Raw genomic sequence first — 57,047 nt, 5'->3', positions numbered from 1 at the left:
CGCGTACCGCGATCGAGTCGGGCGCTGCGGCCGGTCTGCTCGACCGCTGGCGACTGGCCACGACCGCTCGGGCCGCCTCCGGTCGCCGCTGACGCCGCATGGTGGCCGGGCACGGCCCGGCCGCCATGCGTGACGCGTCGGTTCGTCGTTCCTCGGCCGGGAGCGGGCGCCGATCACGCGCACATGCGGACCGGACGCGCACACGGATCCTTGGCCTCGCCGGAACCTGTACGCCGGACGTCGACGAACTGCGCCGAGCGGGCTCCTCGGCGGTGAGGGCGTGCGGAGAACTCAGTCGAGGCCGATGCTGAACGCCGCGTCGAGGTCGCTCCTGCTGTATGTGCGGAACGCGATGTGGGTGTCGGTGGAGATGACGCCCTGGGCCTTGTTGATGCGGTCGGCGATGACGTCGGCCAGGTCTTCGTGCCGAGCCACCTTGACGAGCGCGATGAGGTCGGCGCCGCCGGTGACGGAGTACACCTCGGTGACGCCGTCGATCTCTGCGATGGCCTGCCCGGCCTCGGGGATGCGGTGGACGTCGGCGTTGATGAGGACGATGGCGGTGATCACGGGGCAACTCTAGTCGTGAGAGCGGTGGGGGCGCCGGGGGTCCGATCGTCCCGGTGCGGGTCCGTTCCGCCGTTCCTCTCGCCGTCCTCCCCGCCGGGGGCTTCGGCCGAGCGGAGGCTCGGAGCCCCGTCGGCGCCGCCCACGGGGCAGCTCCACGTGCCGACGAGATCGACCAGGCGCACCCCCTCGGTGGTGAGCCATCGATGGAGGATCTCCGTCTCCTCGGGCGTCGTCGCCGGGCTCGGGGCGACGGGGGGCGCGACCACCTCGGCGGCGGCGCGCATCGCCGAGATGGAGGGCATGGGGTCGGTCCCGGGCGGGGTGAGCGTCGTGCCGGCGAGGCGGCCGTGCCGGACGGAGACGACCTCCCATCCGCCGCCGTCGCGTCGGCGCGCCGCGACGATCTCCGGCGCCTCCGCGAGGGGGGCGAGTCGTTGGACGCGGCCGAGCCCGTCGGTGAGGGCGGCGGTGCGTCGTCGGACCGCGTCGGCCTCCTCGAAGCGTTCCTCGGCGGCGAGCTCGCGCATCCGGGAGCGGAGGGCGTCGAGCAGCGACCGGTCGGCGCCGGCGAAGAGCCGATGGGCACGGCTCGCGACGGGGGCGTACTCCTCGACGCTCTGACGACCGAGGCAGGGCGCCCCGCACCGGCCGATCTCGGCGAGGAGGCAGGGGGAGGCGGCGGAGGAGAGACGCGCCAGCCGGGTGGTGCACTGCCGCAGCGGGAGCACCTCGTGGACGGCGGCCACGGCGTCCACGGCGGACTGCTTCCGGGCGAACGGCCCGGCGTACCAGGCGCCGTCGTCCTTGACCCTCGTGACGACCGACAGCCGCGGGAACGGTTCGACCGTGACTTTGATCCACGATCGGGACCACGGCCTCCTCGACTGTCGGTTGTACGGGGGATCGTGCTCGGCGATGAGCCGGATCTCACGGACCTGGGCCTCAAGACGCGTCGTGCACACGACGGGGACGACGTGCTCGGCGGCCGTGAGCATCTCGGTCATGCGGGCGCGCTGCTCCGCCGCCGTGAAGTACGAGGCCACCCGGCGGCGGATGTCGGTGGAGGTGCCGACGTAGAGCACCTGGCCGCGCACGCCGGTGAACATGTAGACCCCCGGCGCGGAGGGCAGGCCCTCGGCGAGGTGACGCTTGCGCCGCTGGACGGGGTGGACACGGGAGGCGAGGACCTGGAGATCCTCGAGCGTGCGGGCCGCGAGCGGACCGGAGCTGCCGCAGCGGGCGAGGAGTCCGTGGAGGACGTCGACCGTGGCGCGCGCGTCGTGGAGGGCACGGTGGTCGGGGGCGACGGCCGTGCCGAACAGTTCGGCGAGGGTGCCGAGCTTGTGGTTGGGCACCTCGTCTCGGGTGACGAGACGACGCGCGAGGGTGACCGTGTCGACGACGGCAGGGGCGGGCCAGGACAGGCCGCAGGCCCGGGTGGCGGCGCGGAGGAAGCCGATATCGAACGGAGCGTTGTGCGCGACGAGGACGGCGCCCCGGGAGAACTCGAGGAACGAGGGCAGCACCTCGTCGATGTGGGGGGCGCCCTCGAGCATCTCGTCGGTGATGCCGGTGAGGAGACGGATGAACGGAGGCACCGGCACCTGCGGGTCGACGAGGGTGTGGAACTCCTCGACGACCTCCCCGCCGTTGACCTTGACCGCGCCGATCTCGGTGATGCTGGAGTCGGCGGGGCTGCCGCCGGTGGTCTCGAGGTCGACGACGACGAATGTGACCTCCGACAGCGGCGTGCCCAGCACCTCCGGCGGGCCCTGGACGATCTGCTCCTCGAGGGCTGCTCCGCCGTGGCCCTCCCGACCCCCGTCCTGCGGGACGAACGCGCCGAGAACAGCACCGCCGTGGAGACCCGCGACGCGGGATCCGGCGCTGGCGCCGGCGCCGACGCCGGATCCCGCGCCGGTTTCCGTTCCGGACCCGGTGGCGGGCCCGGACGCCGGGGTAGGCGTGTGAACCGGGACCGGGGCCGGGTCCGAGGGAGGCGGAACAGCAGGGTCGTCGTGCATGGGAGCACCCTCGCAGGGCCCTCCGACAACCTTTCGTCCACGCGGACCAGGTGCCCGTCGGCCCGGCCGTCTAACCGCCGCGCCTGTGCGACGTCCCCTCCCGATGCGCCACGGCGAAGGGTTGTCGGGGGGTGGTCGTAGCGTGCGAACGCACCGGGGCCGAGGGGTCCACGGGACGAGGTCGAGGAGGCCGAGATGTTCGACACCATCGAGACCGGCGGGTCGTTGGTCATGGATTGCGGCACCTGCCCGGTCGCCGGCCGGGCCTGCGAGGACTGCGCGGTGCGGGTGCTGCTCGATGCGCCCGTCACCGGCCTGGCCCTCGACCCCGTGGAGCGCCGGGCGGTCGACGTGTTCGTCGGCGCGGGGCTCATCGGCGCGTCCGAGGCGGCACTGCTCACGGCCGAGGTGCAACCCTGGGAGGGTGTGCGCGCAGCCGGGTGACGAGGGAGGGCGCCGAACCCGGCGTCGAGGCCGGGCAACGGCGACGTTCGCCCTCATCGTCCTCCTCACCGGGTGCGCGACGTCGCCCGGGCCCGGTACGTCCGCCGGCACGCAGGCCGTGCCTGCGACGGGGGAGGCGTCGTCCGATGTCACGTCGTCCGTAACGGAGGCGCCGTCAGCGGGCCCGACGCGCATGGCAGGGGCCCCCGATGTGCCCCGGCGCCGATCCGTCGGTCCTGCCGGGGAGGCCGATCGCGCGCTCCTCGCACGGGCGCGCGAGATGGTCGAGAGGCGCTGGCCGGGGCGGATGGTCCACGCGGGGCCGCATTCCCTCGTCGTGGGCCCCATGCTCGTCCCCGGCGCACCCGGTGGGTCCCACACGGCGAACGTCCCGCGCGGACCGAGCGCCTCGCACGCCCCCGGCGGCGGGCGCGTGTCGCACACTCGGCCGCCCACGGTCGCGACCGCTCCGGGCCTCACCTCCCCGCGGCCCGCCGCATCCCCGACGACACCGCGGCGCCCCGTCGCGCCCGCACCTCGCGAGGACGTTCGAGCCACCGCATCCGTCGCATCTGCTGCGCCCCTCGATCCGGCGGTGGTGTCGGGGGCGGCCGAGGAGGCCTGGCGCCGCTGTCGTGCCGTCTGGCCGCGGGCCGAGAACGTGCCTCCCCTCGTCGTCCTGCCACCGACGCCGGGGCGCTCGGACGGCTCCGGGAGTGGGGGTGCCCGGCCCGCCGCGACGACGGTGACCGTCGGGGAGGCGCCGACGTCCGAGACGTGGATCGTCATGGCGCCGGAGTCCTGGGGCGAGCTCTCCGAGGAGGGGCGGATCGTCGTCCTCACGCACGAGTGCGTCCACGTGGCCCTCGCCGCGGGCCCTCGACCTCGGGCGCCTCGGTGGCTCGTCGAGGGGGTGGCCGACGACCTCGCCTACCGCCGGTCGACGGTGCCGGTCGAGGCCGTGCTCGCCCCGCTGCGCCGCGACGTCGCCGTGCACGGCGCGCCTCGCCACCTCCCCCGCGACGAGGAGTTCGAGGTCGCGGGCGCAGGGAGGGACGCCGTCCTCCTCGCCTACGCGCAGGCGTTGTCCGCCGTCCGCACGTACGCGGACCTCCACGGTGAGGACGCCGCCGTGGATCTCGTGCGGGGTCGTGCCGGGGGCGGCGGCGTCGACCGCGTCCCCCTCGAGCAAGGACTCCTGCCGGTGTGGCGGCAACAACTCGAACGCGGCCGGCCCGACCCCACGAGGGGGTCCGACCGGCCGCGTCCGGGGCGTCGGGGATAGCCGACGTCAGGAGTAGAGCGACTCGACCTCGTCGGCGAAGTCACGCATGATCTCGTTGCGCCGCAGCTTGAGCGAGGGCGTGAGGTACCCGTTCTCCTCGGTGAAGTCGCCCGGGATGATGTGGAACGAGCGGATGCTCTCGGCGCGGCTCACCGTGGCGTTCGCGCGGTCGACGGCCTTCTGGATGTGCTCGCGGACCATCGGGTCGGTGAGGCACATCTCGGGCGTGAGTTCGGGGCGGTCGTGCGAGGTGCCCCACACCGGCACCATCTCGGCGTCGATCGTGACGAGGGCACCGACGAACGGACGCTGGTCGCCGACGACGACGGCCTGCGAGACGAGCGGGTGCGCCCGCACGATGTCCTCGAGAGCGGCCGGGGCGACGTTCTTGCCGCCGGCGGTGACGAGGATCTCCTTCTTGCGGCCGGTGATCGTGAGGAACCCGTCGTCGTCGACGTCGCCGAGGTCTCCGGTGCGGAACCAGCCGTCCTCGGTGAACGCGGCGGCGGTCGCCTCGGGGTTGCCGCGGTAGGCGCGGAAGACACCCTCGCCCTGGACGAGGACCTCTCCGTCCTCGTCGATGCGGACGCCGACGCCGGGAATCGGCAGGCCGACCGCGCCGATGCGGAGACCGGCAGGGCGGCCGACGGCGACAGGCGCCGTGGTCTCGGTGAGGCCGTAGCCCTCGAGGACGGTGATGCCGATGCCGCGGAAGAAGTGGCCGAGCCGCTCGCCGAGGGGGGCTCCGCCGGAGACGGCGTACCGGATCTCACCGCCGAGCTTGGCGCGGATCTTGCGGTAGACGAGCCGCTCCATGACGGCGTGGGCGACACGGACCCGGGGCGAGGGGCCCTTGGGGTCGTCGAGGCCGCGACTGTAGACGATGGCCGTGCGGGTGGCGCGGGTGAAGATGCCGCCCTTGCCGTCGGCACGGGCCGACTGGTCGGCCGCGTTGAACACCTTCTCGAACACGCGGGGGACGGCGAGCAGGAAGGTGGGGTGGAACCCGGAGAGGTCACCCATGAGGTTCTTGATGTCGGGGGCGTGCCCGACGCGCATCATCGCGTCGACGGCGACGACCTGGATGAGCCGCGCGAAGACGTGCGCGAGCGGCAGGAACATGAGCATGGACGCGTCGTCCGGTCCGACGATCGGGTCGAGGGCGACGACGATGTTGTCGGAGAGGTCCATGAAGTTGCCGTGGGTGAGCTCGCATCCCTTCGGCCGGCCCGTCGTGCCCGACGTGTAGATGATCGTCGCGAGGTCGGAACGGTCGTGGCCCGCGAGACGGGCGTCGAGAGTGGCGTCGTCGATGTCCTCCCCGGCGTGGAGGAGGTCCTCGAGACCGCCACCGTCGACGGACCACACCTGCGCGAGTGCGGGGCAGTCGTCGCGGACCTCGGCGGCGACGGCCGCGTGGCCGTCGTTCTCGACGACGAGGGCGCAGGAGGCGGTGTCCTCGAGGATCCATCGCAGCTGGGAGGCGGAGGACGTCTCGTAGACGGGGACGGGCACGGCGCCCGCGGTCCACAGGGCGAAGTCGAGGAGGGTCCACTCGTACCGCGTCCGGCTCATGATCGCCACGCGCTCACCGACGCCGATGCCGGCGGCGACGAATCCCTTGGCGAGGCGGCGGACGTCGGCGTGGAACTCCCGCGCGGTGACGTCGCGCCACGTGCCGGCCGGACCTTTGACGGAGAACACGACGCGCTCGGGTCGCCGCGCCGCGTTGCGGGCGGGGATGTCGGCGAGGGTGCCCTCGGTGGTGGGCGGGACGGCGGGGGGGATGATCGATTCGCGCATCGGCTCCTCTTCACGCGATCCGGGGTGCGGGCGGGCGCCCGACGTCGGGTCACCCTACTCGTGGCCACGGACGCCGTTAGCCTACGGACATGTCGCCCAGAACACAGGAGTCGATCCTCGTCGCTGCGGAGCCGGGGGCGGTGTGCGACGTCGTCGCCGACGTCGAGGCCTATCCGGAGTGGTCCCCGGACGTGCGATCCGTCACGGTCCTCACCGAGGACGAGGGGGCCTGGCCGGTCGAGGTGGAGTTCACCGTCGGGTCCGGTCCGATGGAGGACACGTACGTGCTCGCGTACACGTGGGCCCTCGACGCCGACGGCGTCGGGGAGGTGTCGTGGCGGCTCGTGCGCTCGCAGAAGCTGGAGGCGCTCGACGGTCGTTACGTCATCGCCCGGGAGGGTGGCGGGACGCGCGTCACGTACGACCTCTCGGTCGAGCTCGCGGTGCCGCTACCGGGGATCCTCCGGCGTAAGGCGGAGCGCACGATCGTCTCCACGGCGTTGCAGGGGCTCAAGGCGCGGGTCGAGGGATGAACGGGGAGCACGTCGGTTCCGTCGAGGACGAGGCACGGCGGCTCGGGGAGGCGTTGCGCGAGGCCCGCAGAGAGGCGACGTCCGCCCGCGCGGAGGCCCCGCCGACGGACCCCCCTCCGGTGACGCCGTCGACGGGTCCTGCGCACGCCGCGGGCGGGGACGCCTGCCGGTGCCCGTGGTGCCGGGGCCACCGCTGGACGCATGCACACGGACCGGGGGTCCTCCGCGATCTCGCGTCGGCGACGGATCTCCTCACCCACGGCCTGCGCGCCGCGGCGGGCGCCTGGGAGCGACGCGCGGACGCGTCGCCCGGCGGCCCGGGCGACGCGGCTCAGGACGACCGCCCCACCCACCACACGCGCGGCGACCACGACGACCATTGCGACGACGACCGTTCCGACGACCAGCGGGAGAACCCATGACGACACGTGAGCCCAGCTCCTCCGCCCCCGAGGGTCGGGCGGCGGGCGCCACCGTCGGCCTCGACATCGGCGGGACGAAGATCCTCGGCGCCCTCGTCACGACGGGCGGGGAGATCCTCGCCCGTGCCCGGCGGGAGACCCCGGCGCAGCACCCCGAGGGGATCGTCGCTGCGGCGGCGGACCTCACGCGGGAACTCGTCGACGGCCACGACGTGCCCGCCGTCGGCGTCGCGGTCGCCGGGTTCCTCGACCGTGCCCGCGAACGGGTGCTGTTCGCCCCGAACATCGCCTGGCGTGACGAACCGTTCCGTGCACGACTCACCGATCTCGTCGGGTTGCCGGTCGTCCTCGAGAACGACGCGAACGCGGCGACGTGGGGCGAGTTCGTCCACGGCCCCGCCCGTGACGTCGAGGACCTCGTCCTCCTCACGATCGGCACGGGCGTCGGCGGTGGCGTCGTCACCGAGGGCGACCTCGTGCGGGGCGCCCACGGTGTCGGCGCCGAGGTGGGGCACATCCGGGTCGTGCCCGACGGTCTGCTCTGCGGATGCGGGGTGCGGGGCTGCCTCGAGCAGTACGGCTCCGGCACCGCGCTCGTGCGGAAGGCCCGTCACCTCGTCGACGAGGGCGGCCCCCGTGCCGCGGCCCTCCGGGACCGGTGCGAGGGGGGATCCGGGGCGTCTCTCCGGCCCCGACGTCACGGAGGTGGCGCTCGCGGGCGACCCCGCGGCGAGGGGACTCATCGCCGATCTCGGCCGATGGATCGGCAGCGGCGCCGCCTCGCTCGCGGCCGTGCTCGACCCGGAGCTCGTGCTCGTCGGCGGTGGGGTCTCCCAGGCGGGCGACCTGCTGCTCGAACCGGCGCGGGAGGCCTTCGAGGAGGGGATGACGGGGCGCCGGTTCCGGCCCTACGGTCGCCTCGAGTTCGCCGGACTCCTCGACGACGCCGGCGTCGTCGGCGCCGCCACGCTCGCCCAGGACGAGGCGCTCCGATGAGCGCCGCAGACACCGTGGAGGAGGCGGCGCCCGAGAACGATTGCGCGATCGGCGTCGATATCGGCGGCACGAAGGTCGCCGCCGGGCTCGTCGACGCCGAGGGGACGGTCGTCGCCCGCACCCGGCGCGACACCCCGGACCGCTCCTGCAGCCCCCGGGTCGTCGAGAACACGATCGTCGGCGCGGTCGAGGAACTCCTCGACCGCGCCGGGGACGAGGGACGTGCGGTGTCGGCCGTCGGGATAGGCGCCGCCGGATTCGTCGGCGCGGACCGGGCCACCGTCGTCTTCGCGCCCCATCTCTCGTGGCGGGACGAGCCGCTGCGGGAGTCCCTCGGCAGTCGCATCGGTCGCCCCATCACCGTCGACAACGACGCGAACGCGGCGGCGTGGGCCGAATCGCGCTTCGGCGCGGCCCGTGGCGAGTCGCACGTGGTGATGATCACGCTCGGCACCGGCATCGGTGGCGCCCTCGTCATCGACCACGAACTCCAACGCGGCCGGTTCGGCACCGCGGGGGAGTTCGGCCACATGCAGGTCGTGCCCGACGGGATCCGCTGCGAGTGCGGCAACCGCGGCTGCTGGGAGCAGTACGCGAGCGGCAACGCGCTCGTGCGGGAGGCCCGCGGTCTCATGTCGGCGCGGTCGCCCGTCGCGGAGGATCTGCTCGCCCGCGTCGGGGGCGACCCGTCGCGGCTCGCAGGGCCGCTCGTCACGGAGGCGGCGCGAGAGGGCGACCCCACGGCGCGGGAACTCATCGCCGAGATCGGGCACTGGCTCGGCGTCGGCATGGCGGGTCTGGCCGCCGCGTTCGACCCGGGGTCGTTCGTCATCGGTGGTGGGGTGAGCGCCGCGGGCGAGCTCCTCCTCGACCCGGCGCGCGAGGCGTTCCGTCGTCGTCTCCCCGGGCGGGGCTACCGGCCCGAGGCGCGCATCGTCCAGGCCGCGCTCGGCCCCGACGCGGGTCTCATCGGCGCCGCCGACCTCGCCCGCCACGAGAGCGGCCCGGCCCACTGACGCAGGCCGGGCCGATCCCGGCCCGGTGCAGGTCAGACGCGGGCGCCGTCGTCGGTGTCGTCGGGATCCCGGTCGTGCGGTTGGCGCAGGACGAGCGTGACGAAACCCGCGATCGTGAGGGCGGCCGCGCCCCACATGAGGTGACGCTCGGTGGGCGCGAACACGACGAGGAGGACGAGGCCGACCGGCCCGAGGACGAGACCGCACAGGGCGAGGTAGAACGGCCAGTCGGTGAAGAACGCGGGCAACGGCTCGGGTGGCGGCGGCGTGAACGTCTCGTCGTCCGGGTCCTCCGGAGGGCTGTACGTGCGCCACGGCACCGGGTCGTCGAACCCGCCCGCGCGGACGGGCGGCGCGTCGCCGCTCGGGAGGCCGTCGGTGTCGGCGTCGGTGGGGCCTCCTACGGTCGGGTCGTCGGCGACGTCGCCCGGCGGTGTGATCCCGGTCTCCCGAGGTGCACCCGGCACTCCGTCGTCGGGTCCCCCGGCACGGCCCGCCGGTGGCGGGGGTGCGTCGGCCCACGACGGGGGCTCCTCCCACCGCTCGACGATCTCGGCGAACCGGGCGTCGACGTCGTCGCGTTCCCCGCCGTCCCTCGTCGTCATCGCTGCACCTCTCCTGCGTCTCGGCCCCCGATTCTCGCAGAGAGGCCCACCCTTCTGCCCGGAGCGACGTGGCCGAACGGTCCCGCGAGCGCGAACCGGCCGGTACGGTGAGGGGGCTTCGTCGACCGGGAGGTTCAGGTGCTCTACTGGTTCTTCAAACTCGTCCTCATCGGACCCGTGCTGCGGGTGCTGTTCCGTCCCTGGGTGGAGGGTGCGGAGCACGTCCCCGCCCACGGCCCGGCGATCCTCGCGAGCAACCACCTGAGCTTCTCCGACTCGATCTTCCTGCCGCTCATGTGCCCGCGGCGCATCACGTTCCCGGCGAAGAGCGACTACTTCACCCAGCCCGGCCTCGTCGGTCGGCTCAAGAAGGCCTTCTTCCAGGGCACGGGCCAGATCCCGATCGACCGCTCGGGCGGGGCCGCGAGCAAGGTGGCGATGGACGCGGGTCTCGCCGTGCTGCAGCGCGGTGAGCTGTTCGGCATCTACCCCGAGGGCACGCGTTCGCCCGACGGCCGCCTCTACAGGGGCAAGACGGGCATCGCCCGCCTCGCGCTCGCCGCGGGGGTGCCCATCATCCCCGTCGCGATGATCGACACCGACAAGGCGCAGCCCACCGGTCAGCGGATCCCCACGATCATGCAGGTGGGGATGCGGTTCGGGCCGCCGATGGACTTCTCCGAGTACGCCGACCGTGCCGACGACCACGAGGTCCTCCGCGAGATCACCGACGAGGTCATGGCCGCGCTCCAGGAGCTCTCGGGCCAGGAGTACGTCGACGAGTACGCCGCCACCGTCAAGGAGCAGCTCGCGGCGAGGGCCAACGACCTCCTCGCCGCCGCGCGGGCCGAGGGCGCGAACGTCCAGGCGCGGGCGAGCGACCTCGTCGCCTCCGCCAAGGCCGAGAGCGCCACGGTGCAGGCGAACGTGCAGGCCAGGGCGAGCGACCTCGTCGCCTCCGCGAAGGCGGAGGGTGCGCAGGCGCAGGCACGGGCCGAGGAACTCATCCAGGCGGCCCGCACCGAGGTCGAGCAGCGGCGTCGTCGCCGCGCGGCCTCGGAGGGCGCGACCGTCGCCGACGCCGCGCCCGTCGAGGCCGACGGGCAGGACGACGTCGGGGACGACGGCAGCTCCCGCACCCGCCCGTGAGGACGAAGGCCCGGAACACCGCGGAGTCCGGCGACGCCCCGGTGTTCCGGGCCTTCTGGTCCGCGCTCGACCTGCTCCGTCCGCTCGTCCTCGTCTACGTCGTCGGGCTCTACGTCCACCGCCTCGAGCAGGTGGCCCATCCGGAGCGCGGGTGGGTGATCCTTGGGGTCCTCGCGGCCTGGACGATGGCGGCCCTCCTCGTGCGACGCCGCACCCCCGCCTGGCTCGCGGTGGAACTCGCCCTCGGGGCGGGCGCGATCCTCGCCTCCGGCCTCGTCGACTCCCGTGAGGTGATCGAGGCGGGGGCACCGACCGTGCCGGGCATGTGGCCGGCGACGACGGTGCTCTCGTGGGCCGTTCTCGCCGGGCCGCTCGGTGGCGCCGCCGCGGCGACCGTCGTCGTCCTCGCCGATCTCGTGCTCGTTCGCGTCCCGACGACGGTGACGTTCCACAACATCGTCATCCTCCTGCTGCTCGGCACCCTCGTCGGCTACTGCGCCGAGTTCGTCGGGGTGGCCCACCGCGCCGCGCGGGAGGCCGAGGCCATCCGTGCGCGGGCGGCCGCGCGGGAACGACTCGCCCGCGACGTCCACGACGGCGTGCTCCAGGCGCTGAGCCTCGTCCACCGCCGCGGACTCGAGATCGGTGGGGAGACCGCCGAACTGGGGCGTCTCGCCGGTGAACAGGAGCGTCACCTGCGTAAGCTCATCCGGCTGCCCGTCCTCGCCGAGGGGTCACGGCCCGTCCCGGCTCCCGGGGTCGGCGTCGCCCGTCGGGTGGACCTCGCCGCCCTTCTCAGGGCGTGGGCCACGGAACGGGTCTCCGTCGTCGACACGGGACCGGTCCTCCTCGCCGAGCCGCGCGCCCGCGAGATCGACGCCGCCGTCGCCGCCGCACTCGACAACGTCGCACGTCACGCCGGCGAGGGTGCCCGCGCCTGGGTCCTCCTCGAGGAGGTCGGGGGAGAGGTCGTCGTCACCGTCCGCGACGACGGAGTGGGGATGGATCCCGGGCGTCTCGACCGGGCGCGGGCCGAGGGGCGTCTCGGGGTGGCGGCGAGCATCGTCGGCCGTGCGCGGGAGCTCGGCGGCGACGCGAGCATCACGCCCGGGCCACGCGGTACGGTCGCGGAACTGCGGGTGCCGTGCGATCCGACCCACGGCACCGGCCGAGAGGGGGCGCCATGACCACCGACGACATGCCGGGCCGGACCGGCGCCGGGCCGACCGACCGGGCCCTGCGTGTCGTCGTCGCCGATGACCACCCCATCTGGCGCGACGCTGTCGCCCGGGACCTCGAGGAGGCGGGACTGGACGTCGTCGCCACGGCCGCCGACGGCCGGGCCGCGGTCGACCGCACCCTCGCCGTCGCGCCCGACGTGCTCGTCCTCGATCTCAACCTCCCCGTCCTCCACGGTGTCGAGGTCGCCCGCCGCGTCCACGAGGACCTGCCGTCGGTGCGGATCCTCGTCCTGTCGGCCTCCGGCGAGGCCGACGACGTCCTCCAGGCCGTCAAGGAGGGGGCGACGGGGTACCTCGTGAAGTCCGCGGGCCGCGAGGAGTTCCTCGACGCGGTGCGGAGCGTCGCCGACGGATGCGCCGTCTTCACGCCGGGACTCGCCGGTCTCGTCCTCGGGGAGTTCCGACGGATGGCCGGGGCGTCACCGGAGGAGGACGACCCGCAGGCGCCGCGACTCACCCCACGGGAGACGGAGATCCTCCGCTTCGTCGCCACGGGGATGAGCTACCGCGAGATCGCCGACATGCTCGTCGTGAGCCACCGCACCGTGCAGAACCACGTCCAGAACATCCTCGGCAAGTTGCAGCTCCACAACCGGGTCCAGCTCGCGCGGTACGCCGTCGCGCACGGCCTCGTCGATCCGTCCACCGACCTCTGAGACCCGTCGTATGACCGCCATCCGAACCCGTCACCGGATGTGGGTGCGGGTCCGACTACCCTGGCCGGGTGACTTCGAACGACTCCCTCACCTGGGCCGACCTTCCCGCCCGCCAGCAGCCCGTCTGGCCGGATGCCGAGGAGCTGCGTGCTGCGCAGCAGACGCTGTCGACGTATCCGCCGCTCGTCTTCGCCGGCGAGTGCGACGTCCTGCGTCGCCGGCTCGCCGACGCGGCCCGCGGCGAGGCGTTCGTCCTCATGGGCGGTGACTGCGCCGAGACGTTCGCGTCCGCCACCGCCGACAACATCCGGGACCGGGTCAAGACGATCCTCCAGATGGCGGCCGTGCTCACGTACGGCTCGAGCCTGCCAGTCGTCAAGATCGGGCGCATGGCCGGGCAGTACGCCAAGCCGCGTAGCAAGGACACCGAGACCCGCGGCGACGTCGAGCTGCCCGCCTACCGCGGCGACATGGTCAACGACTTCTCCTTCGACGAGGCCTCGCGTCGTCCCGACCCGCAGCGGCTCGTGCGGGCCTACCACGCGAGTTCCGCGACCCTCAACCTCGTCCGCGCGTTCACGCAGGGTGGGTTCGCCGACCTACGTCACGTCCACGACTGGAACCGCGGGTTCATGTCGAACAAGGCGAACAAGCGGTACGAGAAGATCGCCGGCGACATCGATCGCGCGATGCGGTTCATGAACGCCTGCGGTGTCGACTTCGAGGCGCTCCGCCGCGTCGACGTGTGGGCGAGCCACGAGGCACTCCTCCTCGACTACGAAAAGCCGCTCACCCGCATCGACTCCCGTACCGGTCGCCCCTACGGCACCTCGGGCCACTTCCTCTGGGTGGGCGAGCGCACGCGCGAGCGCGAGGGTGCCCACCTCGACTACGTCTCCCGCATCACCAACCCCATCGGCGTCAAGCTCGGCCCCACGGCCACGGGCGCCGACGCGGTCGAGCTCATCGAGCGTCTCGACCCCGAGGGCGACGCGGGCCGCCTCACGTTCATCACCCGCATGGGGCAGGACAAGATCCGTGAGGCACTCCCGCCGATCCTCCAGGCGGTCAAGGACTCCGGCCGACTCGTCACGTGGGTGTGCGACCCGATGCACGGCAACACCTTCGCCACCGAGAATGGTTACAAGACGCGCCGGTTCGAGGACATCGTCGAGGAGGTGCGTGGGTTCTTCGACGCACACGCCCAGGTGGGCACCCACCCCGGCGGTCTCCACGTCGAGCTCACGGGCAACGACGTCACCGAGTGCCTCGGCGGTGTCATGCACCTCGAGGACGCCGACCTCGAACGACGCTACGAGACGCTCTGCGACCCGCGCCTCAACCACCAGCAGAGCCTCGAGCTCGCCTTCGCCGTCGCCGAGATGCTCGCCGAGCGCACCGGTGGCGCGGGCGGTCTCGCCGGGTTCGCCGGGGACGCCGCGGGTGAGGACGACGCCCGCCCGGACGCGCCCCAGGGCTGATCGCCGCCGTGAGCGACTCGCTCGACGACCTGCGTGAACCCGCCCGATTACCCCCGGGACAGCGGGAGGCCCCGCTGCGCCCGATCCACTACGGGCGGGTTCCGCGGATCGACCTGGACACCTGGTCGTTCACGATCGAGGGGACCACGGTCGACGGGTCGAGGACCCGCCTGAGCTGGACCGACCTCATGTCGCTGCCGCACATCGAGGTGCGGGCCGACCACCACTGCGTCTCCCACCGGAGCACCGCCGGTCTGGTGTGGGGCGGTGTTCCCGCGCGGGCCGTCGTCGACCTCGCCCCGCCCGCCCCCGAGGCCCGGTGGCTGTTCGCCTCGGCCGCCTACGGCTATCACGCCAATCTCACGGTCGACGACCTCCTCTCGCCGCGCACGCTCCTCGCGACCCACCTCGACGGCGAGCCCCTCGTTCCCGAACACGGGTGGCCGCTCCGCCTCGTCGTGCCCCATCTCTACGGGTGGAAGGGCCCCAAGTGGCTCATGGCGTTCGAGTACCTCGCCTCCCCGCGACGAGGATTCTGGGAGGAACGCGGCTACCACTTCAACGGTGACGTGTGGCGCGAGGAGCGGTACGCCCATCAGGAATGACGCGCCCCCTCACCGGTCCTGCCGCGGGTGACCTCACACGACGTTGAGGACGACCGTGCTGCCCTTGGGGGCGGTGCCGCCGGCGGGCTCGGTCGAGCGTGCCGTGCCGAACACGCCCCCGAGGATCCGTTCGACCCGGACCTCGAAGCCCGCTTCGCGGAGCGTGGCGACCGCCTGCTCCGCGGGGAGACCCTGCACGGAGGGGAACAGGGACCATCTCGGGACCCTTGCTCACGGTGAGCGTGACGGCGTCGCCGCGGTGGACGGTGCCCGTGGGCGAGGTGGAGGCGACGCGCCCGGCGGGCACCGACGTACTGAACACCCGCTCGTCGGCGACGCGGACGGTGAGCCCCTTCTTCTCGAGCGCAGCTCGGGCCTCCTCCTCCGACGTGCCGACGACGCCGCCGAGCGACACCGGTTCGCGGCCCTTGCTCACGGTGAGGGCGACGGGGGTGCCGGGCTTCACCCGTGACCCCGCGGCCGGGGCGCTGACGACGACACGACCACGCTCGACGGTGTCGTGGTAGGTGCTCCGCCGACCCGGCGCGACCGTGAGGTGGGCCTCGGAGAGGAGTGCGTGCGCCTCGGCGACGGTCCGGCCGGTGAGCTCGGGTACGTCGTACCGTTCCGGGCCCCGGCTCACGAGGAGCCGCACCCGGGAACCTCGCCGGAGCAGCGTGCCGGCGGGCGCGTCGCTCTCGACGACGTGGTCGCGGGGCACGGTCTCGGAGAAGACCCGGTCGGTGACGGGGGAGAGGTCCTCGCCTCGGAGAGTCTCCTCGGCGGCGACGATCTCGGTCCCGACGACCTCGGGGACCGTGCGTTCCCCCGGAGGGCCGAACCACCACCATCCGCCGCCCATGCCGAGAAGGAGGACCGTGAGGGCCGCGGCGCCCCGCCGACGGAAGCGTCGGGGAGTCGCAGCGGGGTCGACCTCAGGTAAAGGATGAGCATCGTCGAGGTCAGAGGGGGAGTGCATCGACCCACCCGTCGAGACCGCCGCGACGTTCGCGGGCCGACCCTCGCTGCCGAGGCGGGGGATCGTGCGGGTCCGTCGAGCGATCGTGCTCGTCTCCTGTGACCGTCGATCCCCGTCACGCCCGGCGTGGCCGTCTTCGTCCTCTTCCTCACCACCCGTCGAGGGCGGGGTGGGCGGCTCCGCGCGGTGGTCGAGGGCGGAGTCCGGCAGCTCGGCGAGCACACGATGCACGTCGGCGAGGAAGACCTCTGCGTCGTCGTGACGGTCCTCCGGATCACGGGCCGTCGCACGGGCCACGAGGTCGTCGATCGCCGCAGGGAGTTCGGGAACCCGGTCCGACGGCGGCGGGATCGATCCGGTGACGTGCTGCCAGGCGACGTGGATGGGGGAGTCGCCCTCGACCGCAGGTCGACCCGTGAGCATCTCGTGGAGGACGAGGCCGATGGCGTAGAGGTCGGTGCGGCGATCGGCGGTGCCGTGCTCGACCTGTTCGGGGGCGAGGTAGGCGACCGTACCGAGCAGCGGAGCGCCCGCGGCCGTCGCGGTCGTCGACCCGACGGCACGGGCGAGTCCGAAGTCCGCGACCGCGACCCGGCCCTCGGCCGAGCACAGGACGTTCTCCGGCTTGATGTCGCGGTGCAGCACGTCGCGACGATGGGCGGCCGCCGTGCCTTCGAGGATCCGGGCCGTGATGCGGAGCGCCTCCCGTGGGGTGAGCGCCCCCTCCTCCTCGAGGAGGTCCCGCAGGGTCTGCCCGTCGACGAACTCCATCGCGAGGAAGAGGATGCCGTCGTCCTCGCCCTGGTCGTACACGGCGACGACGTGAGGGTGGGACAGTCGTGCCGCAGCCCGGGCCTCACGACGGAACCGGTCGACGAACGCTGGGTCGCGGGCGAGATCGGGGCGCATCACCTTGAGGGCGACCTGCCGGTCGAGCCGTTCGTCGAGGGCCGCGTAGACACGACCCATGCCGCCGTCCGCGAGGTGTGCGAGCACCGTGTAGCGCCCGTCGACCGTGCGGCCGACGAGTCCGTCGCGCTGTACGGTCGCCACGGCCGAGAGTCTAGGCGCGGGGCCGCGTCCGGGGCGGGCGGCGCGCGGAGGGCGGGCTCTGGCACTCTGGGAGCGTGAACGCGCAGCAGCCGACCGACCAGCAGCCCACCCCCGACCCTCGACTCGCCGAGCTCGAGACCCTCGTCGACGCGTGGCTCTCGGTGCCGGAGGCCGCCGAGGTGCAGGGATGCTCCCTCTCCACGGTGCGCACCCAGCTCAAGAACCACGAACTCGTCTCCGTGCGTCGCGGCCCGAACAATGCCGTCTACATCCCGGCCGTGTTCGTCACGCCCGAGGGGCCGATGCCCGCGCTGCCCGGCACCGTCACCGTCCTCGCCGACGGCGGCATGAACGACCTCGACCTGCTCACCTGGCTGTTCACGCCGCAGGAGGGCCTCGCCGGCGACGGCACGCCGATGGGTGCCCTGCTCGCCGGGCACAAGAGCGAGATCCGTCGTCGCGCGATGGAGACCGCGTTCTGATCCGGTGACGCCTCAGGCGTCGCGACGGGTCGCGGCCTCGACGAGCGCGTCGAGGGCGGCCCGCCCGGCGTCGGTGATGCCGCCGAGGGCGTCGAGGTGCGCGCGCGCCGTGCTCGTGTCCTCGTCGATGAACGCCTCGAGACGCTCCACCGCACCCGATTCGGCGATGACGGTGCGCAGGTCGGCGATCTCGTCCTCGGTGAGGGCGGGGTCGCCGATCCGCTCCCGCAGCCGCTGGGCCCCGGGGGTGTCCTCGGCGCCGAGCGCGAGGGCGAGGAGGACGGTGCGCTTGCCCTCCCGCAGGTCGTCGCCAGCCGGCTTTCCCGTGGCCTGCGGGTCGCCGAAGACGCCGAGCACGTCGTCGCGGAACTGGAAGGCCTCGCCGAGCGCGAGACCGTACTCGCGCAGGTGGGCCGCGTCGGCGTCGGAGACCCCGGCGGCGCGCGCGCCGATGAGCAGGGGGTGGGCGACGCTGTACTGGGCGCTCTTGTAGCGCACGACGGCGCGGCTGCGGTCGATGCGGGCGGCCTCGTCGAGGTCGTTCCACCCGGCCGTCGCGACGTGCATGTCGAGGAACTGCCCGGCCATGAGGTGGGTCCGCATCTCGTCGAAGACCGCGCGCGCCCGGGCGAGCTCGGCCGCGGGCAGTGCCGCGCGTGCGACCATCTCGTCGCACCACACGAGGCAGAGGTTGCCCGCGAGGATCGCGCCAGCGAGGCCGTAGCGTTCGGGCTCGCCCGACCAGTCGTGCGCCGCGTGGACGTCGCCGAACCGCACGTGCACGGTGGGGCGACCGCGACGGGTACGGGAGTCGTCCATGACGTCGTCGTGGATGAGGGCGGCGGCCTGGAACATCTCCATCGCCGCCGCGAGCGTGAGGATCCCGTCGCGGTGGGCGCCGCCGAAGGCGCGGTAACCCCAGTCGCAGAAGGCCGCCCGCAGGCGCTTGCCCGCGGCGAGGAGGTCGTCGACGGCGTCGACGAGGGGGACGACGTCGGCACCGAGGGGGAGGAGCACCTCGCGCTGTCGGGTGATCTCGGCCGTGAGCTCGGTCTCGACCCTGGTGCGGAGGTCGGCGAGGTCGAACGCCGTGGCGCCCTCACCGGCGGGCGGGTGCGCCTCGTGCGGGGACATCGGGGACCTCCTCGTCTCGGGGTGGGCCGGCCGGCGATGGTCCGCCTCGGTCGGCACGTCGCCCGAGCCTACGACACGGCACCCGTACGAGCGGCCTGGGGGCGAGCGCGGGGAGCGGGGGGTGCAAGCGCGGAACAGGACGCACGTCCGACATTCGTCCATGTGTACGGGAGGCTCGTTCATGGCCTCTGAGCTGGTGTTTCTTCGTCATTGACACGATGTCGGTGGGTGGGTGTACGCTCGATTTATCGAACAGAGGTTCGAGTCGAACAGAATCTCGAACGGGAGTCCCGTGCCCTGCCGTCGGCATGTGCGGGCTCCCCGTGAGGGCGGAGGGGAGAGGCGATGCGGAGGTACGACGAGCCGGTCCAGGTCCAGACCGCGCGGCTCCCCGGCCACCACGAGGGTGAGGTGCCGCCCCGCCGGTTCATCTGGCAGGGCCGGGTCTACGACGTCGACACGGTCCACGACAGGTGGGTGATCCGGCAGTCCTGGTGGCGTCGGGCGCTCGCTCCCGACGGGGGTGTCTGGGCCCTCGACCCGCAGCACCTCGAGGAACACGTGTGGCGGGTCACCGCCGCCGCCCGCGGCTCCGTCGGCACCGGCGTCTACGACCTCGCCCACGGGCGAGGCTGGCGCCTCCTCCACGTCGACGACTGACCTCCCCGGTGGGCACCGTGATCTCCGGTACTCCGCGCGCGACGCCCACGCGGGGCACCCGCACACCATCCCCGCCCGGCACACGGGCGCTCCGCGCACCAGAGCCCGTGCCGCACACGCCTCCCGCACACGCCTCCCGCTCCACTCATCCCTCGTCCCGCACCGCACCGCACCGTTCCACGGCCACGTCGCCATCACGTCACCGCCACGCCACCCCGACGTCACCGCCCCACCCCCGTTCCGCCCGCCCCCGTCCGGCCGACCCATCGGCCGCCCCTTCGACGAGAGGTCACGACCATGCCCGCAGCCACGACCTTCGACCTGCTCGACCGCGCCCGTTCGACCCTCGTGCGCGCCCATCGCAGCAGCACGACGAACGACCGGTACATCGAGGCGCACCTCGCGGCGCTCCGATCGGCCGCGGCCGTCGTCTCGGCCCGTGCTCCCCGCCAGGTGGGGCGCAGTCACGCCCCGATGCGCGACACGTGGACGACGCTCGCGACGCTCACCCCCGAACTCACCGAGTGGGCCGACTACTTCGCGCTCTGCGGGGCCCGCCGCGGTGCGCTCGAGGCCGGGGAGATCGCGAGTCCGCGGGAGGCCGACGACCTCCTGCGCGACTCCGAGACCTTCCACGGCCTCGCGCTCGCCGCTCTCGGGCTCCCCTTCGAGACGGGGGCGGTCGACCTCGGTCTCGCCGTCGCCGGTCGAAGGTGAGTGCGGTGCCCTTCGCCCATCTGCACGTCGCCTCGAGCAGCTCCATGCGGTACGGGGCCTCCTTCCCTGCCGAGCTCGTCGCCGCGGCGGTCGCGGACGGGCAGGGCATCCTCGGTCTCACCGACCGCGACGGTCTCTACGGATCGGTGCGGTTCGTCCGTGCCGCGGTCGCGGCAGGAGTCGCTCCCGTCATCGGGGTCGACCTCGCCCTCGATCTCACCGCCACCCGGCCCCTCCTCCCCACCGTCCCCGGTGGGGGCGCTCCAGCCGGTGGACGCGACGGGCGGGGTGGGCCCTTCCCCGGGTCCGTCGGCACACGGGCTCCGCGCACGCCGGTCCGCGGCGGTGCCTTCGTCGACGACCGGGCGTCGCGGGTCGTCGTCCTCGCCCGGGGCACCGGTGCCGGGGTCGCGCCGGGTCGGGGATGGGCGGCGCTGTGCCGCCTCGTCACCGCGGCCCATCTGTCCGGCGTCGAGCGCGGCCGCCCCGCCGTCACCCCGCGGATGCTCGCCGACGCCGTCGCCGGCCCCCGCGACGGCGGGCCCTCCCCGCTGCTCGTCCTCCTCGGGCCGGACTCCGACGTGGGGCGCACGATCCTCGACCGCCCGGACCGGGCGCGGGAACTCCTCCTGCGATGGCGGGCTCTCCTCGGGGAGGCCCTCGTCGTCGAGGCCACATGCCACGACGCCCCGCCGGGGCAGGTCCGCAGCGCCTCCCAGGCCCGGCGTCTCCTCCGGCTCGCCCGCGAGGTGGGGGTGCCGTGCGTCCTCACCGCCGCCGTCCGCCATGCCGGCCCGGAGGGGGCGCCGATCGTCGACGTCCTCGACGCGGCGCGGCGACTCACCGTGCTCGACGACCGCCACCTCGACCGGGTGAGCACGGCCGGCCACCTCGCCTCGACGGCGACGATGGCGGCGATCGCCGAACGGCTCACCGGCGACACCCACCAGGCGCGCGCCCTCCTCGACGTCACCGCCGCGGTCGCCGCCGAGTGCGTCCAACACCCCCGCCACGACATCGGTCTCGGCTCGGTCCACCTGCCCGAGCCCGACGTCCTCGGCCTTGCCCCCGGCGAGGATCCCCAGCGGGTGCTCGCCGAGCGGTGCCGTGCCGGCGTCACCCGCTGCTACCCGCACGCGCGGGAGGCCGACCTCGCCCGCATCACCGCCCGCCTCGACGACGAACTCGACGTCGTCGCCTCCCTCGGGTACGCGACGTACTTCCTCACCGTCGCGCTCGTCTGCGACCTCGTCCGCGGGGCGGGGGTGCGGGTCGCGGCCCGCGGGTCCGGGGCGGGCAGCCTCGTCAACCACCTCCTCGGCATCAGCGGCGTCGACCCGTTCCCGCACGGCCTCCTCATGGAGCGGTTCTGCACCCCCCTGCGGGCACAGCTGCCCGACATCGACGTCGACGTCGAGGCGGCCCGCCGCACCGAGACGTACGAGCTGATCCTCGACCACTTCGGCGGGGAGCGGGTCACGTGCGTGTCGATGACGGAGACCTACCGGGTGCGGCACGCGATCCGCGACGTCGGCTCCGCACTCGGGTTGCCCGCCGTCGAGATCGACGCGATCGCCAAGGCCTTTCCGCACATCCGTGCCCACGACGCCCGCACGGCCATCGCCGAGCTGCCCGAACTCGCCGGCATGGGACTCACCGCACCCCGCATGGAGGTGCTCTTCGACCTCGTCGAACGCCTCGACGGGCTGCCCCGCCACCTCGCCCTCCACCCGTGCGGCATCGTCCTCTCCGGCCTCGGCCTGCTCGACCGCACGCCCGTCGAGGCGAGCGGGCTCGGGTTTCCCATGAGCCAGTTCGACAAGGATGACGTCGAGGCTCTCGGGCTCCTCAAGCTCGACGTCCTCGGCGTCCGCATGCAGTCGGCGATGGCGTACGCCACCGCCGAGATCGCCCGCGTCGAGGGCACCCACGTCGACCTCGACGACCGCGACTGCGTCCCCCTCGACGACCCGAGCACCTTCGAACTCGTCCGCTCCACCCGCACCCTCGGCTGCTTCCAGATCGAGAGCCCCGGCCAGCGGGAACTCGTCGGCAGGTTCGCCCCCGAGACCTTCGAGGACCTCGTCGTCGACATCTCCCTGTTCCGGCCCGGGCCGGTGAAGTCCGACATGATCACCCCCTTCCTCCGCGCTCGGCAGGGCTGGGCGGAGCCCGAATACCTCCACCCCTCCCTCGAACCCGCGCTCGCCGAGACGTGGGGCGTCGTCGTCTTCCACGAGCAGGTCCTCCGCATCCTCGTGACGACGAGCGGCATCAGCCTCGCCGAGGCCGACGAGGTGCGGCGTGCGCTCGGCACCCACGAGGGGCGCGAGGAGGTCGAGACGTGGTGGCGGGAGGCCGCTGCGGCCCGCGGATATTCCCCGGCCGACCGCGACCGCATCTGGAAGGTCCTCGCCGCCTTCGCGAGCTTCGGCTTCTGCAAGGCCCACGCGGCCGCGTTCGCGCTGCCCACCTATCAGAGCGCCTGGCTCAAGGCCCACCACCCGGCGGCGTTCCTCGCCGGCGTCCTCACCCACGACCCGGGCATGTATCCCAAGCGCCTCATCCTCGACGACGCCCGCACCCACGGCATCCCGATCCTCGGCCTCGACGTCAACGCCTCCGGCGACACCTACCGCGTCGAACGCGGCGAGGACGAGGTCCTCGGCATCCGGGTGAGCCTCGCCGACGTCAAGGGCATCTCCGACGACGAGGTCGCCCGCATCGTCGCCGGCCGGCCCTACGCCGGTCTCGAGGACCTCGCCCGGCGGGCCCGGCCGAGCCGCCCGGTGCTCGAACGGCTCGTCCTCGCCGGGGCGCTCGACGAGCTCTACGGCATCGACGTCGCCTCTCGCGGCGGTCTCGGGCGCCGCGGGGCGCTCACCCGACGCGACCTCCTGCTCCACGTCGCCGAACTCGACCGATGGAACCGGGCCGATGCGCGAGGACGTGCCCGAGGCGGCGCCCGGTACGACAGCGCCGTCCACAGGGGGGGCGACGCGCGTGGAGCCGGTGAGGGAGGTGATCGTCGGGACGATCGCGGCCTCACCGGCGTCGGCACGGGTCGACGGGGTGAGGCCGGGCGGGTCTTTGACGTGCGGTCCCGTGCGGCAGGGCAGTCGCGTGGTGCGGCGCCGGTGGCCTCTGCCGGGGCACGGTCGGTCCAGCTCGCCCTCGACATCGGTCCCGAACCCACCCCGGCGAGCGGGCTGCCCGAACTCGGCCCGGCCGAGCGCGTGCAGGCCGAGCTCGACATCCTCGGACTCGACGTGAGCGCCCACGTCCTCGAGCCCTACGCCGAGATGTTCGACGACCTCGGCATCGTGAGGGCGAGAGACCTCCGCGAGGTGCGGACGCGCAGCGACATCCTCGTCGCGGGCGTCAAGGTCGCCACCCAGACCCCGCCCGTGCGCTCGGGCCGTCGCGTCGTGTTCCTCACCCTCGACGACGCGACGGGACCGGTCGACGCGGCCTTCTTCGAAGACGTCCAGGGCGCCTGCGCGATGACGGTGTTCCATCACTGGCTGCTCGTCGTGCGCGGGGTCACCCGCCGCACCGGTCCCCGGGGGGTGTCGATCCGCGCGACGGCCGCGCACGACCTCCTCGAGGTGTGGGACGCGTGGTCCACCGGTGGGGTGGAGGCCGCCCGGGCGGTGATGACCCCCGCGACCGTGACGACCGACGCCGCAGGATCCGCCGGGGCCCGTCTCCGGCCGACGCGGGTGCTGCGGCACGCGTCGGGGTTCACGCAGTCCCCGTACGCCGACATCGCCCCCGCCGGAACCCCCGCCCGGCAGAGCCGCGCGCTCGCGGCCCTCGCCACCGGTTGGGCCCAACCGTCCCGTCCGTTGTGGCATACGAGCCCGGGGAGTGCCGGGCGATGAGGCACGGACGCCCTAGAGTGGGCGGCGAACCGCAACGTCACGGGCGCGGCCGACCCCACCGGTGCCGGCGCGTCCCGTCCCGAGGAGGGGGCACGCCATGTCCGAGGAGCAGCGCATCCGCCGCACGGGTGTCGACAGCTCGATCCGCACGGCGGCCGTGTGGCAGGTCGTCGCCGCGTCGGCACGTCGTCAGCAGGAGCAGCTGGGTCGCCCGCTGCGGGTCCTCGACCTCGGCGGTGGCAGCGGCGGGTTCGCCGTGCCGCTCGCGGAGGCCGGTCACGACGTCGTCGTCGTCGACCCCAGTCCCGACGCCCTCGCCTCCCTCGCCCGCCGCGCCCGCGAAGCCGGCGTCTCCGAGCGGGTCCACGGCCGTCAGGGCGACTCGAACACCCTCGCCGACGTCCTCGACGAGCCCGTCGACCTCATCTGCTGCCACGGCGTCCTCGAGTACGTCGACGACCCGGCGGCGACGATCTCCTCACTCCACGACGTCCTCGCCCCCGACGGCGTCGTCAGCCTCCTCGTCGCCCAGCGGCTCGCCGCGGTGCTCTCCCGTGCCCTCGCCGGCCAGTTCGAGGCGGCCCGCACCGCGCTCGTCTCGGCCGACGGCCGCTGGGGGGAGTCCGATCCGCTGCCCCGCCGGTTCGATGTCGAGCAGATCCACGCGCGCCTCGTCGCCAGCGGGCTTCGGCCCGTCTCGACGCAGGGGGTGCGCGTCTTCACCGATCTCGTCCCCTCCGCCTACCTCGACACCGAGGCCGACCGGGCGGGCCTCCTCGCCCTCGAACAGGCCGTCGCGGAACGCACGGCCGCGGCCTTCCTCGGCCGCCTCGGGGCCGGGCTGCACGTCCTCGCCGTGCGTGACGACTGAGGCGTCGGCGCGCCACGACGCCGCCCCCTCCCGCTCGTCCCACCCGTGCGTGGCTGCGTCTCGGTGCGTGGTCATTCCAGTTCCGTCCCGGGAGGTCCGTCGATGAGCCGTCGTCGGTTCACCCGTCCCGCGCAACCAGATCACCTCGACGACACCGGCTGCACCATCCTCCACGTCGACATGGACGCGTTCTACGCCTCCGCGACGCTCCTCTCCCATCCCGACCTCGTGGGGACACCCGTCATCATCGGCGGAGGTCACCGAGGGGTCGTCCTGTCGGCGACGTACGAGGCACGCGAGTTCGGCGTCACCTCGGCGATGCCGATGTCCCGGGCGCGTCGTCTCTGCCCGCAGGCCACCGTCCTGCCGCCCGACCACGCCCTCTACGCCCGCATCTCCGCCGCGGTGATGGCGACGTTCCACGACGTCACACCCCTCGTCGAGCCGCTTTCCCTCGACGAGGCGTTCCTCGACGTCGCCGGCGCCGTCCGTCGGCTCGGGTCACCGGCGACGATCGGCGCGGCCATCCGAGACACGGTCGCCGACGAACAGGGCATCACGTGCTCCGTCGGGGTCGCGCCGACGAAGTTCGTCGCCAAGCTCGCCTCCGGCCTCGCCAAGCCCGACGGCATGGTCGTCGTCCCCGTCGAGGACGTCGTGCCCTTCGTCCAGCAGCTGCCCGTCGGTGCGTTGTGGGGTGTGGGCGACCGCACGGAGGAGCAGCTCCACCGGCTCGGCCTCGTCACGGTTGCCGACCTTGCGCACACCCCCGTCGCGACCCTGCGGCGGGCGCTCGGTGAGCACGGGGCGGCGCTCCACGAACTCGCCTGGGGGCGCGACCCGCGGCCGGTCGCCCCCACCCGTACGGAGAAGAGCGTCGGCGCCGACGAGACCTTCGCCGCCGACATCGACGACCCCGCCGAGATCCACCGGCGCCTCCTCCATCTCTCCCACAAGGTCGGGGGGCGGGCCCGGGACGCGGGCATGACTGGCCGCACCGTGACGATCCGGGTGCGGTTCGCCGACTTCACGACGATCACCCGGTCACGCACCCTGCGCGACCCCACCGACGTGGGCCGCGACATCTACCTCGTCGTCAGGGACCTCTTCGACGCGTTGGGCCTCCAGCGGGCCCGCATCCGTCTCGTCGGGGTGCGGCTCGAGGGCCTCACCGATGCCGACGCGACGCCGGTGCAGGGCATGCTCGACGAGCCCGAGCACGGATGGCGTGACGCCGACCTCGCGATGGACCGGGCGCGTGCCCGGTTCGGTGCGGGGGCGGTGCGTCCTGCCTCGCTCGTCTCCCGCGACGGCCCGGAGGGACGGCCGACCTGAGCGGCGTCCCGCCGACCTACCACGAGGGCCGTCGGGGTCGTACTCTTGTTCTCACGGTGATCTGCCGCCATGTCGATCGCCGGGGAGGAACCACGAGGACGACGCCCGCGTTGTCGATTACGTTCCCATCTCGCTCACATGGGCTGTCCTCACAGAAGGAGGTCGCGGTGCCACTGTCCGAGCACGAGCAGAAGCTGCTCGAGCAAATGGAGCGTGCGCTCTACGCCGAAGACCCGAAGTTCGCCTCCTCGATGAAGGGGCAGCGCCGCGCCGGCCCCCCGAAGAAGCGTGTCGTCGCCGGGTTGTGCGTCGCCGTCCTCGGCCTCGCCTGCGTCGTCGCAGGCGTCGGTCTCGAACTCATCTGGCTCGGCGGTCTCGGTTTCGCCGTCATGGTCGCCGGTGTCGCCTGGGCCTCGGGGGTGGGCAGCGGCGGCGCCGACGGCGCCACCCTCACCGACACGAGCACCGGACGCACCCGTCACACCGGCCGCGCCCGCCGCACCCGTGGTGCCGCCGACGATCGCCAGGGGCGGTTCATGCAGCGCATGGAGAACCGCTGGGACGAGCGTCGCCGCGGCGGCGCCTACTGAGCGCGTCCCCACCACCTACGACGATCCCCCATCGGGCCGGCCCGGTAGGGGATCGTCGTCTACGCCCGAACGACCGGCGTGGTGAGCCCCACCGGGGCGACCCCGGGGTGTCCCGGGGTGTACGGACCGGACGGGCGACGATCGACCGGACCCCCGACGACGGAACCGACGCCCCACCTGATCCACGATCGGGCACGGCCCGAGCAGATGCCCCCGCTCGGCAGGCTCATCGTCGTGGGCGTGTGATCCCCAGGACGCAGACGGCGGCCCGTCACGGCCGTCCTGGTCGCCGAGGTGGATCGTCGGCGTCACCACGTCGGCCTGTCGGCATCCGGCGGCGACGAGGACGCCGAGGAGATGACGGGAGGCCTGCTCGGTCCATTCCGCGGATCCCGGAGCCGGGGATCCCTCGTCGACGGTGCCGTTCCGGTCCCGACGAGGCGAGACCGATCAGACCGTGGGGGAGGGGACCGCGGCGAGGGAACCGCTCACGACGACGGAGGCGCCGATGGCGAAGGCGATGGCGATCATCACGGCGACGGTGAGCTCGATGCCGTAGCTCACCGCGGCGGCCTTGAGGGCCTGCACGGCGCTCGGCCACGCCTGTTCGGCGGATCCGAGGCGGGCGAACTCGGCACCGAACACGCCGAGGACGAAGCCGATGGGGAGGCCGAGCGGCGGCAGGAGGAACAGCCCGACGATGCCGACGCCCGCACCGACGAGGAGGGTGCGCCGCGGGACGCCGAAGGCCTGCATGCGGCGGGCCGGCAGGAGGTACTGGAGCACCCACCCGGCGACGGCCATGGCGAAGGAGAAGAAGAGGACCGTCCACCCGGCGGGGTGCTGGACGGCGAGGGCCCATCCGGCGACGGCGACGAGGACGAGGGCCAGGCCGGGCAGCACGGGCACGATGATGCCGACGAGCCCGGCGAGGACGACGAGCGCAGCGATGACGGTGACGGCGATGAGCACGACCGCACCTTACCGGTGGGGGCGCCGGAGAACGCAGACGCCGGGTGCCTCCCCGTGGAGGGGAGACACCCGGCGTCGTGGTGTCGATGGCTGATCGCTGCGCGGGCCGCGGTGCAGGAAAGAGTGACTCAGGCGTCCTCGCCGTGGAGACGCCCGGTCTCGTCCTGGATCTCGGCGGCGACGTCGGAGAGCTTGGGCAGGTGGGCGCGGCCGTGGTGGGCGCAGAAGAGGAGTTCTCCGCCGCTCTCGAGCCGGACTCGGATGTAGGCCTGCGCGCCGCAACGGTCGCATCGATCGGCCGTGGTGAGGGCAGGGGCCAGGGTTGCTGTCACGTCGAGCCTTCCGTTCTCATGTCATGCGCCGGTGGCGCGTGGTGCTCACCTGTCTCAACAGTGAAGCACGCGGTTCTGTTCCCGAGCCCGCGGGCCCGGTGTGGCGCTCCTCCCTCATCGGCGGGGATGGGCTCTCGCGTAGGCGCCGGGGTCGAACGTGAGAGGTCGCACGTGGTGGGGACGACGCGGCGACGGACGACGCCTCCTGACACGGGCGAGGTCGGGCGCGCGGGGCGGGCGAGGGGGTGGCCGCGGCCGGGTCCGGGGGGGCAGGCACTGCTCCCGGAGGGGTGGCGCGACGGGGCGAACAGCGAGCCGTGTACGGGCTGTCGGTGGCGGTCGATACCCTTCCAACGCCGCACGCGCCCACACGGGCCGTTGACATGCAAGGGAGTCGCATTGAGCACAGGCGAGTCGTACACCGCACGCCATCTCCAGGTCCTCGAGGGCCTCGAGGCGGTCCGCAAGCGTCCGGGCATGTACATCGGGTCCACCGACGGGCGCGGACTCATGCACTGCCTGTGGGAGATCATCGACAACTCCGTCGACGAGGCGCTCGCGGGGGAGTGCACCCGCATCGACGTCGTGCTCCACGCCGACGGCTCGGTCGAGGTCGGGGACGACGGCCGAGGCATCCCCGTCGACGTCGAACCCCGCACGGGGTTGTCGGGTCTCGAGGTCGTGTTCACCAAGCTCCACGCGGGTGGCAAGTTCGGTGGCGGGTCCTACACGGCCTCCGGCGGTCTCCACGGTGTCGGCGCGAGTGTCGTCAACGCGCTGTCCTCGCGGCTCGACGTCGAGGTCGACCGCTCGGGCAAGACGCACCGTCTCTGCTTCCGCCGCGGCGAACCGGGCCGCTTCGAGGACGGCCCGCAGGGGCCGTCGCCGGAGTCGACGTTCACACCGTTCATGCATCGGGGCGAGCTCGAGATCGTCGGCAAGGTCAAGCGGGGCGTCACCGGTACCCGGGTGCGGTACTGGGCCGACCGGCAGATCTTCCTCCGCGCCGCCGAGTTCTCCTACGAGGACCTCGTGTCGCGGGCTAGGCAGACGGCGTTCCTCGTCCCCGGCCTCACGATCGTCGTCCGCGACGAGCGGGGCCTGCCCGGCACGCCCGGCGCCGAGGGGCCGCACGAGGAGGTGTTCCGCTACGAGGGCGGCATCGCCGAGTTCACCGACTTCCTCGCCGCCGACCCGCCCGTCACCGACGTGTGGCGGCTCCAGGGCGAGGGCACCTTCACCGAGACGGTCCCGGTACTCGACGACCGCGGTCACATGACGGCGCAGGACGTCGAGCGCACGTGCGGCGTCGACATCGCGCTCCGGTGGGGCACGGGCTACGACACGAAGCTCGTCTCGTTCGTCAACATCATTGCGACGCCCAAGGGCGGGACGCACTGCACGGGCTTCGAGCAGGCGCTGCTCAAGGTGTTCCGCAAGCAGCTCGAGGACAACGCCCGCCGCCTCAAGGTCGGCAACGACAAGGTCGACAAGGCCGATATCGTCGCGGGCCTCACCGCGGTCGTCACGGTGCGGCTCGCCGAGCCCCAGTTCGAGGGGCAGACGAAGGAGGTCCTTGGCACCTCGGCGGTGCGGCAGGTCGTCGCCCACGTCGTCGAGCGGGAGCTCACCGCACTCCTCACCTCCTCGAAGCGCGACGTCAAGGCGCAGTCGACGCAGCTGCTCGAGAAGGTCGTCTCCGAGATGAAGACGCGCATCTCGGCGCGGCAGCACAAGGAGAATCAGCGCACGAAGAACGCGCTCGAGAACTCCTCGATGCCGAGCAAGCTCTACGACTGCCGCAGCAACGACCCCGACCGCACCGAGCTCTTCATCGTCGAGGGCGACAGCGCCATGGGCACGGCCAAGGCCGCGCGTCGGTCGGAGTTCCAGGCACTCCTGCCGATCCGGGGCAAGATCCTCAACGTGCAGAAGGCGAGCGTCGCCGACATGCTCAAGAACGTCGAGTGCGCCTCGATCATCCAGGTCGTCGGCGCGGGCTCCGGCCGCACCTTCGACCTCGACGCGGCCCGCTACGGCAAGGTCATCATCATGACGGACGCCGACGTCGACGGCGCCCACATCCGCACCCTGCTGCTCACGCTCTTCTTCCGCTACATGCGACCGCTCGTCGCCGCCGGGCGGGTGTACGCCGCGGTGCCGCCGCTGCACCGCATCGAGGTCCTCGGCGCGGGCTCGCGCAAGGGCGAGCTCGTCTACACGTACAACGAGAACGAGATGCGTCGCACCCTCGCCACGCTCAACAAGAAGGGTCGGCGATACAAGGAGCCGATCCAGCGGTACAAGGGTCTCGGCGAGATGGACGCGGCGCAGTTGCGGGAGACGACGATGGACCCCCGACTGCGCACGCTGCGCCGGGTCACCCTCGCCGATGCCGAACGTGCCGAGCGCATCTTCGACCTCCTCATGGGCAGCGACGTCGCGCCGCGCAAGGACTTCCTCGTCGACGCCGCCGACTACCTCGACCGCGACCGCATCGACGCGTGACCCTCACCCCGGTCCCTGCGGGTCGCCGGCCGGGGGACCCGCGCGGGGTCGGCCCGTCCCGGGGATCGCACCGACGGGGTGTGGCCGGCGCCGTGCACGTGACGGACGCCGCGTCACGGCGTCCGAGACGGCCCCGGCGTGCCGACCGGGAGGGGTGTGCCGCCGTGTCGGTGAGTCGACGGTGTCGGGGAGACGGGGGGCGCGGTCTCCCACCCGAGCAGTCGTTATCGTTTCGTGACCGTGCGGGGGTTCCCGCCTCCCCGACGAGCCGCCACTGTGTGCCCCATGGCTGACAGCGACGACGACATCAACACCGCCTACGGTGGCGCCGACCCGGCCGACGAGGGGCGGGACGGCGAACCCGGCCTCGTCCGGCGCATCGGGCCGGGCCTGCTCCTCCTCTTCATCGTCGGCGACATCCTCGGAACGGGCGTCTACGCCCTCACGGGCAAGGTCGCCAAGGAGGTCGGCGGCGCCGTCTGGCTGCCGTTCCTCATCGCGTTCGCCGTCGCGTTCCTCACGGCGATGAGCTACCTCGAGCTCGTGACGAAGTACCCCAAGGCCGGTGGCGCAGCGGTGTATGTGCACCGCGCATTCGGCGTCCACTTCGTCACGTTCCTCGTCGCGTTCACCGTCATGGCCTCGGGCCTCACGAGCAGCAGCAGCGCAGCGAAGGCCTTCGCGGGCAACCTCGCCTCGGTCATGGGGTGGGACTCGGCGACGGGGGCGACGATGCTCCTCCTCGTCGCCCTCGGGTTCATGCTCATCGTCGCGGGCATCAACTTCCGAGGCGTGAGCGAGAGCGTCAAGGTCAACGTCGTCCTCACGTGCGTCGAGCTCTCGGGCCTCGTCATCATCATCGGCATCGGCGCCTACGCCCTCTTCTCGGGCAAGGGCGACGTCGCCCCGCTGACCCAGATCCACTTCCCCGAGGGCGAGACGGCGTTCGGTGCCGTCACGGCGGCGACCGCGCTCGCGTTCTTCGCGATGGTCGGCTTCGAGGACTCGGTCAACATGGCCGAGGAGACGAAGAACCCGGCCAAGGTCTTCCCCAAGATCATGCTCACGGGCCTCACGATCACGGGGATCGTCTACGTCCTCGTCGCCATCACCTCGGTCATGCTCGTGCCCGTCTCGGAGCTCGGCGAGGGCGAGACGCCGCTGCTCAAGGTCATCGCGGCGGGAGCCCCGGCGTTCCCGATCGGCATCTTCGCGGTCATCACGATGTTCGCCGTCGCCAACACGGCCCTCATCAACATGCTCATGGCGTCGCGCCTGCTGTACGGCATGGCGCGCGAGGGTGTCCTGCCGAAGGTCTTCGGCAAGGTCCACGCCGAGCGTCGTACGCCGTGGGTGGCGATCGTCTTCACGACGCTGCTCGCGTTCGGGCTCGTCTGGTTCGCCGACCTCAAGGCCCTCGGTGGCACGACGTCGCTGCTGCTCCTCATCGTCTTCACGATCGTCAACGTCGCGGTGCTCGTCCTCCGCAAGGACCACGTCGAGCACGACCACTTCCGGGTCCCCACGGTGGTCGCCGTTCTCGGTGCCCTCTCGGCCGGGTTCCTCGCGAGCCCCTTGAGCGGTCGGGACTCCCACGACTACGTCGTCGCGGGCGTCCTCCTCGTCGTCGGCATCGTCCTGTGGGTGGTCACGCGCCTGTTCGGCATGGGGCAGGACGACGACGGTCCGGAGCGCGTCGACAAGCTCGGTGGTCACGTCGAGGTCCTCGACCTTCGTCACCAGCGCGAGGGACGCACCCACATGTGATCAGTCGCCCTGCGGCGTGACCTGCCAGCTCTCGGCGGGGACGGGCCCGGTCGTGCAGGAGTTCCTGCGTGGCCGGGCCTCGTCGTGGGTCTTGACGACGGAGACGACGTGGCGTCGGCCGTCACGGTGGACGACCTCGACGAGGACGCCGCCGTCGTCGGTCGCGCCGATGCGGCGGGTCGTGAGGGCGGCGACGTCGGGCTCCCCGAGCCGGTGGCGCACCCACCCGTCGGCGGCCTGGAGCGGCGGTGGGAGGTGGGCGAGTCCGCGGTGGTGCCGGGGTGCGAGGAGTTCGGTGCCCACCTCGCCGCGGGCGGCGGCGTCGAGGGCCTCGACGGCGAGGTCGGTGGTGAGTCGGGCGAGGGTGGCGCCGGTGGGGAGCACGACACCGGTGGGCGAGAAGCGGTGGCCGCCGGTGTGGGTGCATTCCCACACCTGTTCCGGTCTGAGGCTCCCGGCCTCGAGGGCGAGGGGACGGCCGAGGACGGCACAGCACGCGTCGCGGCGGGCGTTCGTGCAGACGAGCAGAGTCGCCTCGGACGTGAGAGCCAGCGCGGGTACCGCGGTCAGTGCGGGGGTGGGGTCGGCACCGGCGAGCGTGTCGAACGGCAGGTCGAGCACGCGGGCGGGATCCCCGATGTCTCCGGTGAGGAGCCACGGCGTTCCCGTGGGGGCGCCGCCGGCGACGTAGAGGCGCCGGTGGGAGGGACACTCCTCGCGCCGGAGCTGGTGGTCGCCGGTGCTGCGGATGAGGAGGGCGCGACCGCCGGCGGCGGCGCACCGGGACTCGAGCTCGCGACCGACCTGCGGGTCGAGGCGGGACTGGGTGAGGGCCTTGTTGCCCCACGGACCGGGTTGTTCGAGCGCGACCCAGAACGTCGCGGGCGCGGCAGACCCCCAGGCGGGTTCGTCTGCGTCGGCCCACATCCGTGCGCAGGAGTCGGGCGCGGGTTCGGGGCGGCGGACGGGAGCACTCACCCCGGCAGCCTAACGGCGAGGGGTGGGCGGTGCTCGAGGTGACGGACGAGGGCGAGCGCCGTGGTGCGGTCGACGACGAGGTCGGTGACGGCCCGTGACCGGAGGACCCCGACGAGGGCGGGCACCTTCGCGGCGCCGACGACGACGCAGATGCGGCGGGGCAGGCTGCGGAGCAGGCCGGGGGTGGGGCCGCTCGACCTGTCGTTGAGGGCGATGTCGGCGTACGTCCCGTCCTCCCGCACGAAGACGGTGCAGACGTCCCCGACGACGTTCTCGGCCTCGAGCTCGGCGAGGTCGGCGGGGGAGAGGTAGTGGGCGGTGTAGACGTGCGAGGGGAGTTCGGCCGAGAGGCTGCCCACGCCGAAGAGCGCGACGGAGAGCTTCCGGTGCATGTCGAGGACACGCCGCACGGAGGCCTCGTGCCAGAGCAGGCGCTTGGCCTCGGGGGCGTCGAAGAACGCCGGGGTGGGGAAGTGCTGGGCGTGGGCGTCGTAGGCGGCGGCCGCCCGGGTGAGGAGGTCGCCCGCGTAGGCGATGCCGCTCGTCCAGCTGCTCGCCGCGCCGTTGAGCTGGACGACGGTGGCGTCGCGCAGCGGCTTGGCGGGGAGGCGGTCGACGACGGCGGTCGTCGTCGTGCCCCACGCGATGCCGAGGGAGTCCCCGTCTCCCATGAGCGAACTCACGAGGTGGCCGGCCGTGCGGGCGACGGCGTCGAGGCGCGCGAGGGGCGAGGCGCCCTCCCGCACGTCGACGACGTGTGCCGAGACCCCGAGGTGGGCCAGGTGCCGGTCGAGACCGGCGGAGTCGTGCGACGGCGTGTCGATCGTGATGCGGACGATGCCCCGTTCCCGCGCGTCGGCGAGCATCCGCGAGACGGTGGATCGGGAGACGCCGACGCGTTTGGCGATCGCCTCCATCGTCTCCCCGACGACATAGTAGGAGTGCGCCACGGTCGCCAGCTCGCGTTCGTCCATGTCGACCAAGCTTAGGTGCACGTTCGTGCAGGGGTGGTGCACGAACGGACGCGGCGGGTCATCCTGGGAGGGAGGTCGGCGCCGCCCCCGAGGGTGGCGCCCCACCGTGAACCAGACGCCGCGGTCATGGCCGCGGCCCGTCGACGCTGACGCCCAGGAGGACGACATGCAGCTCAACCGGTTGAACCGAACGCAGCGGGAGCAGGCTCTCGAGAGCATGAGCACGGAGCCCGTCGACGTTCTCGTCGTCGGTGGCGGTGTCACCGGCGCAGGCATCGCCCTCGATGCCGCGAGCCGCGGCCTGCGGGTCGCCATCGTCGAGGCCCAGGACTGGGCGGGCGGCACCTCCCAGTGGTCGAGCAAGCTCGTCCACGGTGGTCTGCGCTACCTCTACCAGTTCAACTTCGCGCTCGTGGCCGAGGCCCTCAAGGAGCGCGGTCTGCTCCTCACGCGCACCGCGCCGCACCTGGTCAAGGCCCAGCCGTTCCTGTGGCCCCTCAAGACCCCGGTCGTCGAGCGCTCCTACAGCGCTGTCGGCGTCGGCATGTACGACATGCTCGCCCAGTTCGGCGGCGGCGGTCACAGCGCGGTGCCGAGCCAGCGCCACTACACCAAGGACGGCGCGCGCGAGCTGTTCCCCGACATCCGCGAGGACGCCCTCATCGGCGCCATCCGCTTCTACGACGCCCGCGTCGACGACGCCCGCCTCGTCATCGACCTCGTGCGCACGGCCGCCGAGTACGGCGCCCTCGCCGCGAGCCGCGCCCAGGTCGTCGACTACCTCAAGGACTACAAGGGCGGCGACGAGCGCGTCGTCGGCGCAGTCGTGCGCGACCTCGAGACGGGCCGCGACATCGAGGTGCACGCCGGGTACGTCATCAACGCGACCGGTGTGTGGACCGAGCGCACCCAGGACCTCGCCACGAGGAACGGCGGCCTGCAGGTGCTCGCCAGCAAGGGCATCCACATCGTCATCCCGAAGGACCGCATCGACGGCCAGGCGGGCATCTTCCTTCGCACCGAGAAGTCGGTCCTCTTCATCATCCCGTGGGATCGCTACTGGGTCATCGGCACGACCGACACCGAGTGGACCGAGGACCTCGTCCACCCCGTGACGACGTCCGAGGACATCGACTACATCCTCGAGCACGCCAACTCCGTGCTGGCGAGCAAGCTCACCCGCGACGACATCATCGGCACCTACGCCGGTCTGCGCCCGCTGCTGCAGCCCAAGAGCAAGGGCGGCGGCGAGTCGGCCAAGGTCTCCCGCGAGCACACCGTCGCCGAGGTCATGCCCGGCCTCTGCGCCATCGCGGGCGGCAAGCTCACGACCTACCGCGTCATGGCCGAGGACGCCGTCGACTTCGCCCTCGAGCGCACCGGCGGCAAGGACAACGTCAAGGCCCACCCGTGCGTCACCGAGCAGACCCCGCTCGTCGGTGCCGCGGCCTACGCCGCCTGGCAGGCCCAGCGCGACCGCATCGCCGACGACCAGGGCTGGACCCCGGAGCGGGTGCAGCACCTCCTGGACCGCTACGGCGACGAGCTGCCCGACATCCTCGAGATGGTCGAGCAGGACGCCGAACTCGGCACCCCGCTCGAGAAGGCCCCCGCCTACATCCGCGCCGAGGTCGTCTTCGGTGTCACCCACGAGGGCGCCCTCCACCTCGAGGACATCCTCCGCAAGCGTGTCCGTCTCGACTACGAGCAGCGCGACCGCGGTGCCGCCGCCTCCGAGGAGATCGCCCGCATCATGGCCCCGCTGCTCGACTGGGACGAGGCCACCATGCAGCGCGAGATCGAGCTCTACCGCGAACGCACCCAGGCCGAACTCGCCGCCGAGGCCACCCACTCCGACGCCGACGCGAGCGCCGCCCGCCTCCAGGCGCCCGACGTCGTGCCGCTCGTCTGATCCAGCCGGGGCCGCGGCACCACGCCGCGGCCCCACTCGCGGCTCTGTACCGTGACGATCCACGATCAGCGCCCACCCACCCCCCGCTCCGCACAACGACGCTCCACACAACGACGTGTAAGGAAGAGCCATGGTCCACACACTCGCCGCGGCCGCGGCACCCGCGGTGTCACTCGCGGACGTCTTCGCCTCCGAGACCCTCGGAACGGCGATCCTCATCCTCCTCGGCGCGGGCGTCGTCGCCGGCGTGTCGCTGCCCAAGTCCAAGGCCGAGAACGGCGGCTGGATCGTCATCACGTTCGGGTGGGGCCTCGCGGTCTTCGCCGGCGTGTACGCCGCCTACCGTTCCGGCGCGCACCTCAACCCGGCCGTCACCGTCGGGATGCTCGCGAGCGGCGCCGGCGAATACGCCAAGGGCGTGCCGGTGACGGTCGCCTCGACGCTCGTCTACCTCGCCGCCCAGATGGTCGGCGCGTTCATCGGCGCCGTCGCGGCCTACCTCGTGTACAAGAAGCACTTCGACGAGGACGCCCCCGCCGAGGCCAAGCTCGGCGTGTTCGCCACCGGCCCCGCGATCCGCTCCTACGGCTGGAACGTCGTCACCGAGACCCTCGCCACGTTCGTGCTCGTCTACGTCGTCCTGCGGTTCGGCAACACCCCCGCGCAGGTGGGTCCGCTCGCCGTCGCGCTGCTCGTCGTCGGCATCGGCCTCTCCCTCGGTGGCCCCACCGGGTACGCCATCAACCCCGCCCGTGACCTCGGCCCCCGCATCGCCCACGCCGTGCTGCCCATCCGCGGCAAGGGCTCCAGCGACTGGGCCTACGCCTGGGTGCCGGTCGTCGGCCCGCTGCTCGGCGGCCTCCTCGCCGGCCTCCTCGCACAGGTCTTCTGACCGACACGCGAACTCCCACAACACACGATCGGCATCTCGACACCCGCTCGACCGGCCGTGGGGCGCTCGCCACGAGCGCCCCACGGCCTCCATCACAACGACGTGAAAGGCCAGACATGACCACTCAGGACACCACCACCCCGAAGAAGTACGTCCTCGCCATCGACCAGGGCACCACGAGCTCGCGGGCGATCCTCTTCGACCACGGCGGGCAGATCGTCAGCGTCGGTCAGCTCGAGCACGAACAGATCTTCCCCCGCGCCGGATGGGTCGAGCACGACCCCAAGGAGATCTGGACCAACGTTCGTGAGGCCGTCGGCCAGTGCCTTTCGCGCGCGGAGGTCAACCGCCACGAGATCGCCGCGGTCGGCATCACGAACCAGCGCGAGACGGCGGTCGTGTGGGACAAGAACACCGGCGAGCCGGTCTACAACGCGGTCGTCTGGCAGGACGTCCGCACCCAGAAGATCTGCGACGAGCTCGCGGGTGACGAGGGTGCCGACAAGTACAAGGACATCTGTGGTCTGCCGCTCGCGACGTACTTCTCCGGTCCGAAGGTCAAGTGGATCCTCGACAACGTCGAGGGTGCGCGCGAGAAGGCCGAGAAGGGCGACCTGCTCTTCGGCAACACCGACACGTGGGTCATCTGGAACCTCACGGGCGGCACACAGGGTGGTGTCCATGTCACCGACGTGACCAACGCGTCCCGCACGATGCTCATGGACTACCGCAAGCTCGCGTGGGACGAGAGCGTCTGCGCCGACATGACGATCCCGATGTCGATGCTGCCCGAGATCCGGTCCTCCTCCGAGGTGTACGGCCTCGGCCGTCCGCAGGGCCTCCTCGTGGGCACCCCCGTCGCCGGCGACCTCGGCGACCAGCAGGCGGCGACGTTCGGTCAGGCGTGCTTCACCAAGGGCATGGCGAAGAACACGTACGGCACCGGCAACTTCATGCTCATCAACACCGGTGAGGAGCCGGTCGTCAGCGAGAACGGCCTGCTCACGACGCTCTGCTACAAGATCGGCGAGAACAAGCCGGTGTACGCCCTGGAGGGCTCCATCGCCGTCACGGGCTCCCTCATCCAGTGGCTGCGAGACAACCTCGGCATCATCACCGCCGCCCCGGAGGTCGAGAAGCTCGCCGCGTCGGTCGAGGACAATGGTGGCGCGTACTTCGTGCCCGCGTTCTCCGGCCTGTTCGCCCCGCACTGGCGCAGCGACGCCCGCGGTGCGCTCGTCGGCCTCACCCGGTACGTCAACAAGGGCCACATCGCCCGCGCCGCTCTCGAGGCCACGGCGTTCCAGACCCGCGAGGTCATGGACGCGATGGTCGAGGACGCGAAGACCCAGGACGTCGAGCTCACCGAGCTCAAGGTCGACGGTGGCATGACCGCCAACGAGACGCTCATGCAGTTCCAGGCCGACATGCTCGGCGTGCCGGTCGTCAAGCCGAAGGTCGCCGAGACGACCGCGCTCGGTGCGGCCTACGCCGCCGGCATCGCCGTCGGGTTCTGGGACGGCGAGCAGGACGTCATCGACAACTGGGTCGAGGACAAGCGCTGGGAGCCGCAGATGGAGGACGCCGAGCGTGAGCGTCTCCTCCGTCAGTGGAAGAAGGCCGTGACGAAGACGTTCGACTGGGTCGACGACGACATCGACTGATCTCGGGTACTCCGCGACCCGTGTCGCCCTACGCCCGGCTGCCGCCCGCAGCCGGGCGCAGGCGTGTCCGGGCCCCTGTCGTCCCGTCCGCTCGTCCCAATCCGTAAGATGACGTCTCATGCAGCAAACACAGCAGCCGGAATCCCTGGCGTGGATCGAGAAGCTCGTCGCGATCGACACGACGAGCCGCGACTCCAACCTCCCCCTCGTCGACCTGGTGGCGGCCGAACTGCGGGAGCGTGGCCTCGAGCTCCACGTGTTCCCCGATGCGACCGGGCAGAAGGCGAACCTCGTCGCGACCGTCCCGGCGGCCGACGGGTCGCGCAACGGCGGCGTCGTCCTCTCCGCCCACACCGACGTCGTGCCGGTCGACGGCCAGGAGTGGTCGAGCGACCCGTTCACCACGGAGATCCGCGACGGGCGGCTCTACGGCCGCGGCACGTGCGACATGAAGGGCTTCCTCGGCGTCGCCCTGCACACCCTCCCGCGGATGCTCGAGGCAGAACTCACCGAGCCGATCCACCTCGCGCTCACCTACGACGAGGAGGTCGGCTGCGTCGGCGGCGGCGAGATCGTCAAGCAGTTCGCCGAGATCGGCCTCGACCCGCGCGCGTGCATCGTGGGCGAGCCGTCGATGATGCACGTCATCGGCGGGCACAAGTCGATGAACGTCGTCCGGTTCACGTTCTGCGGCGTGGCCGCCCACTCCTCGCGGACGCCCTACGGCGTCAACGCGATCGAGTACGCCTCCCGGTTCGTGTGCGCGGTGCGCGAACGCGCCGAGGGCTGGCGCGACGAAGGGCCGCGTGACGAGGCGTACGGCGTCCCGTACACGACGGCGAGCGTCAACCTCGTCTCCGGCGGCATCGCGGGCAACACCGTGCCCGACCGGTGCTCGGTGCAGCTCGAGTTCCGGTCGATCGGTGCGGACGACCCCGAGGAGATCCTCGGCTGGATGCGTGAGGTCGCCGGTGACCTCGAGCGGGAGATGAAGGCCGAGAACGACGCGGCGCGCGTCGAGGTCGAGATCCTCGCCCAGGCGCCCGGATTCGACGCGCCCCACGACTCCGCGACGGCACGCCTCGCCGTCGAGCTCGGCGCGATCGCGAGCGAGGAGAAGGTGAACTACGGCACCGAGGCCGGCCAGTACGCGGGCGCCGGCATCGACACGGTCGTCTGCGGCCCAGGCGACATCGCCCAGGCGCACACCGCCGACGAGTACGTCGAGCTCTCCCAGCTCGTCGCCTGCGAGGAGTTCATGAACGCGCTCGTCGACCGCCTGTCCCGCACCGGCGACTCCTCGGCACACGCGCAGTGAGCACGACCTCCGCCCCCGTCACGCCCGGCGTCTTCGACAAGGAACGCGCTCGCCGCGCCGTCGTCGCCGCCTCGCTGGGCAACGCGCTCGAATGGTTCGACATCATCGTCTACGCCTTCATGGCGCCGGTGATCCAGCGGCTGTTCTTCCCCAGGCTCGACGACACGATCGGGCTCGTCATCACCTACGGCCTGTTCGGCGTCTCCTACCTCATCCGGCCCCTCGGCGCGATCGTCATCGGCCATTACGGCGACCGGCACGGCCGCAAGGCCGCGCTCACGCTGACGATCGGGCTCATGACCGCCGGCGTGGCACTCATGGCGTTCGCGCCGACGTATGCCACGTGGGGTGTGGCCGCTCCGCTGCTCATCGTCGTCTCCCGCCTCGTCCAGGGCTTCTCCGCCGGTGGCGAGTTCGGGTCGGCGACGGCGTTCATGACGGAGAACTCCGAACAGCGCAAGGCGTTCTACGCCTCGTGGCAGGTGGCCACGCAGGGCGCGGCGATGTTCCTCGCGGCCACGGCCGGGTTCCTCCTCAACACCCGCGTCGCGCCCGAGACGCTCGACGCGTGGGCGTGGCGTCTGCCGTTCCTCTTCGGTCTCCTCATCGGCCCGATCGGCCTGTGGATCCGCATGAGCATGGACGACACCCCCGAGTTCGCCGACGCGGCCAAGGTCGACTCGCCGATCGGTGCGACGTTCCGTCACCACATGCCGCGGGTGCTCACCGCCGCGGGATGCGTGGGTGTCGCGACGATGAGCGTCTACCTCATCACGTACATGCCGACGTTCGCGCAGAAGAACCTCGGCCTGCCGCCGTGGAGCGGGTACGCGGGCGCGATCGTCGCGGGCCTCATCGCGCTCGTCGGGTCCCCGTTGGCGGGCGCGCTCGCCGACCGCATCGGTCAGACGCGGATCATGCTCGCGGCGGCCGTCATCGGCCTCGTCGTCGCCTGGCCGATGTTCGCGGCGCTCACGACGACGCCGGCCGTCTGGACGCTCATCGCGATCGAGATGGTGCTCGGCGCGCTCATGGCCGCGTACTTCGCGCCGCTGCCCTCCCTGCTCGCCGAGCTGTTCCCCGTCGAGGTGCGCACGACGGGGATGTCGCTCGCCTACAACATCGGCGTCACCCTGCTCGGCGGGTTCGCGCCGTCGATCCTCGCCTGGCTCGTCACGCACAGCCTCCAGGCGCCGAGCTTCTACTACATGGGGGTTGCGATCCTCTCGATCGTCTCCCTGCTCGTCGCCCGCCGCGTGTACGGCGCGCGCTGAGGCACCACCGCGCGGCCGCGCCCGTCGCCCCTCGTGGGCGCGACACCGGCGGGGGACGAACGAGGCCCACGGCATCGCGCCGTGGACCTCGTCGTGTCCGGGGGACTCCCCGGACGGTGGTGTTGACGGGGAGGCGGACACCGCAGCGCCCGCCTCCACATCACGTCACATCACGTCATGACACGTCAGGTCACTCCTGGCTCGTCTGGACGACGTCGTCGAGGGAGTCGGGGTCGTAGTCGCTGCGGTCGACCCGCGGCTTGTGACGCGGCGCACGCGGGGCCTCGAGCCCGGGGAGGGCGTCGGCCGTGTCTCCGATGCCCGTGCCGGGGGCACTCGCCTCGGCGGCCGCGTCCGCGCCGACGACGTCACCACCGCCGGAGGTCGCGGTGCCGACCCACGGCTCCGTCGCGCTCGCGGGGGCGAGGCCGGCGACGACGCCGGGGGAGGAGACGCCGGAGCCGTCGCGGCGACCGAACTCGGTGGGCAGGGCGAGGGCCTTGCCGGTGCGCGTCACCGCGCGCACGGGGGTCGTGCCGACGAACGCACGGAGAAGGACGTCCTCGCCGCGGGTGAACCGGTGCGCCCGGACGCCGCCGGTGGCCCGCCCCTTGCCGGGGTACTCCTCCACCGGGGTGACCTTGACGCTGCCGGCCTGGTTGGCGCCACCGGTCGAGGACCCGGCGATCGTCACGACGACGGTCTCGGCGCCGGGGTCGTACGCCCCGAACGCGACGACGTGGGCCTTCGCGCCGAGCTTGATGCCGGCGACGCCGCTCGCCGCGCGCCCCTGCGGGCGCACCTTGTCGGCGCCGAAGTGGAGGAGCTGCGCCTCCGAGGTGACGAAGACGAGTTCCTCGGTGCCGGTGACGAGTTCGCACGCCCCGACGACGGAGTCGCCCTTCTTGAGCGTGATGATCTCGAACTCGTCCCGCCCGCTCGGGTAGTCGGGGACGACGCGCTTGACGACGCCGCCCGCGGTGCCGAGCGCGACGCCGGGGCGGCCCGCGGCCTCCTCGTCGAGGCCGAGGATCGTCACGGGCACCTCGTTCTTGCCGAGGTCGACGTAGACGGAGGCGGCCGTGCCCCCGGCGAGGGACGCGGCGCCGTTCGTCGGCGGCAGCGTCGGGAGTTCGAGCACCGGGATCCGCACGACGCGACCGGTCGAGGTGAGCAGACCGATCTCGCCGCGGGCGGTCGTCGGGACGGCGGCGACGACGTCGTCGCTCTTCGCCCGGGAGGCGCCGGCGGGGAACGAGGACCGGTCGGTCGTCCGCGCGAGCAGCCCCGTGCCGGAGAGGAGCGCGAAGCAGGGGTCGTCGCCGATCTCGAGGGGTGCGGCGGCGCTCGTCGTCGCAGCGCCGGAGGACTCGAGCAGCACCGTGCGGCGGGGCGTGCCGAGTTCGGCGGCGACCTCGGCGAGCTCGTCGGAGGTGACGTCGCGGAGCACGGTGTCGTCGGCGAGGATCGCGCGGAGCGCCTCGATGCGGCTGCGCAACTCCTCGGCCTCACGCTCGAGTTCCAGGCGGGAGAACTTCGTGAGGCGACGCAGCTGGAGGTCCAGGATGTAGTTCGCCTGCGCCTCGGAGAGGTCGAAGACGTCCATGAGCCGGGTGCGCGCGGCGGCGGCGTCGTCGGCGGCGCGGATGAGCTGGATGACCTCGTCGATGTCGAGGATCGCGATGAGCAGACCCTCGACGAGGTGGAGGCGTTCGAGGGCGCGGTCGAGGCGGTACTGCGTGCGCCGGCGGACGACGTCGAGGCGGAACTCGACGTACACCTCGAGGAGTTCCTTGAGGCCGAGGGTGCGCGGCTGCCCGTCGACGAGCGCGACGTTGTTGATGCCGAAGGAGTCCTCGAGCGGGGTGAGCTTGTAGAGCTTCTCGAGGACGGCCTCGGGGTTGAACCCGTTCTTGATCTCGATGACGAGGTGGAGGCCGTTCTCGCCGTCGGTGAGGTCGACGAGGTCGTGGATGCCCTGGAGCTTCTTCGCCTGGACGAGTTCCTTGATCTTCGTCGTGACCTTCTCGGGGCCCACGAGGTAGGGCAGCTCGGTGACGACGATGCCCTTGCGGCGGGGCGTGACGTTCTCGATGCGGCACGTCGCGCGGGTGCGGAAGCTGCCGCGGCCGCTCGCGTAGGCGTCGCGGATGCCCTCGAGCCCGATGATGCGGCCTCCGCCGGGCAGGTCGGGGCCGGGGACGAACTTCATGAGGTCGTCGAGGCTCGCGTCGGGGTGGTGCAGGAGGTGGCGGGCGGCGGCGACGACCTCGACGAGGTTGTGGGGGGCCATGTTCGTCGCCATGCCGACGGCGATGCCGCTCGCCCCGTTGACGAGCAGGTTGGGGTAGGCGGCGGGCAGGACGCCCGGCTGCATGAGCTGGTCGTCGTAGTTGGGGACGAAGTCGACGGTGTTCTCCTCCAACCCGTCGACCATCGGCATCGCGGCCTTGGCCATGCGCGCCTCGGTGTACCGGGCGGCGGCGGGGCCGTCGTCGAGGGAGCCGAAGTTTCCGTGCCCGTCGATGAGGGGCAGCCGCATCGTGAACGGCTGGGAGAGGCGCACGAGCGCGTCGTAGATCGCCGAGTCGCCGTGGGGGTGGTACTTACCCATGACCTCACCGACGATGCGGCTGGACTTCACGTGGCCGCGGTCGGGGCGGAGCCCGAGTTCCCGCATCCCGTAGAGGATCCGCCGCTGCACCGGCTTGAGACCGTCCCGCGCGTCGGGCAGGGCCCGGGAGTAGATGACGGAGTACGCGTACTCGAGGAACGCGCCCTCCATCTCGTCCTGGACGTCGACGTCGACGATGTTCTCCTCGAAGTCCTCGTCGAGGAGTGACGGTTCCTTGCGCGCCACGCGCGGCCTCCTTCGCTTCGTACCGACCGCTCATCCTCCCGCATGAGCTGGACGGACGTTCACCCGGCACGCCGGTGGGGGTGTCGGGACGGCAGGGGATGTGCTGAGGGGAGACGGTCAACGTCCCCGGTCAGTGCATCGAGGGGCGCCCCGCAGCAGCATCGTCCGCGAGGGCCCGGCGGATTCCGTCGAGGATGGTGGGGACCCCTGGCGCCTTTGTGGACTCGGCGTCGAGACGTAGCCGTGTCAGGGCGGGGTCGTCCCGCGAGGCGCGCTGCGAGGAGATGATCCCGGCCAGCCAGGAGTTCAGGTCTGCGGCGAGTTCCTCGCCGTCGGTCGATGGGACCGGCGGGGTCGGAGGCAGCAGAGCCCACAATCGGTTCAACTCGTCCATCGTGGATGCCGCGAGGAGGGGGCACGGCAGCTCGCACTGCGGTTCGGATCGTCCTGCTGGTCGTGCTCGACCTCGTACTCACACTCGCCGCACTCGTCTCCGCTGTCCGGCCACGCGCCCGGATGCTCCGACCAGGGGTGGCCGCACGCGTGGCAGTCACCCGCCTGCTTCAGCAGCCGGTGTCTCTCCCGGTCAGCAGGCGCGCCACGTAGCCAGCCGAGCATCCCCACACGCCCCATGCTCGCTCATGTCGTCGGCCGAGCTGAGGGGAGGTCAGCGCGGATGTGGTCCTCGTGGGCGTCGACGACGTCGCGGCGGGGCGGGCGGCGTGCGGCGAGCCGGTCGATGACCTGACAGATCGGTCGACGTCTCCGCTCGGTACGGGGAGGAACGTCACCGAGGCGTGGGGGCGGTCCCGGTTCCTGGGGCGCACACCCACTCGGCCCTGGCCTCGAACCCGCCCCCGATGTCGGTGCGGCCCACGCTGAGGACCGTGTCCCCGCGGCCGTTCTGCCGCACCAGCCAGTACTGCGTCGGAGCCTCGACGTAGCCGAAGGGCGCGGGAACGACGTCGGAGCCGCCGCGGGGACCGGGCGAGGGGGCGCCCTGCCCGGAGGGCCCCGGAACGGCGGGCCACGAGGACACGGCCTCTCGGGGCGTCCGTCCGTACGACGGCCCTTCGGCAGCGACGATCCCGCCCGGAGTGCAGCCCGGCACCGATTCGGGGCCCCCGCGCCAGAATCGCTCGGGGTCCTCGACGGACAGCATCGCGGTGGGACCGTCGCCCTCGCCGCACGAGACGACCGCATCACCTGGGGGAACCGTCAGTACCCCCGATCCGCCGAGACCCGTCCCTGCCCCCGACGAGGCGGCGATCTCGAACCGCAGTCCGTTCCGGCGCACCGATGCCGTCGTCGCCCGGCCCGTCTCCGTCACGGCTGCGACGTGCACCCCGTCGGCTGCGGCATCGACGTGTCTCCGGTCGAGGACGGGGCCGTCGGCGGTACACCGGATCGTCACGGTCTGCACCGGCGGCGGAGGTTGCAACGCCCGTCCGACCGCTGCCTCGCCCGACGCGATCCGGGTCAGCGTGTGGAACGACGAGAGGCGCACCAGGCTCGGGACCCTCGACGTGAACTCCCCGGGCAGGGCGCCGAGGGCGTCGAGGAGGGCGGCGTCCGCCGGGAGGACGTCGAAGAACGGCACCGCCCCCAGACGCTCGCGCACCCGCGCCGCGCCGGTGGCGTCCGTGCCGTCGAGCAGGACGACCACGGCACCCGCGCGACGTGCCGCCTGTGCTCGAGCGGCGCGCAGGATCGTGTCGTCCTCCGGACGAGCCCGGACGATCGTGAGGGACCCGCCGTACAGCAGAGCCGGGGCCTGCGGCACCTTGCGGACCGCGGCGACACGCGGCAGCGCCACCTGCTCGAACGGCAGGAGGTCCACGTCGGTCGTCCCGTCGAGTCGGCGGTCGGTGCCATCGGCGGGCCGGTCGGCGGCAGAGGTCGACGGCGACGGGCGGGGCGTCCGCGGGCCGACCACCCACGACGCCACCCCGGCTCCCGCGACGAGGAGGAGGGCGGCGGCAGCGCCCCCTGCCGCGAGGAGCCACCGTGGGCGCGGGCGGGCGCCTGCGCGGAGCATGTCCTGCACCAGAGCGGCGGAGGTGTCGTGATCCGCGTCGGTGGGCTGCAGGGCCTGCCGCAACCGGTCGGAGACGGCGGCCTCGGCAGGGTCGAGGGAATGATCGCGGACGGGCGCCCCGGCCTCCTCCGGCGTCAGGCCCTGGGGGTAGGAGTCGGGTGACGTGCGGTCGTGGTCGGTCATGTCGGGCTCCCCGAGGTCAGCGCGGCCCGGAGGTGGGCGAGGGCGCGGGAGGACTGGGATCGGACGGTCGAGACCGAGCACCCGAGCGCGGCGGCGATGTGCGCATCGCTCAGACCCTCGACGTGACGGAGCAGCACGATGGTGCGCTGCTTCTCGCCCAGGGTCGCGAGGGCACGGGTGAGGGCGTCCCGGTCGGCGATGCGGTGCTCCGGACCGGGATGCGCCTCGGGCACGGCCGCGAGGGTCTCCCGCCGGGTGCGGCGCCCGCGGCTGCGGGCCGTCGCGAGGTGGCGGTTGACCACCATCTTCGCCGCGTACGCGTCGACGTGCTCCAGCCGTGAGATGCGCGGCCAGGAGCGGTAACAGGCGAGGAGGACGTCCTGGACGACGTCCGCCCCCTCGTGCGGCTCACCCGTGAGCAGGGTCGCGAGACGCACCAGGCGCGGGCTCACCGCCCTGGCCCAGCCCTCGAACCCGATCTCGTCCATGCCCCCTCGATGCCGCCGCGGTGCTCCTCGTTGCACGGTGACCGGTCCTTGTTCGCGACGCGGGCACGTGACGCGGCGTGTCGGCTGCCGGTCGTGACGTGGGCGCCGTTCAGGGGAGCGGTGTGCCCTGGTGGAAGGTCTGTCGCCACCCGGCGGGGGTGCGCTGCCAGAGGGAGGTGCGTCGGGCCCGCCTCCCGTCACGCTCGGACACCCAGAAGACCTGGACGACGTCGGCGGTGAGAACGCGGGCGTGGAGGTCGTGCACGACGATCTCTGCGGTGTCCGATCCGGACTCCTCGGCGAGGAGGTCCAGGATCGTCGCGCGGTCCCAGCGGCGCCCGGAGGCACCGATCTCGACGAAGTCCGGGGACAGCAACTCGATCGACCTGCGCGGGTCTGCGCGGGTCGCGGCCGACTGCAGTTCCCATTCGAGACGGAGGACCTCCTCGATGTCGGAGTGCGGCATCGTCATGGGGAGAGTCTGCCCGCCGGCCCCGTGCCGGGACTACCGCTGCGCCGCCCGCGTCGTCGGCTCGTGCGTGATGGGGAAGGCGACGGAGGAGGCGATGAAGCACGCCTCGGCAGCCTCGGCGTGGAGGGCGGAGACGAGGTCGACGTGGGCCGGGTCGGCGACGGTGACGCACGGCCGCAACGTCGCCTCCGTGATCCGACCGCCGATGCCCCGCTGGTCGAGGGTCGCGGTGGGGGAGTCCGTATACGCCGTGACGACGACCGCGTGCGTCACCGCGACGTGGAGGAACGAGAGCAGATGACACTCGCTCACCGCCGCGAGCAACAGCAGTTCGGGGTTCCACCGGGCCGGGTCGCCCCGGAACGGCCTGTCCGCCGACAGCTCCAGCGTCGGGCGACCCTCACCACGGGCGAGGACGTCACGGCCGTATTCGCGAAAGCCCGACGTGCCCGTGCCCCGATCGCCCGTCCACTCCAGCTCGAGCGCGTAGTGATGCAGCGTCATGAGGCCACCGTCCCACGGGCCGCCACGACAGGCGACGGCCGTGGTGTCGGGTGCTCCATGCAGCGGCCGTTCCTCGTCCGCGCATCGACCACGCATCGACCACGCGCCACCACGGACGTCTCGGGCCTACGCTGGAGGCGTGAGTCGTGACGAACGCGGCGCGTGGGGGCATACCCTCGCCGCCCACTTGAGCACGCCGGGCCGGCGACACCGCCTCGGCGCGCGACTCACCGACGCCGCGATCGCGATCCTCGCGCTCGCCGTACCGCTCCTGCTCGCGACGCTGCTCGTCACGCCCGCCGGAGCCGGCGGCGTGGGGGAGGCCTCGCTCCTCCTCGCGGTCACGTGCCTCACGCTCGCCGCGGCCGCAACCCTGCTCGGTCCCGCCGTTCTCCTCCTGCTCGGGCCCGCGCCGACGCGCGGCCCGGTCGAGGAACGGATCGACGCCGCGCCCGGATGGGCGCCCGTCTCCTGCCCCCGGACCCCCTCGCGCCCCCGCGCACCAGGACGTCGCTGACGGCTCGCCCTCGGCGGGCCCACGCGTCCACGTCCACCCCTGCGCGACCGCTGGTGTCGCGCGCCCCGCGGGAGATCCCGCGAAGGAGTCCGTCATGCCCGACCTGCTCGCCCCGTTCGCCCATGCCGTCGCCGCCGCCCTCGCCGGCACGCACCACGTCCTCGTCTCCACCGGCCTCGCCCCCGACGCGGGTCTCACCTGGGTCCTCGCCATCGCAGGACTCGTGCTCGCCGTCCGGCTGCTCCTCCTGCCGGTCGCGATCCACTCCGTCCGTCTCGCCCGGGCCTCCGCCCTGGCCCGGCCCCACCTCACCGCCGTCCGGGAGCGCTACCGCGGCCGCACCGACCCCGCGAGCCTCCGCGCGCAGTCCGAGGAGCTCCGCCGCGTCCAGGCCGAACACGGCGTGAGCCGCCTCGGCTGCCTTCCCGTCCTCCTCCAACTGCCCGTGCTCTTCGCGCTCTACCACGTGCTCGCCGACGTCGCCGCGGGCCGCACCCTCGGCGCGCTCGACGCCGCACTCGTCGCGTCGGCCGGGTCGGCGGCCGTCCTCGGGGTGCATCTCGCCGACCGCGCGGGTGCGCTGCTCACCTCACCCGGGCACTTCGTCGTCGTCGCCGCACTCGCGCTCTGCTCCGCGGGGCTCGGATACGCGACGCAGCGGTGGTTCGTCCTGCCCAACACGTCCCTGGAGGGGATGCCCGCCCAACTCGCCGACGTGCAGCGACTCCTGCCCGTCCTCTCCGCGGCGGGTCTGCTCGTCGCCGCGGCGAGCGTCCCCGCCGGCCTGCTCGTCTACTGGGTCGCCTCCAACGCCGTCACGCTCGTGCAACAGGCCGTCGTGACGACGTGGTTCCCCACCCCCGGCACCGAGGCGCACGCCTGCCGGGAGGCCCGTCTCGCCGCGACCGCGGGATGAGGGTGCGGCTCGGGTGACGCGACGGCGCCCGCCGCCCCACGTGGGGACGACGGGCGCCGTGAGCGCGTGACGCGGGACATCGATACCGGAAGCGGCCGACGGGCGTCGTGAGCTCGTTCGTCTGGCGGGAGAGCTCCTGCGCCGCCTCGGAGGTGTTCGCCGCCGCCGTCGTCGTCTCGGCGACGGCGGCGGGGGCCCCGGAGATCTGCGCGGAGATCGCGCTCGTGCCCTCCGCGGCGTCCGAGACGTTGCGGCCCATCTCGTTCGTCGTCGCGGTCTGCTCCTCGACGGCGCTCGCGATCGTCGCCTGGAAGTCGTTGATCTGGGCGATGAACGACGCGATCTCGGAGATCGCGGCAACCGCCGCCTCGGTATCGACCTGGACGGCCTCGACGCGACGACCGAGGTCCTCGGTCGCCTTGGACCTCTTCTGGGTGAGGCCACCCACACCGCGCGCGACGACGAGCGGGGCGAAGACGAGCGCCGCGACGTTCGACAGCCACTTCGCGAGCCGCTGCCCGTCATGGAGCCGCTGACTCGCGTCCGGGAGACGCTTCTCCGCGGACGCCCCGAGCTCGGCGGCCGCCTCACTCTGCGCCGTCGCGTTCTCGTACGACTTGTTCATGGCCGAAGAGGGATCGCCACCCCGAGCAGGCCCGTGAGCCCCACGGTGAGATCTGCCGGGAGAGGGGGAACCTCCGGCCCGGCGCCCCATCGGCGGGGGAGACGGGATCGGTGTCGTGACGTGGCCTGCGTGGCCCTCCGGGTGCGCGAGGACGGCGGACGGACACCGGAGCCGTCAAGGTGTCCCCCGCCGCGTGCCGACGCGCGAGGCTGGACGCCGATACCGGCGGCCGTCGTCTCCCGCCGGAGAAGAGCTCGGCCGTCACCCACCGGGCCTGAGCGGCCCGGCGGGTGACGGCCGTTGCGTCACCAGGAGATTCACGGCCGACGACACGCGTCGCGGCCGGGGTCGCGAGGAGTCAGCGGGGCGGCATCCGCAGGGCACCGTCGAGACGGATCGCCTCACCGTTGAGCATCGGGTTCTCGACGATGTGCGCGGCGAGGGCGGCGTACTCCTCCGGGCGGCCGAGGCGGCTCGGGTGCGGCACCATCGCGCCGAGGCTCGTCTTCGTCTCCTCCGGCATGCTCGCCATCATCGGCGTCTCCATCGTGCCGGGGGCGATCGTCATGACGCGGATGCCCTTGTCGGCGAGGTCACGCGCCGCCGAGAGGGTGAGGCCGACGATCGCGCCCTTGGACGAGGCGTACGCGGCCTGCCCGACCTGCCCGTCCCACGCGGCGATCGAGGCGGTCATGACGACGACGCCACGGTCGCCGTCGACGGCCTCGTTCTCGGTCATCGCCGCGGCGGCGAGGCGGAGGACATTGAACGTGCCGACGAGGTTGATGTCGAGGACCGTACGGAACGTGTCGAGCGGCAGCGGACCCTTACGGCCGACGACGCGGCCCGGGGTCGCGACCCCCGCGCAGCACACGGCGATCCGCAGCTCACCCATCTCACGGGCGACGTCGATGGCGGCCTGCACGGCCTCCTCGTCACGGACGTCGGCGGGCGCGAACCGGGCGCGCTCGCCGAGATCGGCGGCGACGGCCTCGCCGCGGCCGCCGGGGAGGTCGAGGAGGACGACCGAGGCACCGTCGGCGTGGAGGCGACGCGCGGTGGCCTCGCCGAGGCCGGAACCCCCGCCGGTGATGATCGCGACGGTCTGCGGGGTGATCTGCATGGCAACTCCTCATGGGTCCTCGGCGCCCGGTGACGCCGTCGTCGCGTCAAACCTAACGTGCGTCGCGGATGCTCGGGGATGTCGACGTGACAGGCCCCCTGGGGGAGGTGTCCGGCGAGGAGGCGCACAATGGGGGACGTGTCCACCATCGTGTTCCTCCATGCCCACCCCGACGACGAGGCCTCCCAGACCTCGGGGACGATGACCCTCGCCTCCCGCGCAGGGCATCGCGTCGTCTGCGTCTACGCGACGAACGGCGACCAGGGCGAGGTCCCCGCCGACCTCGCCGAGGGGGAGACGCTCGTCGACCGCCGCCGTGCCGAGGCGGAGGCCTCCGCCCGCGTCACGGGCACGGCCCGCGTCGTGTGGCTCGACTACGCCGACTCGGGCATGACCGGCTGGGAGCAGAACACGGGGGAGCGGTCGTTCCACGGCGCCGACCTCGACGAGGCCGCCGCCCGACTCACCGCCGTCCTCGACGAGGAGGACGCCGACGTCCTCGTCACGTACGACTGGCACGGCGGCTACGGCCACCCCGATCACGTCAAGGCGCACCGCGTCGCCCACGCCGCCGCCGACCGGGCCCGTCGCCGTCCCCGGCTGCTCGAGGGCACGATGAACCGCGACCACCTCCGCTCGGTCTTCGCGCGCGCCCTCGCCGAGGATGCGGCGGCAGGCACCGGTCTCGCGTCGGCGGCGCACCGCATGGACGTCGACGGCCCCGCCGACGACGGCAACCCCGTCGGCACCCCCGAGGCCGAGATCCACTGGGCCGTCGAGCTCGGTGACGCCGTCACCGCCAAGCGCGAGGCCCTCGCCTGCCACGCGAGCCAGGTCACCGACGTCGGCATGTTCCTCGCGATCTCGCCGGAGCAGTTCGCGATCGCGTTCGGGCGGGAGTTCTACGTCGAACCCGGCTGTGAACCGGGCATGGTCACCGCCTGGCCGTTCGACGACCCGCGCTGACGACACGAGCGATGACGTCGCCGTCGACGTCGCCACGGCATGAAGGGAATGACGCACGGAACGCCGAGGGGCGGTCGCGGGAGAATCCCCGCGACCGCCCCTCGGCGTTCGAGCGACCGGCGTGCGGTCGGCCCCGTCGACCTCAGAGGAGGTCGATGAGGTTGGGGTGGACGATCCCCATGACGGCCTCCTTGGCCGCGGTGGCCGAGCCCGCGTCGACGGCGTAGGCCGCCATCTGCTGGCACGTCGCGAGGTCGTGCAGCCGCAGCGCCGCGCGCACCGCCGGCACCCGACCGGGCGCCATGGAGAGCGACGAGACGCCGAGACCGACGAGCACGAGCGCGAGGAGCGGGTCTCCGCCCGCCTCGCCGCACACGCCGACGGGCTTGCCGGTCGCACGGCCGCCGCCGCACGTCGACTTGATGAGCTGCAGCACGGCCGGCTGCCACGGATCGAGCAGGGGAGCGAGCTCGCCCTGCATACGGTCCGCCGCCATCGTGTACTGCGAGAGGTCGTTCGTGCCGATGCTCACGAAGTCGACGATCGAGAGGATCTGCTCGGCCCGCAGCGCCGCCGCAGGCACCTCGACCATGACACCCACCTTGGGGAGCCCGGCCGCGCGGACCTTCTCGGCGAAGTAGCGGGTCTCGTCGAGGGTGGCGACCATCGGCGCCATGACCCGCACGTCCCCGCCGACCTTCTCGTAGGCGGCGGCGAGGGCCTGGATCTGCGTGTCGAGGAGGTCCTCGCGGATCATCCCGAGACGCAGACCGCGACGGCCGAGCGCCGGGTTGTCCTCCTCGCCGAGGTTGGCGAAGGAGAGCGGCTTGTCGGCACCCGCGTCGAGGGTGCGGACGACGACGCGGCGGTCGCCGAACGCCTCGAACACCTTGGTGTACGTGGCCGTCTGCTCCTCGAGGCTCGGCGCCTGGTCGCGTTCGAGGAAAAGGAACTCGGTGCGGAACAGCCCCGACCCCTCGAGATCCTTGGCAGCGGCGTTGACGGCGTCGTCGGCGGTGCCGATGTTCGCGAGGAGCGCGACCTTCGTGCCGTCGCGGGTGGCGCCCTCACCGGTACTGCCGGCGAGCGCGGTGGCGCGGCGGCGGCTGCGCTCGGCGAGCTGACGCTTCTCCTCCTCGGTGGGGTCGACGATGACCTCGCCGACGCCGCCGTCGAGGGCGACGATCGTCCCCGCGTCGATGAGGGTCGCGCCCTTGACCTGCACGACGGCCGGGATACCGAGCTGCGCGGCGAGGATCGCCGTGTGGCTCGTCGGGCCGCCCGCGGTGGTGACGATGCCACGCACCGTCGCCGGGGTGAGCGTCGCCGTCTCGGCAGGGGCGAGGTCGTGGGCGATGAGTACGGACGGTTCGTCGAGCTCGGGCACGCCCGGCTCGGGGACGCCACGCAGACGGCAGATCGTGCGATCGCCGACGTCGCGCAGGTCGGTGACGCGCTCGGCCATGTATCCGCCGAGGGAGGCGAACATCGTGCAGTACTCGTCGACGGCCTTCTGAACGGCCTGCGTGAGGCCGGTGGCCGCGGCGAGCTGGGTGTCGATGCCGGAGACGAGGCCCGGGTCGCGGGCCATCATCGCCGTCGCCTCGAGGATCGGGCGGGCGTGGTCGTCGGCGTGGGCGGCGCGCGCGGTCAGGCCGGTGGCGACCTCCTCGAGCGCGGTGCGCACCCGCGCCTTGGCCTCCTCGACGTCGGTCGTGGGGGCCTCGTCGGGATCGGGGCCGGGTGCGGGGCGCACCTGCACGGCAGGACCGGAGGCCGTCCCCGCGGAGACGCCGATGCCGTGCAGGACCTCATGGCCGGGGGCTCCGGCCGGCTGGGCCCCGGCGGGCTGGACGGTGGACGGGCCGGTCATGCCGTCACTCCGCGTCGAGGTCGCGGGAGAGGAGCGCGACGAGCTTGTCGAGCGCCGCGTCGGCGCCGTCGCCCTGGGCCTCGAGCGTGACGGTCTCGCCGTGCTTCGCGCCGAGGGCCATGACGGCGAGGATGCTGCGGGCGTCGACCGGCTCGGCACCTTCCTTGGCGATCGTGACGGGCAGACCGGTGGAGGTCGCCTCCTGCACGAACAGCGCGGCGGGGCGGGCGTGGAGACCGACGGAGGAGGCGATGCTGACCTGACGGGAAGCCATGGGGTTCTCCTTGACGTGACGTGTGGGGGGCAGTGGTGGGAATGATGCCAGCCGCGGGCCCGCACCGCGCGGGGAGCGGCCCGGCCCGGGTCTTCCGGCCCGGGCCGTCGGTTCAGGCCTGGACGACCTCACGGTCGACGAGTTCGACGACCGTGTCGACGTCGGGGGCGCGACGCAGCCCCTCCTTGAACTCGGCACGCATGAGCTTGCGGGCGAGCTTGGCGAGGATCGCGAGGTGGTCCTCCCCGCCGGTGTCGGGCACGGCGATGAGGAAGACGAGGTGGGCGGGCCCGTCCTCGGCGCCCCAGTCGATGCCGTGCTCGGAGCGGGCGAAGGCGAGCGAGGGCGTCGTCACGTGGGCGCTGCGGCAGTGGGGGATGCCGATGCCGCCGGGGAGGCCCGTCGCCATCTGCTGCTCCCGGACGGCGACGTCGGCGAGGAACCCGTCGAGGTCGGAGACCCGGCCGGTGTCGACGAGCGTCTGCGCGAGCGTACGCGTCGCCTCCTGGCGGTCGTCGCCCTCGAGGCCGAGGACGACCAGCTCCGCAGTGATGAGGGGGGTGTTCACGGGTGCTCCTTGGATCAATCGGTGAGCCGGTCGGTGCGGCACGGTTCTGTGTCGAGCCTGACACGGACCGCCCCCACATCATGCCGCGAGGGGACCCCCGTGCCGGGAAGGGCGACCGCGGCGGCCCCGAACGCGACCGCCTGTTCGAGGGCCTGCACCGGGTCGGACCCGCGGTCGAGGGCGAGGAGGAATCCGGCGAGGGCGCAGTCGCCGGCGCCCACGGTGGAGGCCGGCCGGTCGACGGTGGCGACCGCCCGGACGGCGCGGTCGTCGGTGACGAGAAGCGCACCGTCGCGGCCGAGGGACACGAGGACGCGGCCGACGCCGCCGGCGACGAGGTCGCGCGCGGCGTCGGCGACGTCCCCGAGGGTGTCGAGGTCCGCGCCGACGAGTTCGCCGAGCTCCACGCGGTTGGGCTTGACGAGGTCGGGCCCGGCGGGGATCGCGGACGGCAGCGGCGTCCCGGAGGTGTCGATCGCGACCCGGGCGCCGACCTCGTGGCCGAGGCGGACGAGGTGGGCGTAGAAGTCCTCGGCGACGCCGCCGGGGAGGCTGCCGCAGCCGACGACCCAGGCGCCGGGCGTGGCCTCGACGGTGGCGCGCACGGCGTCGAGGAACGCCGTGACCTCGTCCGTCGTGAGGTGTGGGCCGGGCTCGTTGACCTTCGTCGTCGTCCCGTCGGGTTCGACGATCGCGACGTTCGCGCGGATGCCCTCGGAGATCGGCACGGCCCGGACGGGGACGCCGGTGCCGGTGAGGAGGTCGGTCATCATGCGTCCGTGCGCGCCCCCGACGGGCAGCACGGCGAGGGTGTCCCCGCCGTGGGCCGCGACGGCGCGGGAGACGTTGATCCCCTTGCCGCCCGGGTCGGTACGGGCGTCGTCGGCACGGTTGACCTCACCGTGACGGAGACGACCGACGGTGATCGTGCGGTCGACGCTGGGGTTGGAGGTGACGGTGACGATCATGCGTGTCCGCTCCCGACGCCGGCGTGACGCGAGGCGGTTCGGCGGCCCGGAGGAGGGGGAGTCCTCGCGGCGAGCGTGACGGGGGCGTCGCCGCGCCCCGCCCCGTCGGGGTTCTCGTGCGGCACGTGGCGGTGGGCACGCCGCGCCGGGCGTCGTCGCTGCCGAGGCATCCGAGCTCCCTCCGTCCGTCGGCGTGTCCGAGGATAGGTGACGCCCTCCGTGCGGCCTCTGTGCGACCCGGTTCGTCCGCCACCGCCCCATGACGACCTGGCCCGCGGACGACCTGGAGGAGACCGGCCGCGACCCGGCCCGGATCGCCCCCTGCGTGGGATGATGCCGACATGGCCGACGACGACGTCACCCCCGCCGTGTCCGCATCCCCCGCCGAGGCCTCGCGCCCCGGCGCCGTGGACGGGCGGTCCCCGCAAAACCCGTCCGTGGAGGGTGCGGCGAGCCCCACGGCCACGGCCGGTACGTCCGCGTGGGGGGAGGCCACCGCCCCCGCCGAGCCGGCTCCGGAGGACCTCCCCGAGAACTACCCCTCGGGATGGGAGGCCGACGTCGTCCTCCGCGACGGCACCGTCGCCCACGTCCGACCCATCGTGCCCGCCGACGCCGAGGGCATCCGCGCCTTCCACGCCCAGCAGTCGGAGGAATCGATCTACCTGCGGTTCTTCGCGCCGATCAAGGAGATCTCCGCGCGCGACATGCACCGCTTCACCCACGTCGACTACGACTCGCGCGCCGCGATCGTCGCGACGTCGCGCGACGTCATCGTCGGCATCGCCCGCTACGACCGGCTGCAGGACCCGAGCGTCGCCGAGGTCGCGTTCAACATCTCCGACCACTACCAGGGCAAGGGCGTCGGCTCCGTCCTCCTCGAGCACCTCGCCGCCATCGCCCAGGAGCGGGGGGTCGGCCGGTTCGTCGCCGACGTCCTGCCGCAGAACCGCAAGATGATGAACGTCTTCGTCGACGCGGGCTACGAGGTGTCCCACCACTTCGACGACGGCGTCATCGCGGTCGAGTTCACGATCGAACCCACCGAGAAGAGCAAGGCCGTACAGCTCGCCCGCGAGCACCGTGCCGAGGCGCAGAGCATGGCGCGCGTCCTCCGACCCGCCTCGATCGCCGTCGTCGGCGCGAGTCGCCGCCCCGACGCGATCGGTTCGCTCGCCCTCGACAGCATCCTCGACGGCGGGTTCGCCGGCGACGTCCACCTCGTCAACAGCGAGACCGACTCCGTGCGGGGCCTGCCCGCCCACTCCCGGGTGAGCCACATCGAGGGCGGCGTCGACATGGCCGTCATCGCCGTCCCCGCCGACCGGGTCCTCGACGTCGTCGACGACTGCGCCGCCGCCGGGGTCGCCTCCCTCGTCGTCATCTCCTCCGGCTTCGCCGAGGCCGGCCCCGTGGGCGAGGAACGCCAGGCCGAACTCCTCCGCCGCGCACGCGAGAACGGTATGCGCGTCTTCGGCCCCAACTCCTTCGGCGTCGTCAACCACGACCCCCAGGTGCGCCTCTCCGCGACGATCGCCCGCCACGT

At 72.8% G+C, this 57,047-nt stretch carries 51 protein-coding genes and 1 pseudogene (2 of these 52 cut by a window edge); 30 read left to right on the top strand and 22 right to left on the bottom strand.

Annotated features, from left to right (window positions below; genetic code table 11):
* Positions 1 to 92, top strand: partial view of an anthranilate phosphoribosyltransferase gene (gene trpD / locus MOPEL_RS13035; RefSeq protein ID WP_009483337.1) — the final stretch only. Its footprint begins 991 nt before the window's first position; only the last 92 of its 1,083 coding nucleotides appear in the window; its start codon lies beyond the left edge, outside the window; it ends in the stop codon at positions 90 to 92.
* Positions 93 to 291: 199 nt separating this feature from the next.
* On the opposite strand, the gene MOPEL_RS13030 is transcribed toward trpD, so the two are convergent.
* A complete protein-coding gene (locus tag MOPEL_RS13030; protein WP_009483336.1) occupies positions 292 to 570 on the bottom strand; it encodes an Lrp/AsnC family transcriptional regulator in 279 nt (92 codons plus the stop codon).
* Positions 567 to 2,594, bottom strand: a complete 2,028-nt coding sequence (locus MOPEL_RS13025) for a DEDD exonuclease domain-containing protein (protein ID WP_009483335.1) — start codon at positions 2,592 to 2,594, stop codon at positions 567 to 569. Before MOPEL_RS13025 ends, MOPEL_RS13030 begins: the two co-directional genes overlap by 4 nt.
* A gap of 195 nt (positions 2,595 to 2,789) precedes the next feature.
* Here MOPEL_RS13025 and MOPEL_RS13020 point away from each other — a divergent pair, with 195 nt between their 5' ends.
* Together MOPEL_RS13020 and MOPEL_RS16155 are read left to right on the top strand one after the other, a co-directional pair.
* The gene (locus MOPEL_RS13020; protein ID WP_009483334.1) at positions 2,790 to 3,038 is read left to right on the top strand and encodes a hypothetical protein; all 249 of its coding nucleotides are present in this window, start codon (positions 2,790 to 2,792) and stop codon (positions 3,036 to 3,038) included.
* Between the two features lie 745 nt (positions 3,039 to 3,783).
* Positions 3,784 to 4,323, top strand: a complete 540-nt coding sequence (locus MOPEL_RS16155; RefSeq protein ID WP_141631346.1) for a hypothetical protein — start codon at positions 3,784 to 3,786, stop codon at positions 4,321 to 4,323.
* 6 nt (positions 4,324 to 4,329) lie between these two features.
* Here the strand turns inward: MOPEL_RS16155 and MOPEL_RS13010 are convergent, their stop codons facing one another.
* Complete coding sequence (locus tag MOPEL_RS13010; protein WP_009483332.1) at positions 4,330 to 6,126, bottom strand: AMP-dependent synthetase/ligase; 1,797 nt, start codon at positions 6,124 to 6,126, stop codon at positions 4,330 to 4,332.
* An 89-nt stretch (positions 6,127 to 6,215) separates the two neighbouring features.
* Here MOPEL_RS13010 and MOPEL_RS13005 point away from each other — a divergent pair, with 89 nt between their 5' ends.
* The 4 genes and pseudogenes from MOPEL_RS13005 to MOPEL_RS12990 all read left to right on the top strand — a co-directional run bounded on the left by MOPEL_RS13005 (position 6,216) and on the right by MOPEL_RS12990 (position 9,093).
* A complete protein-coding gene (locus MOPEL_RS13005) occupies positions 6,216 to 6,659 on the top strand; it encodes an SRPBCC family protein (RefSeq protein ID WP_009483331.1) in 444 nt (147 codons plus the stop codon).
* 418 nt (positions 6,660 to 7,077) lie between these two features.
* Positions 7,078 to 7,635: pseudogene (locus MOPEL_RS18855) on the top strand (ROK family protein); the annotation flags it as partial.
* Positions 7,636 to 7,786: 151 nt separating this feature from the next.
* Positions 7,787 to 8,077, top strand: a complete 291-nt coding sequence (locus MOPEL_RS18850; protein WP_306305777.1) for an ROK family protein — start codon at positions 7,787 to 7,789, stop codon at positions 8,075 to 8,077.
* Positions 8,074 to 9,093: an ROK family glucokinase gene (locus MOPEL_RS12990; RefSeq protein ID WP_009483327.1), complete on the top strand. Its 1,020-nt coding sequence runs from the start codon at positions 8,074 to 8,076 to the stop codon at positions 9,091 to 9,093. The genes MOPEL_RS18850 and MOPEL_RS12990 overlap by 4 nt, the downstream gene beginning before the upstream one ends.
* Positions 9,094 to 9,125: 32 nt before the next feature.
* On the opposite strand, the gene MOPEL_RS17370 is transcribed toward MOPEL_RS12990, so the two are convergent.
* Complete coding sequence (locus tag MOPEL_RS17370) at positions 9,126 to 9,698, bottom strand: hypothetical protein (protein WP_009483326.1); 573 nt, start codon at positions 9,696 to 9,698, stop codon at positions 9,126 to 9,128.
* Between the two features lie 138 nt (positions 9,699 to 9,836).
* Between MOPEL_RS17370 and MOPEL_RS12980 the strand changes: the two genes are divergently transcribed.
* The 5 genes from MOPEL_RS12980 to MOPEL_RS12960 all read left to right on the top strand — a co-directional run bounded on the left by MOPEL_RS12980 (position 9,837) and on the right by MOPEL_RS12960 (position 14,830).
* A complete protein-coding gene (locus MOPEL_RS12980) occupies positions 9,837 to 10,847 on the top strand; it encodes a 1-acyl-sn-glycerol-3-phosphate acyltransferase (RefSeq protein WP_009483325.1) in 1,011 nt (336 codons plus the stop codon).
* A complete protein-coding gene (macS, locus tag MOPEL_RS12975) occupies positions 10,844 to 12,034 on the top strand; it encodes a MacS family sensor histidine kinase (protein ID WP_009483324.1) in 1,191 nt (396 codons plus the stop codon). Before MOPEL_RS12980 ends, macS begins: the two co-directional genes overlap by 4 nt.
* Entirely contained in the window at positions 12,031 to 12,744 is a 714-nt protein-coding gene (locus MOPEL_RS12970) for a response regulator (RefSeq protein ID WP_009483323.1), read from the top strand. Before macS ends, MOPEL_RS12970 begins: the two co-directional genes overlap by 4 nt.
* A 68-nt stretch (positions 12,745 to 12,812) precedes the next feature.
* A complete protein-coding gene (locus MOPEL_RS12965; protein WP_009483322.1) occupies positions 12,813 to 14,225 on the top strand; it encodes a class II 3-deoxy-7-phosphoheptulonate synthase in 1,413 nt (470 codons plus the stop codon).
* 8 nt (positions 14,226 to 14,233) lie between these two features.
* Entirely contained in the window at positions 14,234 to 14,830 is a 597-nt protein-coding gene (locus MOPEL_RS12960; RefSeq protein WP_009483321.1) for a molybdopterin-dependent oxidoreductase, read from the top strand.
* Here MOPEL_RS12960 and pknB read toward each other — a convergent pair.
* Entirely contained in the window at positions 14,784 to 16,862 is a 2,079-nt protein-coding gene (gene pknB, locus MOPEL_RS12955; protein WP_009483320.1) for a Stk1 family PASTA domain-containing Ser/Thr kinase, read from the bottom strand. The genes MOPEL_RS12960 and pknB overlap by 47 nt on opposite strands.
* 74 nt (positions 16,863 to 16,936) lie before the next feature.
* Here pknB and MOPEL_RS12950 point away from each other — a divergent pair, with 74 nt between their 5' ends.
* Positions 16,937 to 17,344 (top strand): Rv2175c family DNA-binding protein, encoded by a 408-nt coding sequence (locus tag MOPEL_RS12950; protein WP_009483319.1) that lies wholly within the window; start codon positions 16,937 to 16,939, stop codon positions 17,342 to 17,344.
* 12 nt (positions 17,345 to 17,356) lie between these two features.
* Here MOPEL_RS12950 and MOPEL_RS12945 read toward each other — a convergent pair whose 3' ends face one another.
* Entirely contained in the window at positions 17,357 to 18,478 is a 1,122-nt protein-coding gene (locus MOPEL_RS12945; protein WP_009483318.1) for a polyprenyl synthetase family protein, read from the bottom strand.
* A gap of 345 nt (positions 18,479 to 18,823) precedes the next feature.
* Here MOPEL_RS12945 and MOPEL_RS12940 point away from each other — a divergent pair, with 345 nt between their 5' ends.
* The 6 genes from MOPEL_RS12940 (at position 18,824) to MOPEL_RS12915 (ending at position 26,535) form a co-directional block, all read left to right on the top strand.
* Entirely contained in the window at positions 18,824 to 19,138 is a 315-nt protein-coding gene (locus tag MOPEL_RS12940) for a DUF6504 family protein (RefSeq protein WP_009483317.1), read from the top strand.
* A gap of 297 nt (positions 19,139 to 19,435) precedes the next feature.
* Positions 19,436 to 19,855, top strand: a complete 420-nt coding sequence (locus MOPEL_RS12935; protein ID WP_009483316.1) for an SAV_6107 family HEPN domain-containing protein — start codon at positions 19,436 to 19,438, stop codon at positions 19,853 to 19,855.
* 5 nt (positions 19,856 to 19,860) lie between these two features.
* Positions 19,861 to 23,739, top strand: a complete 3,879-nt coding sequence (locus MOPEL_RS12930; protein ID WP_009483315.1) for a DNA polymerase III subunit alpha — start codon at positions 19,861 to 19,863, stop codon at positions 23,737 to 23,739.
* A 97-nt stretch (positions 23,740 to 23,836) separates the two neighbouring features.
* Positions 23,837 to 24,610 (top strand): methyltransferase domain-containing protein, encoded by a 774-nt coding sequence (locus MOPEL_RS12925; protein WP_009483314.1) that lies wholly within the window; start codon positions 23,837 to 23,839, stop codon positions 24,608 to 24,610.
* 102 nt (positions 24,611 to 24,712) lie between these two features.
* The gene (dinB, locus tag MOPEL_RS12920) at positions 24,713 to 25,945 is read left to right on the top strand and encodes a DNA polymerase IV (RefSeq protein ID WP_009483313.1); all 1,233 of its coding nucleotides are present in this window, start codon (positions 24,713 to 24,715) and stop codon (positions 25,943 to 25,945) included.
* Positions 25,946 to 26,112: 167 nt separating this feature from the next.
* Positions 26,113 to 26,535 carry an SCO2097 family morphological protein gene (locus tag MOPEL_RS12915; protein WP_009483312.1) on the top strand — a complete coding sequence of 141 codons (423 nt, stop codon included), beginning with the start codon at positions 26,113 to 26,115 and terminating at the stop codon, positions 26,533 to 26,535.
* A 450-nt stretch (positions 26,536 to 26,985) separates the two neighbouring features.
* On the opposite strand, the gene MOPEL_RS12910 is transcribed toward MOPEL_RS12915, so the two are convergent.
* Both MOPEL_RS12910 and MOPEL_RS12905 read right to left on the bottom strand, forming a co-directional pair.
* Positions 26,986 to 27,507: a DUF456 domain-containing protein gene (locus MOPEL_RS12910; protein WP_009483311.1), complete on the bottom strand. Its 522-nt coding sequence runs from the start codon at positions 27,505 to 27,507 to the stop codon at positions 26,986 to 26,988.
* A 128-nt stretch (positions 27,508 to 27,635) separates the two neighbouring features.
* Positions 27,636 to 27,839, bottom strand: coding sequence for a DUF7455 domain-containing protein (locus MOPEL_RS12905; protein ID WP_009483310.1), 204 nt, complete (start codon positions 27,837 to 27,839; stop codon positions 27,636 to 27,638).
* A 399-nt stretch (positions 27,840 to 28,238) separates the two neighbouring features.
* On the opposite strand from MOPEL_RS12905, the gene MOPEL_RS12900 reads away from it, so the two are divergent.
* A complete protein-coding gene (locus tag MOPEL_RS12900) occupies positions 28,239 to 30,347 on the top strand; it encodes a DNA gyrase/topoisomerase IV subunit B (protein WP_009483309.1) in 2,109 nt (702 codons plus the stop codon).
* A gap of 285 nt (positions 30,348 to 30,632) precedes the next feature.
* Positions 30,633 to 32,114, top strand: coding sequence for an APC family permease (locus MOPEL_RS12895; protein ID WP_040634523.1), 1,482 nt, complete (start codon positions 30,633 to 30,635; stop codon positions 32,112 to 32,114).
* On the opposite strand, the gene MOPEL_RS12890 is transcribed toward MOPEL_RS12895, so the two are convergent.
* Together MOPEL_RS12890 and MOPEL_RS12885 are read right to left on the bottom strand one after the other, a co-directional pair.
* Entirely contained in the window at positions 32,115 to 33,092 is a 978-nt protein-coding gene (locus MOPEL_RS12890; protein WP_009483307.1) for a ferredoxin family protein, read from the bottom strand.
* A complete protein-coding gene (locus MOPEL_RS12885) occupies positions 33,089 to 34,066 on the bottom strand; it encodes a sugar-binding transcriptional regulator (RefSeq protein ID WP_009483306.1) in 978 nt (325 codons plus the stop codon). The genes MOPEL_RS12890 and MOPEL_RS12885 overlap by 4 nt, the downstream gene beginning before the upstream one ends.
* Positions 34,067 to 34,232: 166 nt before the next feature.
* Between MOPEL_RS12885 and MOPEL_RS12880 the strand changes: the two genes are divergently transcribed.
* The 5 genes from MOPEL_RS12880 (at position 34,233) to MOPEL_RS12860 (ending at position 41,126) form a co-directional block, all read left to right on the top strand.
* Positions 34,233 to 35,978 (top strand): glycerol-3-phosphate dehydrogenase/oxidase, encoded by a 1,746-nt coding sequence (locus MOPEL_RS12880; protein ID WP_009483305.1) that lies wholly within the window; start codon positions 34,233 to 34,235, stop codon positions 35,976 to 35,978.
* Positions 35,979 to 36,108: 130 nt separating this feature from the next.
* Positions 36,109 to 36,870: an MIP/aquaporin family protein gene (locus MOPEL_RS12875; protein ID WP_009483304.1), complete on the top strand. Its 762-nt coding sequence runs from the start codon at positions 36,109 to 36,111 to the stop codon at positions 36,868 to 36,870.
* A 116-nt stretch (positions 36,871 to 36,986) separates the two neighbouring features.
* Positions 36,987 to 38,534, top strand: a complete 1,548-nt coding sequence (glpK, locus tag MOPEL_RS12870) for a glycerol kinase GlpK (protein WP_009483303.1) — start codon at positions 36,987 to 36,989, stop codon at positions 38,532 to 38,534.
* A 118-nt stretch (positions 38,535 to 38,652) separates the two neighbouring features.
* Positions 38,653 to 39,852 (top strand): acetylornithine deacetylase, encoded by a 1,200-nt coding sequence (argE, locus tag MOPEL_RS12865; RefSeq protein ID WP_009483302.1) that lies wholly within the window; start codon positions 38,653 to 38,655, stop codon positions 39,850 to 39,852.
* On the top strand, positions 39,849 to 41,126 hold the full coding sequence (locus tag MOPEL_RS12860) for an MFS transporter (protein WP_009483301.1): 1,278 nt from the start codon (positions 39,849 to 39,851) through the stop codon (positions 41,124 to 41,126). Before argE ends, MOPEL_RS12860 begins: the two co-directional genes overlap by 4 nt.
* Before the next feature lie 190 nt (positions 41,127 to 41,316).
* Here the strand turns inward: MOPEL_RS12860 and MOPEL_RS12855 are convergent, their stop codons facing one another.
* From MOPEL_RS12855 to MOPEL_RS12830, 6 genes are all read right to left on the bottom strand, one after another.
* Entirely contained in the window at positions 41,317 to 43,986 is a 2,670-nt protein-coding gene (locus MOPEL_RS12855; RefSeq protein WP_009483300.1) for a DNA gyrase/topoisomerase IV subunit A, read from the bottom strand.
* Positions 43,987 to 44,116: 130 nt separating this feature from the next.
* Positions 44,117 to 44,380, bottom strand: coding sequence for a hypothetical protein (locus MOPEL_RS12850; RefSeq protein WP_009483299.1), 264 nt, complete (start codon positions 44,378 to 44,380; stop codon positions 44,117 to 44,119).
* A gap of 393 nt (positions 44,381 to 44,773) precedes the next feature.
* Entirely contained in the window at positions 44,774 to 46,207 is a 1,434-nt protein-coding gene (locus tag MOPEL_RS12845; RefSeq protein ID WP_009483298.1) for a hypothetical protein, read from the bottom strand.
* Positions 46,204 to 46,695 carry a SigE family RNA polymerase sigma factor gene (locus MOPEL_RS12840; protein WP_040634518.1) on the bottom strand — a complete coding sequence of 164 codons (492 nt, stop codon included), beginning with the start codon at positions 46,693 to 46,695 and terminating at the stop codon, positions 46,204 to 46,206. The genes MOPEL_RS12845 and MOPEL_RS12840 overlap by 4 nt, the downstream gene beginning before the upstream one ends.
* Positions 46,696 to 46,804: 109 nt before the next feature.
* Positions 46,805 to 47,167 (bottom strand): nuclear transport factor 2 family protein, encoded by a 363-nt coding sequence (locus MOPEL_RS12835; protein ID WP_009483296.1) that lies wholly within the window; start codon positions 47,165 to 47,167, stop codon positions 46,805 to 46,807.
* Positions 47,168 to 47,200: 33 nt separating this feature from the next.
* The gene (locus MOPEL_RS12830) at positions 47,201 to 47,671 is read right to left on the bottom strand and encodes an OsmC family protein (RefSeq protein ID WP_009483295.1); all 471 of its coding nucleotides are present in this window, start codon (positions 47,669 to 47,671) and stop codon (positions 47,201 to 47,203) included.
* A gap of 139 nt (positions 47,672 to 47,810) precedes the next feature.
* Between MOPEL_RS12830 and MOPEL_RS12825 the strand changes: the two genes are divergently transcribed.
* Together MOPEL_RS12825 and yidC are read left to right on the top strand one after the other, a co-directional pair.
* Positions 47,811 to 48,188, top strand: coding sequence for a hypothetical protein (locus MOPEL_RS12825; RefSeq protein ID WP_009483294.1), 378 nt, complete (start codon positions 47,811 to 47,813; stop codon positions 48,186 to 48,188).
* Positions 48,189 to 48,282: 94 nt separating this feature from the next.
* Entirely contained in the window at positions 48,283 to 49,104 is an 822-nt protein-coding gene (yidC, locus tag MOPEL_RS12820; protein WP_009483293.1) for a membrane protein insertase YidC, read from the top strand.
* Here yidC and MOPEL_RS18845 read toward each other — a convergent pair.
* Both MOPEL_RS18845 and MOPEL_RS12810 read right to left on the bottom strand, forming a co-directional pair.
* Positions 49,004 to 49,729, bottom strand: coding sequence for a methyl-accepting chemotaxis protein (locus MOPEL_RS18845; RefSeq protein WP_009483292.1), 726 nt, complete (start codon positions 49,727 to 49,729; stop codon positions 49,004 to 49,006). The genes yidC and MOPEL_RS18845 overlap by 101 nt on opposite strands.
* 358 nt (positions 49,730 to 50,087) lie before the next feature.
* The gene (locus tag MOPEL_RS12810) at positions 50,088 to 50,852 is read right to left on the bottom strand and encodes an SDR family NAD(P)-dependent oxidoreductase (RefSeq protein ID WP_009483291.1); all 765 of its coding nucleotides are present in this window, start codon (positions 50,850 to 50,852) and stop codon (positions 50,088 to 50,090) included.
* Between the two features lie 129 nt (positions 50,853 to 50,981).
* Between MOPEL_RS12810 and MOPEL_RS12805 the strand changes: the two genes are divergently transcribed.
* Positions 50,982 to 51,818 carry a PIG-L deacetylase family protein gene (locus MOPEL_RS12805; RefSeq protein WP_009483290.1) on the top strand — a complete coding sequence of 279 codons (837 nt, stop codon included), beginning with the start codon at positions 50,982 to 50,984 and terminating at the stop codon, positions 51,816 to 51,818.
* Between the two features lie 142 nt (positions 51,819 to 51,960).
* Here the strand turns inward: MOPEL_RS12805 and ptsP are convergent, their stop codons facing one another.
* From ptsP to pfkB, 4 genes are all read right to left on the bottom strand, one after another.
* On the bottom strand, positions 51,961 to 53,691 hold the full coding sequence (gene ptsP, locus MOPEL_RS12800) for a phosphoenolpyruvate--protein phosphotransferase (RefSeq protein ID WP_051992315.1): 1,731 nt from the start codon (positions 53,689 to 53,691) through the stop codon (positions 51,961 to 51,963).
* A gap of 4 nt (positions 53,692 to 53,695) precedes the next feature.
* Positions 53,696 to 53,965: an HPr family phosphocarrier protein gene (locus MOPEL_RS12795; protein WP_009483288.1), complete on the bottom strand. Its 270-nt coding sequence runs from the start codon at positions 53,963 to 53,965 to the stop codon at positions 53,696 to 53,698.
* A 112-nt stretch (positions 53,966 to 54,077) separates the two neighbouring features.
* Positions 54,078 to 54,533 (bottom strand): PTS sugar transporter subunit IIA, encoded by a 456-nt coding sequence (locus MOPEL_RS12790; protein WP_009483287.1) that lies wholly within the window; start codon positions 54,531 to 54,533, stop codon positions 54,078 to 54,080.
* Between the two features lie 14 nt (positions 54,534 to 54,547).
* Positions 54,548 to 55,501 (bottom strand): 1-phosphofructokinase, encoded by a 954-nt coding sequence (pfkB, locus tag MOPEL_RS12785; protein WP_009483286.1) that lies wholly within the window; start codon positions 55,499 to 55,501, stop codon positions 54,548 to 54,550.
* Positions 55,502 to 55,842: 341 nt separating this feature from the next.
* Between pfkB and MOPEL_RS12780 the strand changes: the two genes are divergently transcribed.
* Positions 55,843 to 57,047: the 5' portion of a bifunctional acetate--CoA ligase family protein/GNAT family N-acetyltransferase gene (locus MOPEL_RS12780; RefSeq protein ID WP_009483285.1), read on the top strand. It continues 1,630 nt past the right edge of the window; the window shows 1,205 of its 2,835 coding nt (coding positions 1-1,205); it begins with the start codon at positions 55,843 to 55,845; its stop codon lies off the right edge, out of view.

Source organism: Mobilicoccus pelagius NBRC 104925, assembly GCF_000247995.1.
Lineage (GTDB): Bacteria > Actinomycetota > Actinomycetes > Actinomycetales > Dermatophilaceae > Mobilicoccus > Mobilicoccus pelagius.
This window is presented reverse-complemented; position numbering and strand designations above follow the sequence as displayed.

What these genes read in the sequence shown, in the direction of transcription:
- MOPEL_RS13025 (WP_009483335.1), bottom strand. Translation starts at nt 2,594, where the DNA reads ATGCACGACGACCCTGCTGTTCCGCCTCCCTCGGACCCGGCCCCGGTC.
- MOPEL_RS13020 (WP_009483334.1), top strand. Translation starts at nt 2,790, where the DNA reads ATGTTCGACACCATCGAGACCGGCGGGTCGTTGGTCATGGATTGCGGC.
- MOPEL_RS13010 (WP_009483332.1), bottom strand. Translation starts at nt 6,126, where the DNA reads ATGCGCGAATCGATCATCCCCCCCGCCGTCCCGCCCACCACCGAGGGC.
- MOPEL_RS13005 (WP_009483331.1), top strand. Translation starts at nt 6,216, where the DNA reads ATGTCGCCCAGAACACAGGAGTCGATCCTCGTCGCTGCGGAGCCGGGG.
- MOPEL_RS12990 (WP_009483327.1), top strand. Translation starts at nt 8,074, where the DNA reads ATGAGCGCCGCAGACACCGTGGAGGAGGCGGCGCCCGAGAACGATTGC.
- MOPEL_RS17370 (WP_009483326.1), bottom strand. Translation starts at nt 9,698, where the DNA reads ATGACGACGAGGGACGGCGGGGAACGCGACGACGTCGACGCCCGGTTC.
- MOPEL_RS12970 (WP_009483323.1), top strand. Translation starts at nt 12,031, where the DNA reads ATGACCACCGACGACATGCCGGGCCGGACCGGCGCCGGGCCGACCGAC.
- MOPEL_RS12945 (WP_009483318.1), bottom strand. Translation starts at nt 18,478, where the DNA reads ATGTCCCCGCACGAGGCGCACCCGCCCGCCGGTGAGGGCGCCACGGCG.
- MOPEL_RS12940 (WP_009483317.1), top strand. Translation starts at nt 18,824, where the DNA reads ATGCGGAGGTACGACGAGCCGGTCCAGGTCCAGACCGCGCGGCTCCCC.
- MOPEL_RS12935 (WP_009483316.1), top strand. Translation starts at nt 19,436, where the DNA reads ATGCCCGCAGCCACGACCTTCGACCTGCTCGACCGCGCCCGTTCGACC.
- MOPEL_RS12925 (WP_009483314.1), top strand. Translation starts at nt 23,837, where the DNA reads ATGTCCGAGGAGCAGCGCATCCGCCGCACGGGTGTCGACAGCTCGATC.
- dinB (WP_009483313.1), top strand. Translation starts at nt 24,713, where the DNA reads ATGAGCCGTCGTCGGTTCACCCGTCCCGCGCAACCAGATCACCTCGAC.
- MOPEL_RS12895 (WP_040634523.1), top strand. Translation starts at nt 30,633, where the DNA reads ATGGCTGACAGCGACGACGACATCAACACCGCCTACGGTGGCGCCGAC.
- MOPEL_RS12885 (WP_009483306.1), bottom strand. Translation starts at nt 34,066, where the DNA reads ATGGACGAACGCGAGCTGGCGACCGTGGCGCACTCCTACTATGTCGTC.
- MOPEL_RS12880 (WP_009483305.1), top strand. Translation starts at nt 34,233, where the DNA reads ATGCAGCTCAACCGGTTGAACCGAACGCAGCGGGAGCAGGCTCTCGAG.
- MOPEL_RS12875 (WP_009483304.1), top strand. Translation starts at nt 36,109, where the DNA reads ATGGTCCACACACTCGCCGCGGCCGCGGCACCCGCGGTGTCACTCGCG.
- glpK (WP_009483303.1), top strand. Translation starts at nt 36,987, where the DNA reads ATGACCACTCAGGACACCACCACCCCGAAGAAGTACGTCCTCGCCATC.
- argE (WP_009483302.1), top strand. Translation starts at nt 38,653, where the DNA reads ATGCAGCAAACACAGCAGCCGGAATCCCTGGCGTGGATCGAGAAGCTC.
- MOPEL_RS12850 (WP_009483299.1), bottom strand. Translation starts at nt 44,380, where the DNA reads ATGGACGAGTTGAACCGATTGTGGGCTCTGCTGCCTCCGACCCCGCCG.
- MOPEL_RS12845 (WP_009483298.1), bottom strand. Translation starts at nt 46,207, where the DNA reads ATGACCGACCACGACCGCACGTCACCCGACTCCTACCCCCAGGGCCTG.
- MOPEL_RS12840 (WP_040634518.1), bottom strand. Translation starts at nt 46,695, where the DNA reads ATGGACGAGATCGGGTTCGAGGGCTGGGCCAGGGCGGTGAGCCCGCGC.
- MOPEL_RS12835 (WP_009483296.1), bottom strand. Translation starts at nt 47,167, where the DNA reads ATGACGATGCCGCACTCCGACATCGAGGAGGTCCTCCGTCTCGAATGG.
- MOPEL_RS12830 (WP_009483295.1), bottom strand. Translation starts at nt 47,671, where the DNA reads ATGACGCTGCATCACTACGCGCTCGAGCTGGAGTGGACGGGCGATCGG.
- yidC (WP_009483293.1), top strand. Translation starts at nt 48,283, where the DNA reads ATGCCCGACCTGCTCGCCCCGTTCGCCCATGCCGTCGCCGCCGCCCTC.
- MOPEL_RS18845 (WP_009483292.1), bottom strand. Translation starts at nt 49,729, where the DNA reads ATGAACAAGTCGTACGAGAACGCGACGGCGCAGAGTGAGGCGGCCGCC.
- MOPEL_RS12810 (WP_009483291.1), bottom strand. Translation starts at nt 50,852, where the DNA reads ATGCAGATCACCCCGCAGACCGTCGCGATCATCACCGGCGGGGGTTCC.
- MOPEL_RS12805 (WP_009483290.1), top strand. Translation starts at nt 50,982, where the DNA reads ATGGGGGACGTGTCCACCATCGTGTTCCTCCATGCCCACCCCGACGAC.
- ptsP (WP_051992315.1), bottom strand. Translation starts at nt 53,691, where the DNA reads ATGACCGGCCCGTCCACCGTCCAGCCCGCCGGGGCCCAGCCGGCCGGA.
- MOPEL_RS12795 (WP_009483288.1), bottom strand. Translation starts at nt 53,965, where the DNA reads ATGGCTTCCCGTCAGGTCAGCATCGCCTCCTCCGTCGGTCTCCACGCC.
- pfkB (WP_009483286.1), bottom strand. Translation starts at nt 55,501, where the DNA reads ATGATCGTCACCGTCACCTCCAACCCCAGCGTCGACCGCACGATCACC.